Raw genomic sequence first — 55,237 nt, 5'->3', positions numbered from 1 at the left:
GCACTCGCGCTGATCCTGCTCGGCTCGTATCGGACGTACTTCCGCCAGATGCTCGAATTCCGCTGGCGGCAGTGGCTCACCACCCGCTATCTGAACGACTGGCTCGGCGATCGCGCGTACTACCGGATCGAGCGCGACAGTCTCGCCGACAACCCCGACCAGCGTGTATCCGCCGATCTGCAAGGGTTGGCGAGTTCGACGCTCAACCTGTCGCTCGGCCTGCTGTCGACCACCGTCACGCTGTTCTCGTTCATCGTGATTCTGTGGAACCTGTCGGGCGCGTTCGCGTTCCACATGTTCGGCACCGAGTTCTCGATTCCCGGCTACATGGTGTGGGCGGCGCTGATCTACGCAGCCATCGGTTCGTATGTGACGCACAAGGTCAACCATCCGCTGGTGTCGATCAACTACCAGCAACAGCGCGTCGAAGCCGACTTCCGTTTCTCGCTGATCCGCATCCGCGAAAACGCCGACCAGATCGCGCTGTATCAGGGCGAGCGCTCGGAAGAGCAGAAGCTGCAAGGCGTGTTCGCGCACATCCGCGAGAACTGGCGTCTGATCATGCGCTTCACGCGGCGCTTCAACATCGTTGTGATCAGCTACTCGCAGCTGGCCATCGTGTTTCCGTATATCGCGGCCGCGCCCAAATACTTTTCGAAGAGCATCTCCTTCGGCATGTATCAGCAGGTGACGGGCGCGTTCGGCACGGTCAGCGATTCGTTCTCCTGGTTCATCAACAATTACGATTCGCTCGCCGAATGGCGCGCAACCGTCAACCGTCTGCGGGAATTCAATCGCGTGATGCGCTCGCAGCATCTGTATGAGTCAGTGGTCGAAGGCACGGTGCACGGCGGCATCAACGTGCACGTCACGGACACCGATTCGATCAACGTCACGAACCTGCGCTTGCAGCGGCCCGACGGCGAGCCGATGGCCAACGTCGGCTCGTTCCGTATCGCGCCGAAGTCGCGCTGGCTGGTGCGCGGTCCGTCGGGCGCGGGCAAGAGCACGCTGATGCGCACGCTCGCGGGGCTGTGGCCGTTCGGCGAAGGCACGATCGAAATGCCCGCCGACGCGAAACTGCTGTTCATCCCGCAGCGAAGCTATTTGCCTATCGGCACGCTGAAGGCGGCGCTGTGCTATCCGTCGGACGTGTCCGCGTATTCCGACGAGGCGTGCCGCGAAGCGCTCGCCATTTGCCGTCTGTCGGAGTTCGCAGACCGGCTCGGCGAAGCGGCGCATTGGGAACGCTCGCTGTCGCCGGGCGAACAGCAGCGTCTGGCCGCAGCGCGCGCGCTGCTGCAAAAGCCCGACTTCCTGTTCCTCGACGAAGCGACGAGCGCGCTCGATCCCGACAACGAAAGCAACATCTACAACGCGCTGATCGAGCGTCTGCCGAATGCGGCGATCGTCAGCGTCGCGCATCGCAAGACGCTCGAAGCGTTCCACGACCAGACGCTGTTCATCGAGCGCGCCGTCGAGCGCATGCGCGAGACGCTGCGCGTCGAGCGCGTCGTGCTGGTGACGGGCGCGGGCTCCGGCATCGGCGCAGCGCTCGCGCGGCGCATCGCGGCACCACGCGTCGCGCTGATGCTGCACGCGCGCGGCGCGGATGCCGCGTCGCGCGAACGCCTCGACAACGTGGCGGCCGTTTGCTCGTCGACGCGCACGTGCGCGACGTGCTCGGCGATCTCGCTGAGCGCGGCGCATCCGAACACGCCGTTCATCAAACGCTCGCGCAGTTCGGCGCGCTCGATCAGATCGTCGCGAACGCCGGACACGCGCAGCGTCACACCATCGGCACACTCGACTTCGAATCGCTCGCGGAATCGTTCGCCGCGATGCCCGCCGCGTTTGCAGCGCTCGTCAAACGCGCGGCGCCGGCGCTCGAAACGTCGAAGCGCGGGCGCATCGTCGCCGTGAGTTCGTTTGTCGCGCATCGCTATCGTGCGGACGCGCCGTTCGCGGGCACGGCCGCGGCGAAGGCTGCGCTCGAATCGCTGGCGAGATCCGCGGCGGCGGAGCTGGCGCCGCTCGGCGTCACCGTAAACTGCGTCGCGCCCGGCTATACGCGCAAGGAGCGCGGACCGAGCGCCGACAACGCGCCCGCTTGGGCGCGCGCGGCACAAGCCACGCCCTTGGGCCACGTGGCCGAACCGGACGACATCGCCGCGCTGATCGCCTTCCTGCTGTCCGACGCAGCGCGTCACATCACGGGCCAGGTGATCCACGTCGACGGCGGGCTGACACTCGGTTAAGCCACGCGCGCATCGCCGGGCACGCCGCGACATTGACGCGTGCGCCGCTCGCGCAACATCCGGAAAGACTCGCGAACAGTTCGAAAGCACTTTCGAAGCGCATGCCCTGTTCCGCGCTTTGCTCACGCGCCGTTCCAGCGACGATTGCATCGCGGGCCAAACGCTCCTTTGGCGCGGCCCGCGACGCATGTTCAACGTCACTGGAAAAGCTGCCATGTCACTCGCCCGCCGCCTCCCTTCGCTGTCCCGCTTGTCCCTTGCTTTCGCGCACTCCGCTCGCACTGCGAGTCTCACTACGGGCCTCACTACGGGCCTCACTACGGGCCTCACTACGGGGCTCACTACGGGATTCATTGCCGCGCTGTTGCTCGCGACGGCCGCCAATGCCGCGCACGGCCCGGGCATTCCCGAAGACCGCATTGCGGCCGCGATGAAGCCGTTCGTACGGCTCGACGCGGCGCGCGGCGGAGAAGGCCATTGCGGGCTGGGGCTCGCGATCGTCGTGCGGCTGGCGCATCATCGGGGCGGCCAGTGCGTCGTCGCCAATCATCCCGAGGGGCGGTTTGCATGTGCGCATCGCGCTGCCCGTCGCCGGGGAGCCGGCGTGAAGCCGGGCGCGCAGGAAGCGCATGTAACGGGCGCGTAGGACAGGCGCGAGGGTCGCGCTTACCTTGCCTTACGTTCAGGCCGCACCGCGGCGTTTCGGGACTACAGTGCAATCCGGCGTCCTCGGCGCCTCCGTGTTCGGTCCGTCCCGCTGCCACCTGGGACGGGCCGTTTTTTCTTTGGGCGAACGACGCCTGCCAATAGCCGCTCTGCTCGCCCGCGAGCGGCTTCGCCAATCAGCAAGAATCCGGAATGCGGTGCCCTGTGCGGCCGTTTACGCCTTGTCGGCCAGGCGCCGGTTTTTTGCTCCGCATTGGCCACATTTCAGGCCGACCGTAGAATACAACCCACCGCAACCCGCCCGCGTCATCATCTGTGGCCTGCCGGAAAAACATCTGAAGCACAACAAAGGAGAGGAGATGGCGTCGTTTCAGTGGTTCACAGAACTGTCCGGGCGCGAACGGCGCACGCTCTACGCGGGCTTCGGCGGCTACGCCGTCGATGCGTTCGACTTCATGATCTACTCGTTCCTGATCCCGACACTGATCGCGTCGTGGGGCATGTCGAAGAGCGAAGCGGGGATGATCGCGACGAGCTCGCTGATTTCGTCGGCGATAGGCGGCTGGCTCGCGGGCATCCTCGCCGACCGCTACGGCCGCGTGCGCGTGCTGCAATGGACGATCGCCACTTTCGCCGTGTTCACCTGCCTGTCGGGCTTCACGAACGGCTTCTGGCAACTGCTGACGACGCGCACGCTGCAAGGCATCGGCTTCGGCGGCGAGTGGTCCGTCGTGACGATCATGATGGCCGAGACGATCCGCTCGCCCCAGCATCGCGCGAAGGCAGTCGGCACGGTGCAAAGCAGCTGGTCGGTCGGCTGGGCGGCGGCGGCGATTCTCTACTGGGCGTTCTTCGCGCTGCTGCCCGAGCAGTACGCGTGGCGCGCGTGCTTCTGGATTGGCCTCGTGCCGGCGCTGTGGATCATCTACATCCGCCGCAACGTCAGTGATCCCGACATCTTCACAGCGACGCGTCGCGCGCGCGACAGCGGTCTCGACACGTCGCACTTCCTGCAGATCTTCGCGTTCCCGCATCTGAAGACCACGATACTCGGCAGCCTGCTGTGCAGCGGCATGCTGGGCGGCTATTACGCGATCACGACCTGGCTGCCCACGTATCTGAAAACCGTGCGCCATCTGTCGGTGTTCAACACGAGCGGCTATCTGGTCGTGCTGATCGTCGGCTCGTTCACGGGGTATATCGTCGGCGCGATTCTCTCCGACAAGATCGGCCGCCGCGCGTCATTCATTCTGTTCGCGATCGGCTCGTTCGTGCTCGGCATGATCTACACGATGCTGCCCGTCACCGACGGCGCGATGCTGCTGCTCGGCTTTCCGCTCGGCATCGTCGTGCAGGGCATTTTCGCGGGCGTGGGCGCGTACCTGTCCGAGCTGTATCCCAACGCGATTCGCGGCTCGGGCCAAGGTTTCTGCTACAACCTCGGGCGCGGCATCGGCTCGTTCTTTCCGATCCTCGTCGGCACGATGTCGCAGACGATGACGCTGGTGAAAGCGATCGGCATCGTGGCGGGCTCGGGCTATCTGCTCGTCGTGCTGGCCGCGCTGGCGCTGCCGGAAACGAAGGGCAAGTCGCTCTCGGCTCAGACCGCGGAGTCCGCCGAACACGTGTAATACGGCTTCGTCACTTCATGCATACGATCGTTCTCGGCGGCGGCATCATCGGGGTCGCCACCGCCTTCTACCTGCGCGAGCGCGGCTGCGATGTCACCGTGATCGAGCGCGAGGCCGACGTCGCGCTCTCCACCAGCTTTGGCAACGCGGGCGTGATCGCGCCCGGTTACGTGACGCCGTGGGCCGCGCCCGGCATGCCGCTGAAAATTCTCAAGTACCTGTTCAAGCCTGCCTCGCCGCTGATTTTCCGGCCGACGCTCGACCCCGCGCAATGGCGCTGGATCGCGCGCTGGCTGCGCGAATGCGATCTCGCGCGCTTTCGCGTCAACAAGCAGCGGATGCAGCGCATCGCTTACTACAGCCGAGAATGCCTGCATGAGTTTCGCGGCCGTCATCCGTTCGAGTACGGGCGCAGCCAAGGCTATCTGCAACTCTTTCGCACGTCGTTCGACATCGAACTCGCGCGGCCGGCGCTTGCCGTGCTGCGCGATGCGGGCATCCAGCATCGTGAAGTAAGCGCGGCCGAATGCGTGCAGATCGAGCCGGGACTGCGCTGGGCGCGCAACCCGCCGCTCGCCGGCCTCTATTTGCCCGACGATGAAGCGGGCGACTGCGCGCGCTTCACGCGCGAGCTGCGCGCGATTTGCGAAGCCAACGGCGTGCGCTTTCGCTTCGACACGCGCGTCACGGCGCTCGATGCGCGCGGCGGGTCCGTGCATGGCGTGCACGTGGAAAGCGCGGCGGGCAGCGAAACGCTGGTGGCGAACGCCGTAGTGGTCGCGGCGGGCGTCGACAGCGCGGAGCTGCTCGCGCCGCTTGGCGTGAAAGTGCCGCTGTATCCCGTGAAGGGCTATTCGGCAACGCTGCAGATCGTCGACGACGAAAAGTCGCCGCGCGCCGCGTTGATGGACGAATCGCTGAAGACGGCGATCACGCGCTTCGGACCGAACCTGCGCGTCGCCGGCACGGCCGAACTCGGCAATCGCCAGACGACGCTGCGCGAGCAGGCACTGCAAACGCTGATGAAAGTGCTCGACGACTGGTTCCCGCACGCGACGGCGCCCTCTTCCGCGCACTTCTGGGTCGGCCGCCGTCCGATGACGCCTGATGGCGCACCGCTGCTCGGGCCGTCGGGCATCGACAAACTGTGGATCAATCTCGGGCACGGCTCGACGGGTTGGGCGATGTCGCTCGGCTCCGGGCGCGTAGTCGCCGATCTGATCACGCAGCGCGAGCCGGAAATCGATCTGAACGGACTGACGCTCGCGCGATATCGCGCGTCCTAGTCGATCGCTCGCAGCGTCAGTCGCAGACGACGGGCACGCTGGCGAGCGACCGGTAGCGCGCGCCGTTGCGCGCCAGCGTGCTCGAATACAGCGTCAGCGATTCGAAACGCGCGATCAGTTCGGTGTGCAGCTCGGCCGCGGGACCGACAGCCGCGGCCTCATGCCGATAGCGTGCGAGCGTCACGTGGGGGCGAAACGTGCGCGCGTCGACGGGCAGGCCGAGTGCGATCATCGACGAACGCACGCGCCAGTCGAGTGCAACGAACTCTTCGGACATGGCCAGCGCGGCGACCGTGAGGCGCGGGTGCGATGCGCGCGGCCAGTGCTCGATCTTCGTCACGGACGTGGGTTTGAGCGGTACGGTGTCGCGCGTCAATGCGTCGACGAGGGGCGCGCTTTTCGCATACGGCAACATGCCGATGAACGTCACCGTCAGATGCAGTTGCTCGTAAGGCACGCGGCGCGCGGTGGAGGGAACGTCGATGGCGGACAGCGCGTCGCGCGTGGCCGCGTCGGGGACGAGGGCGATGAAGCAGCGCTGATAGTCGTGTTGCTCGTGCGTGTTGCCCGTCGCAGAGGCGCTGTCGAAAGCTTGCCCTGCGTCGTCTGGATCAGGCTGCGGATCGGTGCGTTGCATTGTTCGTCTCCGTTCGCGTTCCCGCTCATGGCACATTATCGCCCGATGCCAAGAAAAAACCGGGTCGCTCTTGCGAGCGCCCGGTTTTTGTCCTGCTTCTACTGCCGTGCGGTGACGTCTGATGCGTCCGCGCCTGTCTCCACTTCCTCCTGCTAAAAGGAGCAACGATGCCTGGCGGCATCGTCCAGCTATGAGACTCAGCGCGGCAAATCCGAATGCCCCATCAGATACGCATCGACGGAGCGCGCGCACTGACGCCCTTCGCGAATCGCCCACACCACCAGCGATTGCCCGCGCCGCATGTCGCCCGCCGTGAACACCTTGTCGACGGACGTGTAGTACGCCTTCTCGCCTTCCGTCGAAGCACGCACGTTGCCGCGCGCATCCTTGTCGACGCCGAACGCCTCGAGCACGGGCGAAACCGGCTGCGTGAAACCCATCGCGAGCAGCACGAGATCGGCCTTCATTTCGAATTCGGAGCCCGGCACTTCGACCATCTTGCCGTCCTTCCATTCGACGCGCGCCGCAATCAGTTTCTCGACCTTGCCGTTCTTGCCTTCGAAGCGCTTGGTCGCCACGGCCCAGTCGCGCTCGCAGCCTTCCTCGTGCGACGACGACGTGCGCAGCTTCACGGGCCAATACGGCCACACGAGCGGCTTGTTTTCCTCTTCGGGCGGCTGCGGCAGCAGTTCGAACTGCGTGACGCCCTTCGCGCCGTGACGGTTCGACGTGCCCACGCAGTCCGAGCCCGTATCGCCGCCGCCGATCACGACCACATGCTTGCCCTTCGCGAGCAGCTGGTCGGCAACCTTGTCGCCCGCGTTGACCTTGTTCTGCTGCGGCAGGAATTCCATCGCGTAATGGATGCCCGCCAGCTCGCGGCCAGGCACGGGCAGATCGCGCGGCGTTTCGGAGCCGCCCGTCAGGATCACGGCGTCGAACTGTTCCTTCAGTTCTTCCGGCGTGATGGTTTCCTTCGCGGTATTGCCGATGTGCGACGGAATCGCGTCCTTGCCGACGAACACGTTCGGACGGAAGCTCACGCCTTCCGCTTCCATCTGGCGCATGCGGCGGTCGATCAGCCACTTCTCCAGCTTGAAGTCGGGAATGCCGTAACGCAGCAGCCCGCCGATGCGATCATTCTTCTCGAACACGGTCACGTCGTGGCCAGCGCGCGCCAGTTGTTGCGCGGCGGCGAGACCCGCCGGGCCCGATCCGACGACGGCCACTTTCTTGCCCGTCTTGTGCTTCGGCGGCAGCGGCGCGACCCAGCCTTCCGCCCACGCCTTGTCGATGATCGCGTGCTCGATCGACTTGATGCCGACGGGGTCGTCGTTGATGCCCAGCGTGCACGCCGCTTCGCACGGCGCCGGGCAGATGCGGCCCGTGAACTCAGGGAAGTTGTTGGTCGAATGCAGGACTTCGATCGCGTTCTGCCAATCCTGGCGGAACACCAGATCGTTGAAGTCCGGGATGATGTTGTTCACCGGGCAGCCGTTGTTGCAGAACGGAATGCCGCAGTCCATGCAACGCGCGCCCTGGATCTTCGCTTCGTCGTCGGTCAGCGCCGAGACGAATTCCTTGTAGTGCTTGACGCGCGTGAGAGGTGCTTCGTACGCCTCGTGGCGGCGCTCGAACTCGAGAAAACCGGTTGCCTTGCCCATGTGGTTCTCTATGTCTATCTGAATCGGTGAGGGGATCGGCGCCCGCCGCATGCGACTTTCATCGCCGCGGCGGGTGCGCTTCTTATGTCGTCAGTGGATTGGCCGGGGAACGATCAGGCTGCGAGCACTTCCTTGGCAGCCTTCTTCGCGCCCATTTCGCCCAGCGCGCGCTTGTATTCCGTCGGGAACACCTTCACGAACTGACGGCGCGACGCATCCCAGTTTTCGAGCAGCGCCTTCGCGCGTGGCGAACCCGTGAACTGGAAGTGACGTTCGATGAGCCCCTTGAGCAGCGCTTCGTCGGTTTCGCCCGCGTGCCACAGCGCCTTGTCGACCGTGCGTTCCTGTTCGGCCTGTTGCAGCACCGGCTCGAGGGCGACCATCGACTTGTTGCACTTCGCCGCGAACGAACCGTCGACGTCGTACACATACGCGACGCCGCCCGACATGCCCGCCGCGAAGTTGCGGCCCGTCTCGCCGAGCACGACGACCGTGCCGCCCGTCATGTATTCGCAGCCGTGGTCGCCCGTGCCTTCGACAACCGCCGTCGCGCCCGAGTTACGCACGCAGAAGCGCTCGCCCGCGACGCCGCGGAAGAACGATTCGCCTTCGATCGCGCCGTACATCACCGTGTTGCCGCAGATGATGTTTTCTTCGGACTTGCCGCGGAAGTCATTCGTGGGACGGATGATGATGCGGCGCCCGACAGGCCCTTGCCGACGTAGTCGTTGCCGTCGCCGACGAGATCGAGCGTGATGCCCTTCGCGAGGAACGCGCCGAAGCTCTGACCCGCCGTGCCCTTCAGCTGGATGTGGATGGCGTCGTCAGGCAGACCGTCGTGGCCGTACTTCTTCGCGATCGCGCCCGACAGCATCGCGCCGACCGTACGGTTCACGTTGCGCACCGGCTGGATGAACGACACGTGCTCGCCCTTCTCGATCGCCGCCTTCGCCTTCTCGATCAGCGTGTGATCGAGCGCGCGGTCGAGGCCGTGATCCTGCGATTCGACGTGCAGACGCGCGACGCTCGCGGGAACGTTCGGTTGATAGAACACGCGCGTGAAGTCGAGACCCTTCGCCTTCCAGTGCTCGATGCCCTTCTTCATGTCGAGGTATTCGCTGTGGCCGATCAGGTCGTCGAACTTGCGAATGCCCAGTTGCGCCATGATTTCACGCACTTCTTCAGCGACGAAGAAGAAGAAGTTCACCACGTGTTCCGGCTGGCCCTGGAATTTCGCGCGCAGCACGGGGTCTTGTGTCGCGACGCCGACCGGGCACGTGTTCAGATGGCACTTGCGCATCATGATGCAGCCTTCGACGACGAGCGGCGCCGTCGCGAAGCCGAACTCGTCCGCGCCGAGCAGCGCGCCGATCACGACGTCGCGGCCCGTCTTCATCTGGCCGTCGGCCTGCACGCGGATACGGCCGCGCAGCTGGTTCAGCACCAGCGTCTGCTGCGTTTCGGCGAGACCGAGTTCCCACGGCGTACCGGCGTGTTTCACCGACGACAGTGGCGAGGCGCCCGTGCCGCCATCGTGGCCCGCGATCACGACGTGATCCGCCTTCGCCTTCGCGACACCTGCCGCGACCGTGCCGACGCCCACTTCCGACACGAGCTTCACCGAAATGCTCGCCGACGAGTTCGCGTTCTTCAGATCGTGGATCAGCTGCGCGAGGTCTTCGATCGAATAGATGTCGTGGTGCGGCGGCGGCGAAATGAGGCCGACGCCCGGCACCGAGTAACGCAGCTTGCCGATGTACTCGGACACCTTGTGACCCGGCAACTGGCCGCCTTCGCCCGGCTTCGCGCCCTGCGCCATCTTGATCTGGATCTGGTCGGCCGACGCCAGATATTCCGCCGTCACGCCGAAACGGCCCGACGCGACCTGCTTGATCTTCGAGCGCAGCGAATCGCCGTCCTTCAGCGGGATGTCGCTCACGACCTCATCGCCGAGGATCGACTTCATCGTGTCGCCGTTCTTGATGGGGATGCCGCGCAGTTCGTTGCGATAGCGGTTCTCGTCTTCGCCGCCTTCACCCGTGTTCGACTTGCCGCCGATCCGGTTCATCGCCACAGCCAGCGTGGCGTGCGCTTCCGTCGAGATCGAGCCGAGCGACATCGCGCCCGTTGCAAAGCGCTTGACGATTTCCTTCGCGGGTTCGACTTCGTCGAGCGGAATCGCCTTCGACGGATCGACCTTGAACTCGAACAGGCCACGGAACGTCATGTGACGGCGCGTCTGGTCGTTGATCAGATGCGCGTATTCCTTGTACGTCTGATACGAGTTGCTGCGCGCCGAGTGTTGCAGCTTGGCGATTGCATCCGGCGTCCACATGTGGTCTTCGCCGCGCACGCGGTATGCGTACTCGCCGCCCGCGTCGAGCATGGTCGCGAGAACCGGGTTGTCGCCGAACGCGTCGCGGTGCAGGCGGATCGCTTCTTCCGCCACTTCGAAGAGGCCAATGCCGCCAACCTTCGACGCCGTGCCCTTGAAGTACTTGTTCACCAGATCTTCAGCCAGACCGACGGCTTCGAAAATCTGCGCGCCCGTGTACGACATGTACGTGGAGATGCCCATCTTCGACATGACCTTGTGCAGGCCCTTGCCGACTGCCTTCGTGAAGTTGTAGACGGCCTTTTCCGCCGACAGGTCGCCCTTCATGCCCGCCGCCATCTGCGCGAGCGTTTCCATCGCGAGGTACGGGTGAACGGCTTCCGCGCCGAAGCCCGCGAGCAGCGCGAAGTGGTGCGTCTCGCGCGCCGAGCCCGTCTCGACGACGAGACCCGTGCTCGTGCGCAGACCTTGCTGCACGAGGTGCGAGTGGATCGCCGAGGTAGCCAGCAGCGCCGGAATCGCGACATTGTCGCGGTCCGTCTTGCGGTCCGACACGATCAGCATGTTGTAACCGGACTTCACGGCATCGACGGCTTCCGCGCACAGCGAAGCCAGACGCGCTTCGATGCCTTCCTTGCCCCACGCGACGGGATAGCAGATGTTCAGTTCGTACGAGCTGAACTTGCCGCCCGTGTACTGATCGATTGCGCGGATCTTCGCGATGTCCTTGAAGTCGAGCACCGGCTGCGACACTTCCAGACGCATCGGCGGGTTGATGTTGTTCGTGTCGAGCAGGTTCGGCTTCGGACCGACGAACGACACCAGCGACATCACCATGTTTTCGCGGATCGGGTCGATCGGCGGGTTCGTCACCTGCGCGAACAGCTGCTTGAAGTAGTGGTACAGCGTCTTGTTCTTGTTGGACATGACGGCCAGCGGCGAGTCGTTGCCCATCGAGCCGACGGCTTCTTCGCCCGCCTGCGCCATCGGCGCCATCAGGAACTTGAGGTCTTCCTGCGTATAGCCGAACGCCTGCTGCCGGTCGAGCAGCGCAGCCGCTTCGCGGCGCTCCGTCGCGACGTCTTCCGCGTTCGGCTCGATTTCGTCGAGCTTGATGCGCACGGCGTCGATCCAGCTCTTGTACGGCTTCGCGTTCGACAGGTTGTCCTTCAGTTCCTTGTCGTCGATGATGCGGCCGTGTTCCATGTCGATCAGGAACATCTTGCCCGGCTGCAGACGCCACTTCTTCACGATCTTCGACTCGGGAATGGGCAGCGTGCCCGCTTCCGACGCCATGATGACGAGGTCGTCGTCGGTGATGATGTAGCGCGCCGGACGCAGGCCGTTACGGTCGAGCGTCGCGCCGATCTGGCGGCCGTCGGTGAACGCGATCGCGGCGGGGCCGTCCCACGGCTCCATCATCGCGGCGTGGTATTCGTAGAACGCGCGGCGGTTCTCGTCCATCAGCGTGTGCTGTTCCCATGCTTCGGGAATCATCATCATCACGGCATGGACGAGCGGGTAGCCGGCCATCACGAGCAGTTCGAGACAGTTGTCGAACGATGCCGTGTCCGACTGGCCCGGATAGATCAGCGGCCAGAGCTTGGGCAGATCGTCGCCGAGCACGTGCGACGCGATTGCGCCCGTGCGTGCGTTCAGCCAGTTGACGTTGCCCTTCACCGTGTTGATCTCGCCGTTGTGGGCGATCATGCGATACGGGTGAGCCAGTTCCCACGCCGGGAACGTGTTGGTCGAGAAGCGCTGGTGCACGAGCGCGAGCGCCGACACGACGCGCTCGTCCTGCAGGTCGCGGTAATACACGCCGACCTGGCCCGCCAGCAGCAGACCTTTGTAGACGACCGTGCGCGCCGAGCACGACGGCACGAAATACTCCTTGCCGTGCTTGAGCTTGAGCGCCTGGATGCGATGGCTCGCCGTCTTGCGGATGATATACAGCTTCCGCTCGAGCGCGTCCGTCACCATGATGTCCTTGCCACGGCCGATGAAGATCTGGCGGATCAGCGGCTCGCTCGCCTTCACGGTCGGCGAAATGGGCATGGTGTGGTCGACGGGCACGTCGCGCCAGCCGAGCACAACCTGGCCTTCGGCCTTCACCGTGCGCTCCAGCTCCTGTTCGCACGCGAGACGCGACGCGTGTTCCTTCGGCAGGAAAATCATGCCGACGCCGTATTCGCCGGCGGGCGGCAGCGTCACGCCCTGCCTGGCCATTTCCTCGCGGTAGAACGCATCGGGGATCTGGATCAGGATGCCCGCGCCGTCGCCCATCAGCGGATCGGCGCCGACGGCGCCCCGGTGGTCGAGGTTTTCGAGAATCTTCAGGCCTTGCTGGATGATCTCGTGGCTTTTCTTGCCCTTGATATGCGCAACGAAGCCGACGCCGCATGCGTCGTGCTCGTTTTGCGGGTCGTAAAGACCCTGCGCGGCGGGAACCGTGGAAATCGGCTGCTGGTGGTCGTTCATGGGGACACCGTCTGTCAGGGGCCGTAGGGCCGTTGAACCATTTTTCTCGTTGCCGCGGTGTGCGGGTCAACCGCGCGGGGCGTCCGCTGAATGCGCGATGCGGGATGTTGCAGTTGCACATCGGAACGCCGGAAATCGGAATATACGCGACGAATCAAAGGAATAGCAAACAAAACGTGATGGTCGAACCCTAATTATCAATCTGGTGCATTTTGCGGCGTTTTAATTGGCTCCATATCAAAACAGGGCAAAAGAAAACGGCATACGCGGATGCCGTTCACTTGCTGCTTCTGTCGACAAGTCTTTGATAGTAAAGACTTAATCTACTGGGTTTGCGGCGTTTCCCGGACCTTGCGCGGCCGGCCGCGCGGCAGCGGCGACACCCGCCGGTTCGCCGCTCGCGCCGCCCATTCGCGGTAGGAGTCGCTGCCGAGCACCCAGCCTTTCAACGTGGCTTGCTGAAGCTGGCTGGCTTCGCGTTCGTCGAGTGGCTGTTCGCACAGCTCGCGGTATGCACGCTGGCGTTCGAACGGCGTATTGCCGAGCGACCAGTACAAACGGTGATCGGTGATGAGACTGTCTAAGGTTAGGCCGATGTGATGCCGATAACTGGACCATCGGTAATCTTCGGGCGCTGCCACCAGCTGGTTGCGCACCGGCGACATCTCGACGACGCGGCTCGCAAGCAGGAAGTATTTCTCACCTTCGATCACCGTCGCGCGATAACGGCCTTCCCACAAGGTGCCGCGTCGCGAGTAACGGCGATTGAAGTGCGCGACGTAGCGCCGTCCGACCGCCTGCATCGCCTTGGGCAGACTCGATTCGTCGGTGGGCGTGACAAGCAGTTGCACCGCGCCCGGCATCAACGCGTACGCGTGAACGGACAGATGGTGATCGCGTGAAGCGGCCTTCAGGCAATCGATGAACAGCTCGTAATCCTGGTCGTCGACGAATGCGGGCTGCTGGTCGAGTCCGCGCAGGATCACATGCTGCGGCTGGTCGGGGACATAAAGACGTGCAAGCCGTGCCATGCTGGATTATCCAAAGTCGCGTTGGTACATACCCGAAGGTCCGAAAAACTGCGCCGGCGCGGCCTTACGCGCCAAGGGGCTCTGCCCGGAACAGCATAAAGCCTAGGCAGAACGCTCTAGCCGGCGCGTATGGTTTGTTTGAAACGTTGTGGTCATAATTGGCGGGCCTTTTTTGGAGGAGCACAAATGAAATTAAAACAGGCCTTGGGGGTCGCGGCGCTCGCCTGCATAACAACCACAGCGCACGCACAATCGGCCGGCAGTATTTACGTTACGACGGGCTGGTTCCATCTCGCGCCTCAGTCCAGCAGTCAGCCATTGAGAGAAACTAACGTTAACGGTACACCTGTCAACATTACGGTGCCCAATACGGGCGCTGATGCCGGCGACGGCGACACGGTCGGTTTTACCGCAGGCTATTTCATCACCGACCATATCGCCACCCAGTTCGACATCGGCGTGCCGCCGCAATTCGACCTGAAGGGCACGGGTGCATTTCAGCAGTTCGGCAAGATCGGCTCGGCGAAACAATGGAGCCCAACGCTGCTGCTTAAGTACTACTTCAATCAGGCGCAAGCGAAGTTCCGCCCGTATCTCGGCATCGGTGTGAGCCGTGTCTGGTTCACAGACGAGAAAATCACGAACGGCACCTTCCAGAACACCGTACTGCATGGTCCGACCACCGTCTCGACGGATAGTTCGTGGGAGCCCGTGTTTAATGCCGGCTTCACCTACGCGTTCACCGAACATTGGTTCGGGGGCTTCTCGATTTCCTATCTACCGCTCAGCACGACCGCCAAGCTGAACACGCAAGCGAACACACCTATCGGTCCCGTCCATGTCCAATCGGAAACGAAGATTCGTCTGAATCCGATCGTTACGTACGTGAGCATCGGCTATCGGTTCTAAGACAACAGGTTAGTCGAGATTTTCGGGCTTGAACAACGCCCTCGTGCAAAAGCATGACGGCGTTTCTTTTGCTGCCTCGACAATACCTGTATGCGCGCCGCCTCGTCTCCAACATAACGCGACATCGTTCCTGTCGCACGCGACCTTTTATGCCGCGCACGCTTGCCGGCCGTTGTAAGTTTGACTGAGGATCACGCGCCGCCGATGCAATTTCTGCCGGATGCATGCTGCATCGGCGCGCGCGGCACTCAACCTGAGAGGGCGTCGCGGCACAGGCGGCCAGGCGGGCACCGAAGTTGCGTCGGAGGATACCTCCCGCGCTGTGTTGCGGGGATGTACAACCACCCTCATCGACGGAGCGACCATGACTACACTACCTAACACGCGAGATGCCCTTGGTGAATCCTGGACGACGGCGGGGCGTCGTGCGCGCCGCATTGCGCGCCACAGCCGGCACGCGGCGGAAGACATCGCCAGCGAGCTGCGCAGCCTGATGAACGAACTCGAAAATACGCTCGGCGACGGCACGCAGGCCGACGCAACGGTATTGCGCACGCAGTTGCGAAAACGTCTCGACGACGCGCGCTCGCGCCTGAACGACACGCGCGACGCGATGCGCGAACGCGCCGAAACCGCCCTGCACGGCGCCGACGACTTCGTGCATGAAAATCCGTGGCGGACGATCGCCGTGGTTGGCGGCATCGCGCTGATCGCGGGTGCATTGATTGCTCGCGGCGGCGCGCGCTGAGGCGCTGAGGCGCTGAGGCGCTGAGGCGCTGAGGCGCTGAGGCGCTGACACGCTGCCGCGGATTGCGTGATCCGTCATGACGGACTGTCGTTTCGCGGCGAAAACGGTGCGGCGCGCGGCCATCGCGCGTCGTTCTGCGGACGCTGCGTCAGCGCAACGACGCGTCACCGCGGCCATGCATGCGCGCGCGTGAAACGCGTAGCGCGCTGACGCTTAGCTGTTGTCCACGACGAACAGCCGCTGATACTCCTTCGACGCATACCGGTCCGTCATTCCCGCGATGTAATGCGCAATGAAACGCGGCTGCTTCGACGCATCGTCGGTCTGATAGTTGGGCGGCAGCAGGCGCGGATCGGCGATGAAGGCGTCGAACAGCCCGGCGATCACGCGCTGGGCCTTGTTCGCCATGCGCATCACGCGGTAGTGGCGATACAGGTTCTTGAACAGAAAGCGCTTGAGCGCGGTGGCCTGCGCAGCGATCTCGTCGCTGTGCGACACGAGCTGCGGCGCGCTGCGCACATCGTCGAGCGACGCGGGCGCATGCCGTGCGATATTGCGCGTGGTCGTCTCGATCAGATCGACGATCAGCGTGTTGATGATGCGCCGCACGGTCTCGTGAACCAGCCTGCGCCCTTCGATGTGCGGATAATCGCGCCGCGCCGCCTCGCAATGCGTGCGCCACAGCGCGACTTCGGCAAGCTGGTCGATGGTGAGCAGGCCCGAGCGCAGGCCGTCGTCGACGTCGTGATTGTTGTACGCGATCTCATCGGCGAGATTCGCGATCTGCGCTTCGATTGAAGGCTGCCGGCCCTGCAGAAAGCGCTCGCCGAGTTCGCCGAGTCGCCGCGCGTTGTCGCGCGAGCAGTGCTTGAGGATGCCTTCGCGCGTTTCGAAGCACAGATTGAGGCCGTCGAACGCGCCGTAGTGCTCTTCTAGATCGTCGACGACAGCAAGACTCTGCAGGTTGTGCTCAAAGCCGCCATAGTCACGCATGCATTCGTTGAGGGCATCTTGCCCGGCGTGGCCGAACGGCGTATGGCCCAGATCGTGTGCCAGCGAAATCGCTTCGACGAGATCTTCGTTCACGCGCAGATTGCGCGCGACGGAACGCGCGATCTGCGCCACTTCGAGACTGTGCGTGAGCCGCGTTCGGAACAGATCGCCTTCGTGGTTGACGAAGACCTGCGTCTTGTATTCGAGCCGCCGGAACGCAGTCGAATGGACGATGCGGTCGCGGTCGCGCTGGAATTCGGTGCGCGCGCTGGGCGGTGTTTCGGGATGACGCCGGCCGCGCGATTGTGACGAGCGTGCCGCGTACGGTGCGAGATGCGCTTCGAGCGCGGCGATGGTGGGCGACGACGCGGCGCCCAGCGCCAGCCTCGCGGACTCGCCTTGCGCACCGGGTGATTCACTGGTTGATTCGCTCAGATTGTCGCTGCGTATTTCACTCACCGATATCTCCGAATCAAAAGCGCCGCCTGTTGCTGCCTCTTACCGCTTCGTGCCGCTTCGTGCCGCCGCTTGGCGCGCGGCGTCAGCCGCCGACGCCGGCGTCGAGCGTCGCGCGCACGGCGTCGTCGGGCGCGCGGGTGATCAGTGTGTCGCCGAAACGCTTCAGCAGAATGAACTTGATTTCGCCCGCTTCCGCTTTCTTGTCGACCCGCATCAGGTCGACATAGCGCGACGCGCCGAGCGCGGGCGCCTTGACAGGCAGATGCGCGGCCTCGATGACGGCGACGAGCCTTTGGCGCGCGGCTTCATCGAGATGGCCGAGACGCACGGAAAGATCGGCTGCCATCACCATCCCGCAGCCCACCGCTTCGCCGTGCAGCCACTCGCCATAGCCGAGTCCTGCTTCGATGGCGTGGCCGAACGTGTGGCCGAAATTGAGGATGGCGCGCAGACCGCCTTCGCGTTCGTCAGCCGCCACCACGGACGCCTTGATCTCGCATGAGCGCTTCACCGCCTCGGCGAGCGCCTGCGGCTCGCAGCGGTTGAGCGCGTCGACGTTCGCTTCGATCCACTCGAAGAACGCTGCGTCGGCAATCGCGCCCGTCTTGATGACTTCTGCGATACCCGCGGCCAGTTCACGCGACGGCAGCGTGCGCAGCGCGCCGATATCGGCGATTACCGCTTGCGGCTGGTAAAACGCGCCGATCATGTTCTTGCCGAGCGGGTGATTGATGCCCGTCTTGCCGCCCACCGACGAGTCGACCTGCGACAGCAACGTGGTCGGCACCTGGATGAACGGCACGCCGCGCATGTAGCAGGCGGCCGCGAACCCCGTCATGTCGCCGATTACGCCGCCGCCGAGCGCGATCAGCGTGGTCTTGCGATCGGCGCGCGCGCCGAGCAGCGCGTCGAAAATCAGATTCAGCGTTTCCCAGTTCTTGTGCGCTTCGCCGTCGGGCAGAACGACGGTGGTCACGTCCTTGCCGAGCGGCGCGAGCGCCGCTCGCAGCGCGTTGCCGTACAAAGGATCGACGGTCGTATTGGTGACGATGGTCACCGACGCGCCGCGAATATGCGGCGCAAACAGCTCGGTTTTGCCGATCAGAGCGGCGCCGATGTGGATGGGATAGGCGCGCTCGCCCAGTTCGACGTTGACGGTAATCATGGAAGTCATCTCGTCATTATGACGCAGCAGGTTTGGCGACGCCCGCCATCTCGAGCTGCATCAGCACCATGTTGACGAGCCCGTTGACAGACGGCCGGCCCGTTTCGATGACGAAATCGGCGCATTCGCGGTACAGCGGATCACGGATTTCATACAGCGCTTCGAGGCGCCCTTTCGGGTCTTCGGTCTGCAGAAGCGGCCGGTTCTTGTCGCGGCGCGTGCGCAGCCAAAGATCGTGCGGATTGGCGCGCAGATAGACGACGATGCCATGCTGGCGCAGCGCATCGCGATTTTCCGGGCGCAGCACCGCGCCGCCGCCCGTCGCCAGGACGATGCTTTCGCGCCCTGTGAGATCGGCGATCACCTGCGCCTCGCGGTCGCGGAAGCCCGATTCGCCCTCCAGTTCGAAGATCACAGGGATGCGCGCGCCCGTGCGCGCCTCGATTTCATGGTCCGAGTCGAAGAACGGGCGATCCAGCCGGCGCGCCACGGCCCGGCCCACGGTGGTCTTGCCTGCCCCCATGAGCCCTACGAAAAAAACATTGGCGTGTGCGTCCCGCGGTTGCAACTTATCCTCTGGCTAATCCGGTGTAGTTCGTGCGGCAGCTTACTGGCAAAGCGCCTGCCTTGTCGAGCCTGCCGGCCGGCGCGCTCGCGCGGTGCCGGGCTCGCGGCCCGTGCCCGCAGCGCTTTGCCGCCGACCCGTCAATTTGTCTGCACAACTCTCGGCGTAATGAAAACGACGAGTTCGCTGGTCAGGTCGCGACGGGCGCGATGTCGAAAAAATGCGCCCAAAAGCGGTATTTTGCCCAGGAGCGGCACGCGCGTCACATCATCGCGGTCGTCGGCTTCGTAGATACCGCCAATCGAGACCGTCCCGCCGTCCTCCACTTCGACTCGCGTCTGCACGTGTTTCGTGTTGATTGCGGGCCCGGCTGCCGTCTGCTCGCCGACGCTGTCTTTTGCGACATCGAGGTCCAGAACGACCCGTCCGTCGGGCGTGATCTGCGGCTCGACCTCCAGTTTGAGGCTCGCGCGGCGAAACTGCACGCCCGACACGCCTTGCCCGACCTTCGCCTGATAGGGCAGTTCCGTGCCCTGCTCGACAATCGCCTTCATCCGGTCGGCGGTCACGACGCGCGGGCTCGACACGATCTTGCCGTGCCCCTCCGTCTCGAGCGCGCTCAACTCGATGTTCAGCAGCCGCGTCGCCTGCGCGGCGAACAGGGTGAGCCCGGCCGTCGCCGCGTCGAAGCCGGCAATCGGCCGCGCCGACAAATCGAAGATGGCGCCGTCCTTGCCGCCGACCACGCCCGTTCCCTTGCCGTCCTCGTTCGTCGCCGCCATCGACAGTTTGACGCCGAGATTGCGCGAGAAGCCCTTTTCCGCCTCGACGATGCGCGCTTCGATCAGCACCTGGCGCGTGGGCCGGTCGAGCGACTCGATCAGCTGCGCAATCTGCCTGAGCCGCGCGTCGAGATCAGTGACGAACAGCAGATTGGTGCGCGCGTCGGCCATTGCCGCGCCACGTTTGGACAGTACGCGCTGGTTGCCCGAAGCCGTCAGCAGCTTGCGCAGCTCGTCGGCGTGAGCGTAGTGCAGCTCGAACGTGCGGCTCGCGAGCGGCTCCAGTTCGGCCGCGCGCGCGTGCGTCTCGAACCGCTGACGCTCACGCGCCGCCAGCTCCGACAGCGGTGCGACCCAGATCACGTTGCCGCGCTGCTCCATCGCGAGGCCGTTGACGTCGAGCAGCGTGTCGAATGCCGCGCGCCAGGGCACGTTGTCAAGATGGAGCGTGACGGAACCGCGCGCCTTCTCGCTGGCGACGATGTTCAGGCCGGTGAACTTCGCGAACGCGCCGAGCACGGCACCCAGTTCGGCGCGCTGGAAGTGCAGCGTGATCGGCCGATCTGCGGGAATCGCGGCCGACACGCCCGCGCTCAGGCGCACGGCGGGCGCGAGCGGGACGGGCGGCCCTTCGAGCGTCTCGGCGTGCCCTTCAGCGTGGGCCTCCGTGCGTGCTTCGCTGCGCGCTTCGTTGTGCGGGGAACGGGTGGTGTCGGGTTCATCACCGGATGCTGCGGCTGACGCTTGCGACGCTTCCGGCGCCATGTCGCGGTCATGCGATGGCGCGGCCGCCTCGTCGTCCGTCGAAAACGGATTGGCCACGTCCGTCGTGATCGCACGCGGCAGCGGCGGCATGCCGGAGGGCGCAAGCGCGTCGTCGAACGGCATGTCGGCGGGAAGTGGCGGCAGCGATGCGTGTGCCGACAGCGCAACCCAAACGGCACCCGCGAGCATCCATCGGAGGGCGTCGATCGGTTTCATTGATCCCCCTGCGCGAGCGTCAGCGCGAGCGTGCTGCCGTCGCGCCTCGCCAGCGTGAGCGCGTTAGCATCGACCTTCGCGACCTGTTCGCCGCCCCAGGCCTGTCCTTGTTCGAGCGTCGCGGTGCGCTCGTCCGCTTCGACCAGCGCGAGACCGCGCAGGCGATCGGCCAGAAGCCCTACGAGCCGCACCGGCGCGCGCGCATCTTCCGCCGGCGACGCGAGCGCGGCCGGCAGGAACGGATCGTAGAACACGACTTCCTCGTCGGGATCGAATGCGTCTGGGTCATCGCGCGAGCGCCCATACGCTTCGCTCTGCAACGGATGAACCGCGCTGAACGAACGCAGCGTCGCGTTCATCGACAAGCTTGCGCCCTGACGCTTGAGCGTCACTTCGTCAGGCACGACGAGCACGGGGAGCGTCGCGAGTGCCTCGAAAAAATCGACGATGTGGTCGAAGTCGGCTTGCGCCGTCACATGCACCGGCCGCATCGTTTCGAACCCGCTTCCCGTGACGGCTCCGGGCTCGATGCCCGCGAGCGTCACGTCGTTGCGCGCCGCTAGCTGCGATATCACGCGGATGTCGTCGGCCGAGGTCCAGTTGGCGGGCATCTGCGGCGCGCGCGCGGCATTGCGCAGCGCAGGCAACCGCGCGACGGCGGCTTCTGCTTCGCTGAATCGGCGCTGTGCCGCCGACAATGCGTCGCGACTCGCCTGCACGCCGCTCGCATCGACGGCAAGCCACGCGTCGGCCCCAAGCAGGAAAACGGCGATCGTCACGCATGACGCGACCACCCAGCGTCGCCGAACGCTCCAGGCTTCGAGCGGCACGCGCAGGCGCTCGGCAAATGCGCGTGCGCGGCTCGCGCGGGCGGCCGGCATGCCGAAGCGGCCAGCAATGGTCATGTTCATTTCTTGCCTCTCGTTCTGGTGTTTGACTGAGCCGACAGCGCGCCTTTGGGCTTTTCAGGCGGACCGTCCCACTTCAGATGCGCGGTGATGTCGATAGCCGACGACAAACCGGCCACATTCGCCGCGCGATGCAGATTGCTCAGATCTGCGTCGTGCACGCCCCGCAACGCGGCAAGCCGGTTCAGCCACGCCGCCGAAGCCGCGTGATCCGTCGACGCGGCGAGCAGTTCCGTTTCGCGCTCGCGATGTCGCAATTGCCTGACGACGATCGCGTCGGACGACTCGCGGCTCAATGCATCGAGCAGATCGAGCAGGTGCGCGAGCGGCCCGGCAAGCACCTCGGCGCGCTCGTTGCGCTTGCGCTCGCTGCTGGCTTCGCCCGCGAGCCGCGCGTGTTCTGCGAGAGGCAACGCCAGCGCGGCGAGCTGCTGTTCGAGCGCGGCTCGTTGCCTGTCCAGGCGCGTTCGCTCGAATGCCTGCCAGCCCGCGAGCACTGCCACGGCGACGCAGCCGCACAGCGCCGCGCCCATCCATTCGAGCTGGCGCCGCCGGCGCGCACACCGCGCGTCGCGTTGCCGATGCGGCAACAGGTTGAAGCCGCGCGCGACGCCACGCACCGCCGTCATTGCGCGATACCTCTCAGCGCGAGTCCGAACGCGACTGCGGATGCGGGGTCATGCAACAGTTCGGAATGCGCAATGACGTTGCCGTCGCTCAGTGTGGAGCAGTCAAACGGCAGCACCGGGCAACCGAGCACGTCGCCGATGTCGGCGAGCGAAAAGCACACGCCGTCGAGCAGATCGATTTCGCCGCCCACCAGCGCGCAAGCGTTCAGATTGTTTTCGGCGAGATCGCGAAATGCATCGGCCACGCACGCGTACTCCGGCGCCGGATAGCGGATCTCATCCGCGATCGTTTCGCCTTCGAGGCGCCAGCCGTACACGCCGTCGCTGCCGACCCAGATCGCGGCATACGGCTCGTCGAGTTCGAGCTCGAAGGCGGCCGCGTGACGCAGCGCGCGCAAGGCCGCGTGCGGCTCGACGTCCACCGTGGTCAGCGTGATGCCCGCCATTGCCGCGCATTCGATGCGCGCCTCCAGATGCTCGCGCGCCGTCGCGGCTATCGACACGGCACCGGGGCCCGGCGGCGAATCGTCGACGTGCCAGTCGACGGCGAGCGCGTGGCGTTCGATACCCGTGATCCGCTCCGCCTCCATCATCACCACCGGCTCGACGGATGCGTCGGCGCGATGCGGGCCGCCATTCGAGTGATGAACGGGCACATGCGCCGTGAACGCCGCAGAGCCGGGTATCGCCATCGCGCAGCGCAGCGCCGCCGACATGCATTGCTGGGGCACGTTGCCGAACGCTTCGGACAACGCACGCGCCACCGCCTGCCGGTCGACGATCTCCAGGCCCGCCATCGCGCCGGGCGCGAGCAACTGCGACGCGACACATTCGATGCGCACGTGGCCGGCCTTTCGCGCGCTGCGACTGAGCACGACGATGCGCACCGCCCGCGCGCCGATATCGATGCCGGCGGCCTGCCGCCGCAGCGCCATTCGTAACGAGTTTTTGAATGCCATTCCTTTCCCCCTGGAAGAACAACGAAAACGGGACGCTCGCGCCGTGCAAAACGAGGCGAGCCATGAAAGGAATTCTGCGCAGCGCGAGACGCGAGCGAAACTCGGCCGAATGGCTAATGGCTGGCTAAGCGCTATCGGGCGACAATCAAAGGAACTACAGTGTTCTCATAGTCGTGCGGTTGCGGCGGCAGTAAGCACGCCGAAAGCTGCCGGGTCGGGCGGCTATAATCGCGGGACCGTTTTCTGGTGTTCATATGCAATCCACGACTCCTACGTCTCCGCCTCCAGCACCGCAGAAGCGCAAGCGTCCCCTGTGGCTCACGATCATCCTGGGATTTTTCGGTCTGATCGTTGCCGGCATCGTCTGCGTGGTGCTCGTGCTGGGTTACGCGCTGGTCGTCGCGACGCCGAACCTGCCTTCGCTCGACGCCCTTACCGACTACCGTCCGAAGGTGCCGCTGCGCATCTACACCGCCGATCACGTGCTGATCGGCGAATTCGGCGAGGAGCGGCGCGACATCGTGCACATGCGCGACGTGCCCGACAACCTGAAAAAAGCCGTGCTCGCGATCGAAGACGCGCGCTTCTACGATCACGGCGGTGTCGACCTGACGGGCATCGTCCGGGCCGGCGTGGTCGCGCTGACGAACGGCCATGCCACGCAGGGCGCAAGCACGATCACGATGCAGGTCGCGCGCAACTTCTTCCTTTCCAGCGAAAAGACCTACACGCGCAAGATCTACGAGATGCTGCTCGCGTACAAGATCGAGTCGAAGCTGAGCAAAGATCAGATTCTCGAGGTGTACATGAATCAGATCTATCTCGGCCAGCGCGCGTACGGTTTCGCGAGCGCCGCGCGGGTGTACTTCGGCAAAGATCTGAAGGACCTGTCGCTAGCCGAGTGCGCGATGCTGGCGGGCCTGCCCAAGGCGCCATCCGCGTACAACCCCGTGGTAAATCCGAAGCGCGCCAAGGTGCGTCAGGAGTACATTCTTCAGCGCATGCTGGAACTCGGCTACATCTCGCAGGATCAGTACGAATCGGCAAGCCGGCAGCCGCTGGTCGTCAAGGGCGCGGGCAAGGAGTTCAGCGTGCACGCGGAATACGTCGCGGAAATGGTGCGCCAGATGATGTACGCGCAATATCGCGAAGAAGCCTATACGCGCGGCCTGAACGTCGTCACGACCATTGATTCCGCCGATCAGGACGCCGCCTATCGCGCGCTGCGCAAGGGCTTGATGGACTACGAGCGGCGTCATGGGTATCGCGGGCCGGAAGCATTCATCGATTTGCCTGCCAGTGCCGACGACCGCGAACAGGCCATCGACGACGCGTTGCTCGAACATCCCGACAACGGCGAGATCATCGCGGCCGTGGTGACGTCGGCGAGTCCGAAGCAGGTGCAGGCAACGCTTATCGACGGCAACGTCGTGACCATTCAGGGCGATGGGCTGCGCTACGCGTCGTTTGCGCTGAGCGCGCGCGCCCAGCCGAACCAGCGCGTGCGGCCGGGCGCCGTCATCCGCATCGTGAAGGGCGACGAAGGCAACTGGTCGATCACGCAACTGCCGCAGATCGAAGGCGCGTTCGTTTCCGTCGTGCCGCAGGACGGAGCGATTCGGGCGCTCGTCGGCGGCTTCGACTTCAACAAGAACAAGTTCAATCACGTGACGCAGGCCTGGCGTCAGCCGGGTTCGAGCTTCAAGCCGTTCATCTACTCGGCGTCGCTCGAAAAGGGTCTCGGCCCCGCAACCGTCATCAACGACGCGCCGCTCTTCTTCAGCGCGGCGGAAACGGGCGGCCAGGCGTGGGAGCCGAAAAACTATGGCGGCGGCTTCGACGGTCCGATGACGATGCGCACCGCGCTGCAGAAGTCGAAGAACCTCGTGTCGATCCGCATCCTCAATCACATCGGCACGAAGTACGCGCAGCAGTACATCACGCGCTTCGGCTTCGACGCCGACCGCCATCCCGCTTACCTGCCGATGGCGCTTGGCGCCGGCCTCGTCACGCCGCTGCAGATGGCGGCGGGATATTCGGTGTTCGCGAACGGCGGCTATCGTGTGAATCCGTATCTGATCGCCGAAGTCACCGATCAGCGCGGCATGGTCGTCTCGCGCGCCGAACCGCTCGTCGCTGGCGGCAACGCGCCGCACGCGATCGCACCGCGCAACGCGTACGTGATGAACAGCCTGCTGACAAGCGTTGCGCAGCGCGGCACGGGCGCCAAGTCGAACTCGCTCAAGCGCACCGACCTGGCGGGCAAGACGGGCACCACCAACGACTCGCGCGACGCGTGGTTCGCCGGCTATCAGCACACGCTGTGCGCAATCGCGTGGATGGGTTACGACAATCCGCGCAGCCTCGGCGACAAGGAAACGGGCGGCGGGCTCGCGCTGCCCGTGTGGATCGAATACATGGGACGCGCGCTAAAAGGGGCGCCCGAGTACAAGATGCCGATGCCGGAAGACGTCGTGTCGATCAGCGACGAGTTGTACTTCGACGATTTCACGCCGGGCAACGGCTTCGTCAATGCGGTCGGCGTGACATGGCCGCCGGCTGAAGCAAGCGATGCGGCGAGCGCGGCGCCCGCGCAAGTCGGCGCGCAGGAGAAAGAGAACATCATGAACCTGTTCAGAAGCCACTAGGCTCGCCGAACGGCCTGCAAAACAAAGCCGCCGCGTGAAGAACGCGGCGGCTTTTTGTTTTTGCGCGGCCCGCCTGAAGCGTGTCTTTCCGGTGGGCTTACGGCGCGAACTGCACCGGTTCTCCCGCCTGCTGCGTCGCGTATTCGGACAGCGCCGCGTAAAACTCGCTGCCGTTGCGCGTGTCGCGCCATTCGCCGTCGACGAAACGGAAGTGATATCCGCCCGACTTCGCGGCGATCCAGATTTCCTGCATCGGGGGCTGCAGGTTCACGATGATCTTCGTGCCGTTCTCGAATTCGAGCGTCAAGACGTTGCCGCTGCGTTCGAACTCGATGTCGGCATCGGTATCGTCGAGCGAGCGCTCGATGGCGGCGAGCACAGCCTCGGCGCGGCTCAGGTATTCACTGTCGGACATGCTAAACTCCAGCGATTAATTATTCAGGGACAGTCATGCGAGTCGTTTTCCGGATGAGCGCTGCTGCCAATGATGTGTCAGCGCCCCGCGGATTCCCCCGCGCGATTGTAGCGGCTCTGGCTATTGTCGCAGGTGTCGCGTTGAGCGGCTGCGGACAACGCGGTTCGCTCTATCTGCCGACCGTTCCGCCTCTTCCGGCCAAACCCACTGCGCAGACCCAGCCGACCTCGTCCGACCAGGCGAAATCCAACGCCGATACGGCCGAAGGTTCCATTCCGGATACGTCGGGCGCGCCGTTGTCCCTGTCGCCCGATACCGAATTGCGCACTGCGCCGAATTCGAATGCGCCCGCGCAACCCGCGACCGGCGCATCCGAAGCTCAATAAGACTGCCGCATGACTCACTCCGCTTTTGCCTACGTCGACGGCGTGCTGCACGCCGAAGGCGTGTCCGCCGTTTCGCTTGCCGAAGAATTCGGCACGCCGCTCTACGTCTATTCGCGCGCCGCCCTGACGCAAGCGTGGCACGCTTACGCTGACGCCTGCGCCGGCCGGCGCGCGACGGTTCATGTCGCCGTCAAGGCGAACAGCAATCTCGCCGTGCTCAACCTGTTCGCGCGCATGGGCGCGGGCTTCGACATCGTGTCGGGCGGGGAGCTCGCGCGCGTGCTTGCGGCGGGCGGCAAAGCGGAAAACACCGTATTTTCGGGCGTCGGCAAGAGCGTCGCGGAAATGCGCGAAGCGCTGGCAGCGGGTGTGAAGTGCTTCAACGTCGAGTCGATTCCCGAACTCGACCGCCTGAATGCCGTTGCGGGCGAGATGGGCAAAAAAGCGCCCGTGTCGCTGCGCGTGAATCCCGACGTCGACGCGAAGACGCATCCGTACATCTCGACGGGCCTCAAGTCGAACAAGTTCGGCGTCGCGTTCGACGACGCGCGCGCCACGTATCGCGCCGCCGCCGCAATGACGAACCTCGACGTGGTCGGCATCGACTGCCACATCGGTTCGCAGATCACGGAAGTCGCGCCGTACCTGGACGCCGTCGACAAGCTGCTCGAACTCGTCGCCCAGATCGAGGCGGACGGCGTGACGATCAGGCATATCGACGTGGGCGGTGGCCTTGGCATCACGTACGACGACGAAACGCCGCCTGATATCGGCGACTTCGTGCGCACGCTGCTCGACCGGATCGAGGCGCGCGGCCACGGTCATCGCGAAGTCTATTTCGAGCCGGGCCGCTCGCTGGTCGGCAATGCAGGCATCCTGCTCACGCGCGTCGAGTTCCTGAAGCCGGGGGCCGAAAAGAACTTCGCGATCGTCGACGCAGCGATGAACGATCTCGCGCGCCCCGCGATGTACGAGGCTTATCACGCGATCGAGCCCGTCGTGCAACGCGACGGCGGCAAGCATGTGTACGACGTCGTCGGTCCCGTGTGTGAAAGCGGCGACTGGCTGGGCCGCGAGCGCGAACTCGCGATCGAACCGGGCGATCTGCTCGCGCTGCGCTCGGCGGGTGCGTACGGTTTCGTGATGAGCTCGAACTACAACACGCGCACGCGCGCCGCCGAAGTAATGGTCGACGGCGACAAGGCCTATGTCGTGCGCAAGCGCGAAGAGATCAAAGATCTGTTCGCGGGCGAATCGGTTTTGCCGGATCGAAGCTGAAGCGCTTTCGTTCCACGCTCACAACAAAAGGCGATGCGCTCACGACGCATCGCCTTTTTTTGTTGCCCACCTCGCGCTAGTGTGTGATCAGGCTCGCGAACGTTGCCTGAGCGTGTCCCGTACCCAGATGAGCGCGCGCCACCCGAGCAGCACGATTACGATCGCGCCGTAGATCTTCGGCAAGATCAGGTCGTGCTTGCCCGCCTTCATCCACCAGAAATGCAGGATCGCGAGCGCTGCGATGGGGTAGATCGCGCGATGCAACGTCTGCCAGCGCCGGCCGAGCTTGCGCACCATCGCTTTCGGCGACGTGACGGCGAGCGGTATCAGCAGCACGAAGGCCGCGAAGCCGACGGTGATGAACGGCCGCTTGCCGATGTCCTTCACGATCTCGGCGATATCGAACCACTTGTCGAACCAGAAGTACGTCGTGAAATGCAGCGCGCCGTAGAAAAACGCATACAGGCCGAGCATCCGCCGAAAGCGCAGCAGCGCGTTCCAGCCCGTCAGCTTGCGCAGCGGCGTCACCGCGAGCGTGATGCAGAGGAAGACGAGCGTCCACAGTCCCGTCGAACGGGTGATGAACTCGATGGGATTCGCGCCCAGCCGGTCCGTGAAGCCGAACAGCACGATGCGCGCAAGCGGATACAGCGCCGCGACGAAAACAGCGGCCTTCGCGGGCACGATCCAGCGGCTCCCCGCCGCCTTCGTGCGCGAAGAAACGGCAGCCTTCGGAGCAGGCGTGGCCATGCGCGCGCCGCTGCCGGGATTCGCGCTTCGTGTGGTGTCGGATGCCATGCGCGTCGTCATCAGAAGTTCTTTTTCAGGTCCATGCCCTGATACATCGACGCGACGAGATCGCCGTAGCCGTTGTACATCAGCGTCTTGCGCTTGGGCGTGAAAAAGCCGTCCTCACCGATGCGCCGCTCGGTCGCCTGGCTCCAGCGCGGATGGTCGACGTTCGGGTTCACGTTCGAATAAAAGCCGTATTCGGTCGGCGCGTAGGTGTTCCAGCTGGTCGGCGGCTGCTTGTCGACAAAGCGGATCTTGACCAGCGACTTCGCGCTCTTGAACCCGTACTTCCACGGCACGACGATACGCACGGGCGCGCCGTTCTGGTTCGGCAGCACCTGTCCGTAGACACCCATCGTCAGCAGCGTGAGCGGATTCATCGCTTCGTCCATCCGCAGGCCCTCGGAATACGGCCATTCGAGAATCGGCGCCGACAGACCCGGCATCTGCGACGGATCGGCGAGTGTGATGAACTGCACGTACTTCGCGTTCGCCGTGGGCTGCGCGCGCTTGATGAGTTCCGACAACGGAATGCCGATCCACGGAATCACCATCGACCAGCCCTCGACGCAGCGCATCCGGTACACGCGCTCTTCCAGCGGCGCGAGCTTCAGCAGCTCGTCGATGTCGTAGACCTTTGCGTTCTTCACCTCGCCTTCCACGCTCACCTTCCACGGACGCGGCCGCAGCGTTCCCGCGTTGTGCGCGGGATCACTCTTGTCGGTGCCGAACTCGTAGAAGTTGTTGTAGGTGGTGATGTCCTTGAACGGCGTGACCTTGTCGGTAACGACGAACTTCGGATTGGTTTTCGCGCCGAGCTTCTGCGCCTTCGGGTCGGGCGACGAAAATTCCGCGAACGCTTCGCCGTACACGCCCATCAGCCCGCCGAGCGCCACCCCGCCCGCCGCCTGCAGGATGCGCCGCCGGTTCTCGAACACGTGCTGCGGCGTGATTTCGCTGCGCGCGATATCGTCGCCGTAAAGTTGGCTGCGCTCGCTTCGCTTGGTCAACATGCTGAAACTCCTTGCTGGGCATTCTGGCCCGATCACTGTCCTTTCGACTCGCGCTTCGCGGTCACCGTTCTGTTAACACAAGCCATGCTTAAATCTTCCACGTCGACATAAAAAAACCGCCGGTGCAGTGCACGCGGCGGTTTTGCGGCGGGTTGCAGCTATCCGGCGCGGCAGCGCTTACAGCTTGCCGTAACTATGCAGCCCCGACAGGAACATGTTGACGCCGAGGAACGCGAAGGTCGTCACCAGCAGCCCCGTCAGCGCCCACCACGCAGCGACGGCGCCGCGCAGCCCTTTCATCAGACGCATGTGCAGCCACGCCGCGTAGTTCAGCCAGACGATCAGCGCCCAAGTCTCCTTCGGGTCCCAGCTCCAGTAGCCGCCCCAGGCTTCGGCGGCCCACAGCGCGCCGAGAATCGTCGCGATCGTGAAGAACGCGAAACCGACGGCGATTGACTTGTACATGACGTCGTCGAGCACGTCGAGCGTCGGCAGACGGTCGGCGAGCACGCCGCGCTCCTTCATCAGGTAAGACACGCCGACCATCGCCGACAGCGCAAAGCTGCCATAGCCGATGAAGTTCGCAGGCACGTGAATCTTCATCCACCAGCTTTGCAGCGCGGGCACGAGCGGCTGGATCTGCTGCGCGTCGCGCGCGATCGAATACCACATCAGGAAGCCGACGGCGGCACTGATCACCAGCAGCACGAACGCACCAAGCGAGCGCGTGTTGTAGTGCTGCTCGTAGTACAGGTAAAACAGCGCTGTGATCAAACTGAACAGCACGAACACTTCGTACAGGTTCGAAATAGGAATATGGCCGACGTCCGAGCCGATCAGATACGACTCGTACCAACGCACCATCAGCCCGACGAAGCCCATCAGCACGGCGACCCACGTCATCCTGGAGCCGATCGCGGCGCCCGTCGCCGAGCCCGTCAGCATGCCGATCCAGTAGAACAGCGTGGCCAGCACGAACAGCGCGCTCATCCACAGGATGGCCGACTGGCTCGACAGGAAATACTTGAGGAAGAACGCGTGATCGGCGCGGGTCAGGTCGCCGCCGTAGATCTGGATCGAGAACAGCGCCAGCACGGCGATGCTCGCCATCAACAGACGCGCCGGCTTCCAGCGCCAGCCGAGCACGACGAAAGCAGGCACCGAGCACACCAGCACCAGCTTGTCGTAGTAATTCATGTACTCGTGATAGCGCGACAACGCGAATCCCGCGCCCGCGACCATTGCCAGCGCGAATAGCCAGTCGAACAGGCCAAGGCGCTTCAGAAACGGGCGGTCGTCCAGCAGCGTCGAATCGCCGGGCAAATACGGGGCGGAATGCGTCGCCGTATCGGCGCGCGGCTTCGCGCGCGAGGATGAGGTAACTTGGGTCAAGTCCATGTTCTTACCGGGTCGAATCGGGGGAATCCGCGGTCGCGTCACTCATTGCGGGAGCGGCGGCCGTTGCCTCGTGGGCGCGATCGGCTTCGACAGCCTTGCCGCCCAGCGCCGCACCGACGGCTTCGCGCGTCTGGGCAACCTCCTTCTCGAAGTCGAACGTCTTGCGCGCCGTCGACATCGCCATGACGACAGTCACGCCGTCGCGCCCGACAGCGTCCTTGAGCCAGAACCACAGGCGCCGTTCACGGACATAGAACATCGAAAAGATGCCCAATACGAGGAGCAGGCTGCCAAGATACACGACTTTTTTGCCCGGCGCGCGCGTCAACTGAAATACCGAAGCTTGCACCTGCTTGAAGGAGTCGAGCTGCAAAAAGACGGGCGAACCGTACAAAAAACTGTCTGAAATTGCGTTGATCGAGCTCTGGACGAACCGGCTCGTAGTCGCGTCGACGCTCGCCGGGCCTTCTCCCGCCTGCTTGCGCGCGAGTTGCCACACGTCCCACATCGAGCCCTCCAGCATCCGAAGCAAGAGTCCTGCCGCCTTCTCCTGCTCGCCCTTCGGGACAGAGCGGTCGATGAACGCGGCGACCGCCTGGAAACCGCCAATCTTCTGACCATTGGCCGCGTTGCCGAGCGTCGGGTCGTCGCCCGCGAAGAGCGTTAGCACGCGCGATGCGCTTTCTTCCAGATGCTTCTGCAAGTCCATATTCGACTGCACCGAGCGCTGAGCGAAGTCGCGCGCCGCCTGCGCGCGAATGGCCGGGTCCGCGAGCGCCGCGCGCATGCGCATCCACTCGGTGACCGTGCCGCCCGCGTCGGCGGGAATGCGCAGATAGCGGAACGGATCGTCGGGATTCGCGCGCATGCCGGCGAGGAACACGCGTTCGCCGTTCACGTCGACGGGCAGCATGTAGTTGTTGTACTCGCGCGCCTGGCCATCCTTGTCGCGAACCTTGTACTGCACCGACGGGCCCACGTTGCGCAGATCGACAGGCTTGGACGTCTTCGCGCCGGAGCCGAGGCGCTCGTCGAACGCTTCCTTCAGCGACTGGTGCGCGGCCACGCCGCGCGCGTCGTTCTCGCCATTGCCGTTCGAAATGTTCTCGACGTTGATCGCGCGGAAATCGGCGAACTCGACGGTCTGGCCGTCCGCGCCGGGCATCGACGCATTCAACACCCTGGAGCCGCCGATCTCGCCGTTGAACGGCTCGGTGTGCGTGTTGCTGCCCGTCATCGGCCAGGCTGTCATCTGCATCTGCGAGCCGCCGTCCTGGAAGCTCGACTGGTAGATCGACACGCCTTCGTACTCGAATGGCTTGTTCACCTCGACGCGCGCCGGAATGCGCGCGCCCGTCTTGTGGTCGATCACGACGATGTCGCTGGCGAACAGCTTCGGCATGCCCGTCGAGTAGTAGTCGACGATGAACTTCTTCAGTTCGATCGAGAACGGCAAGTCCTGAATCAGCGAGCCGTCCTGCTGGTTCAGTATCGCCGTCGACACATGCTGGCCTTCGGGTACCCACGCGTAGCCGCGGAAAGTCGGATTGCCCTGTGCCAGCCGGTGTTCCGGCGCAATGTCGTTGATGACGGTGTTGCTGCGGATCGGCGTCTTGTCGAACAGCCACATTTGCAGCTTGATGGGCAGATTGCTGTCGAGCAGCCCGCCGATACAGATGATGACGATCGCAAGGTGCGCCGAGATATAGCCGAGCTTGGTGAGCGCGCCGCGCTTCGCGGCGATCAGCGTCGCGCCTTCGCTTTCGCGCGTCACGTACTTGTAGCCGAGCCTGGCCGACAGCTTGCCGAGCGTCTGCGCGGCCTGCGCGCGCGTCGCGCCCGGCACGTCGAACTCGCCCTTGTGATGGAACGCGCGCAGGCTGCCTTCGCGGACCTTGTCTTTCCAGCTTTTCGTATCGGCGATCATCTTCGGCGCGTTGCGGATCACGCACAGCGAGACCGACACGACGAGAAAGCCGAGGATCAGCATGAACCACCAGGCGCTGTACACGTTGTACAGGCTCAGCGAGCGGAAGATGTCCGCCCAGAACGGGCCGAACTGGTTGACGTAGTTCGGATACGGGTCGTCCTGCGTGAGCACCGTGCCGATGATGCTCGCGATCGACAGGATCACGAGCAGCGCAATCGCAAAGCGCATCGAACTCAGCAATTCGACCGACGTGCGCACGAAGCGCTGCCGCGACTTCAACTCCAGACCCGACGTGGTGACGCTCATTCAAACTCCGACTGAACAGCAAAAAAGGGTGCAGGGACATCGCTCGCTGCGATTCCCTCACCCTTTTCTTGTTTTCTCGCCGGCCGTTGCATGGCCGGCTTCGCTTTCCTACGGACTCTTAATGCAAGCCCGCGATGTAATCGGCGACAGCCTTGATCTCGCTATCCGACAAGCGCGATGCGATAGCGTGCATCGCCTCGTTGTTGTTGCGCGCGCCCGCTCCCTGCGTGAACGCGTTCAGCTGCGCCACCGTGTATTCGGCCCACTGTCCCGACAGGCGCGGATACTGCGACGGAATCCCCTGGCCCGTCGGCCCGTGGCAACTCGCACAGGCAGGCACGCCCTTGTCGGCGATGCCCGCGCGATAGATCTTTTGCCCGAGCGGCACGGTGTCCTTGTTGTGCGCGTAGCCGGGCTTCGGTGTCTGCGACGCAAAATACGCCGCCACGTTGACCATGTCCTGATCGGTCAAGGCCGCGACCATGCCTGCCATGATCGCATTGTTGCGGGCGGGCTGCTTCGCGCCGGGTTGTGTTTTGAAATCCTTGAGCTGCTTGACGAGATATTCGGGATGCTGGCCGGCGAGCTTCGGATAAGCGCCGCCCGCGCTATTGCCATCCGCACCGTGACATGAAGCGCACACCTGCGCCGCGATTGCCTGCCCCCGATTCAAATCCGGCTTTGCCTGATCTGCTGCCCTTGCCTGTACTGCCAAACCTGAAAGACTTGCTGCTGTGTGAAGTACCACCAGTACCTTGCCCAGTCGATTCATTCGCACACCCTGTTTCGTCTTGTGGGAATTAGAGGTTCTGCAAAATACGACAGCGGCCGGCTGGCCGCGGAGGCCCACGCGGCGGCCTCTCAGGTTTTCAGTAAACCATCGTATTGTACAATACCAAGCTAATCGCGCTGGCGCCAGTCGGGCCTCTCCGGCCTTGGCGGCCGGGCTGCATCGGCCTTGCATGGCTTTTCATCGCGTCCGTCGACGTTCACTGGACGTTCGCCCGGCGTCCCGCTTGACGCCTCCCTACCCGTCCATCTGGTTCCCATGTCTTTCCTGCTCCATCAAGCCCGCTTTTTTACGACCGTCAATCATCTGCGCGATCTGCCGCCGTCGCCGCAGCCCGAGGTCGCGTTTGCCGGGCGCTCGAACGCGGGAAAATCGACGGCCATCAACATCCTGTGCAACCAGAAACGGCTCGCGTTCGCCAGCAAGACGCCGGGACGCACGCAGCACATCAATTACTTCTCGGTGGGGCCAGCGGACGAGCCCGTTGCGAATCTGGTCGACCTTCCGGGCTACGGTTACGCCGAAGTGCCCGGCGCGGCGAAGGCGCACTGGGAGCAGTTGCTGTCCACGTACCTGCAAGCCCGCGCGCAGCTGCGCGGCATGATCCTGATGATGGATTCGCGCCGGCCGCTGACCGATCTGGATCGGCGGATGATCGAGTGGTTTGCGCCGACCGGCAAGCCGATTCACACGCTGCTGACCAAGTGCGACAAATTGACTCGCCAGGAAAGCATCAACGCGTTACGCGCGACGAAGAAAGGGTTGGATGAGTATCGCGCGGCAGGCTACCAAGGCGAATTGACCGCCCAGCTCTTCTCCGCGCTGAAGCGGATCGGCCTCGACGAGGCGCATGAATTGATCGAAAGCTGGGTCGCGCCTGCAGCGACGGGCGATTCCAGCGAAACGTCGACCCGGGCGGAATAAGGCTCACAGCCCTTTTGCGCGGCTTCGGCGGCGCTTTTCGTTCGCCCAGAAAAAAACCCGCCGCTAGTAACGGCGGGTTAAACAGCCTAATCGAAAAACGACAGGCACCCGCTCAGGGAGGAGAAGCGGGGAGGTCAGCGCTAGGCGCCTTGCTCGATCGGTATGATATACCATTGTCTCGAAAAGTTTCTGGCAGGGGCACGGCCAGCATTTTTGACTCTTGCAGACATCCTCACATGAGCTTTTATCCGCACCACCGTCCGCGCCGCATGCGCCGTGACGAATTCTCGCGCCGCATGATGCGCGAAAACATCCTCACCACCAATGACCTGATCTACCCGGTTTTCGTGATCGAAGGCACGAACGCGCGTCAGACGGTGCCGTCGATGCCGGGCGTCGAGCGTGTATCCGTCGACCTGTTGATGGGTGTCGCCGAACAATGCGTGGAACTCGGCGTGCCTGTGTTGTCGCTGTTCCCGGCGATCGAGCCGTCGCTGAAGACGCCCGACGGCCGCGAGGCGACCAACGAGGCGGGTCTGATTCCGCGCGCAGTGCGCGAGCTGAAAAAGCACTTCCCGGAACTGGGCGTGCTGACGGACGTGGCGCTCGACCCGTACACGAGCCACGGCCAGGACGGCGTGCTTGACGAAAACGGCTACGTGATCAACGACGAAACGGTCGAGATCCTCGTCGAACAGGCGAAGGCGCAGGCTGAGGCAGGCGTCGACATCGTTGCGCCCTCGGACATGATGGACGGCCGGATCGGTTCGATTCGCGAAATGCTCGAAAGCGAAGGGCACATCCATACACGGATCATGGCTTACTCGGCAAAGTTCGCGTCGGCGTTCTACGGGCCATTCCGCGATGCCGTCGGCTCCGCCGCAAATCTCGGCAAGAGCAACAAGATGACATATCAGCTCGATCCGGCCAACTCGGACGAAGCGCTGCGCGAAGTGCGCGCTGATATCGACGAAGGCGCAGACATGGTGATGGTCAAGCCTGGCATGCCGTATCTGGATATCGTGCGTCGCGTGAAGGACGAGTTCCGCTTCCCGACGTACGTCTACCAGGTGAGCGGCGAGTACGCAATGCTGAAGGCCGCCGCGCAGAACGGCTGGCTGGATCACGACAAGGTCATGATGGAGTCGCTGCTCGCCTTCAAGCGCGCGGGCGCGGACGGCGTGCTGACGTATTTCGCGCTGGATGCGGCGCGGCTGCTGCGCGCGCAGAAGTGAGCGTCGGAGCATCGCCGCTAACACCTGGCGGCGATGGCTTGAACGAATTACAGGCGGAGGCTGTTTTGGGACGGTCTCCGCTTTTTGCTTTGTGATTCCGCTTCTTCCGAGCAGGAGTCGGGCCGCTCGCGCCCATGTCCCCGAGACGAAGGCGTCAGGTCTGCGGCGAAACCGTGGCGCGATCCAGGCTCTTGAGGAATTTATCCGCCGATTCGTAGCCGACAACGCGCAGTACCTCGTTACCGCCGCGGTCGAAAAAGATGATCCCCGGTGGTCCGAACAGATTGAAGCGTTTGAGCAGCATCTGATCGTCGGCGTTGTTCGCCGTCACGTCGGCGCGCAGCAGATGCATCTGCTTCAGCTTGGCCTGGACGCGCGGGTCGCTGAACGTGAACTTCTCCATCTCCTTGCAGCTGACACACCAGTCCGCATAAAAATCGAGCATAGCGGGCTGTGCGGCCGTTTTAACGGCTTCGTCGAGCTGGACCGAGGAATGTACCGGGGCGAAGGACAGATCGCCCTGCCGGGCCTCTGTGGCCGGCGCATTTGGCGCCCGGCTGGCGAGCACGGCAAGCGGCTTCAGCGGATCGGTCGACCCTGCGGCCAGACCGACCAGCAAGGTAGCGGCCCAGATCGCGAGCGCCGCGCCAAGTCCACGCCCGAGTCCCCGCCAGATCGAGCCGGTGCTGGCTTGCGGCGAAAAAAGTCCCAGACCGGCCGCTGCGACCAGCAGCCACACGGCCGCCAACAGCATCTGCGCCGTCGTGCCCAGAACCGGCCACACGATCCACAGTGCGGCAGCCAGCAGCACAACGCCGAAGAACACCTTCACGCTGTCCATCCAGGCGCCCGCACGGGGCAGCAACGTGCCCGCGCCCAATCCGATGATCAGCAGCGGCACGCCCAGCCCGATACCCATTGAAAAGAGGGCCGCACCGCCCAGGACCGCGTTGCCGGTGTGCGCGATAAACGCGAGCACGGCGAACAACGGCGCGGTCATGCACGCGCCCACCACCAAAGCGGATAACGCCCCCATCACGGCGACGGCCGCGAACTTGCCGCCGGACCGGCCCTCGGACGCCTTCGAGACATCGTTCTGCCAACGCTGCGGCAATACGATATCGACGCCGGCGATCAAGGTCAGCGCGAAAATGGAAAGCAGAACGGCGAAGGCACCCAGCACCCACGGATTCTGCAGCCACGCCCCGAGGCTCTGTCCGACGAGCGCCGCGGCGATGCCAAGCACCGTGTACACCAACGCCATGCCGACCACATAGGCCAGCGACAGTGTGAAACCCCGAGCCCGCGTCACATTGGGCCCTTCTCCGATGATGATGGCCGACAGGATCGGGATCATCGGATATGAACAGGGAAGCAGGCTTAGCACGACGCCCGCGATGAAGTACAAGCCGACGATCGCGAAGAAGCCGCCGCCCTGCAGCAGCGATTGAGCGTAGTCGGCGCTGGTTGCGCGCTCATACCATGAAGCACCGCTCTGAACATCGGGATCCCCGCGAACGCCCTGAGCCGATTCCGTGTTGCCCGCCACGGCCGCGTGCAGTGCCGCGCCCGTCACGTGATAGACGCGCTCCATCGGCGGGTAACAGATGCCGGCATCGGCGCAGCCTTGGGACATGACGGCAAGGTCGAACGCACCGCTGGCCTGTTTCACGGGCACGCGAATGGTTAGCTCTCCGCGATACGTTTCGACGTTCTTGTTGAAGGTCTGATCGAACTTCACATGCCCCGCTGGCAATTGCGCTTCGCCGATCGTCACCGCCCCGTTGCGGGTCGCGAAGGCAAAGCGCTCGCGGTACATGTAGTAGCCGTCGGCGATTGCATAGTGAACGAGCACTTCGCCCGGTTGCTCCGACGCGCTGAACTTGAAGGCGACCGCGGGGTCGAGGAAGTCATCTGCGGCGCGAACCGCATTCGTCGCCGATAGCGACAGCAGCAGAATGCTTGCGACGACAGTGAGAAAGCGCGCGATGTGACGCCAGCGGCGCGGAAAACCGTTAAACATGGATGGGACGTTGCGTTTCGGCGTTCACCCATTGGCCGTAAGCGGCCGACGCGGTGACCTGCCAGGAGAGGATTTCGGGCGTGTCGTACGGATGCTGAGCCTGGATGAACCGCTCGAGTTCGAGTGTCCGAACGACACTCGTCTTGAACAGCAACTGGATTTCTTCCGCCGATTCGATTTTCCCCTGCCAGTGGAAGCTCGACTGCACGGTGCCAAGCTGCGTGACACACGCCGCGAGGCGCGCGACAAGCGCCTCATGAGCCAGTTTTTCAGCTGTCGCACGGTCTGGCACGGTCGTCATCACCACAGTCACATTTACGTTCACCGCCCGCTCCCGTGTGTTCCAAAACAGGGTGACGCTATCGTAACACCTCGCCCCGAGACGCCGCTTGCGGCCGAATGGCACAGGAAAAACGCACGCCGCAAACAAAAAAGCCAGGCGATTTGCCTGGCTTTCTTTTGGCTGTCAGAACGCTTATTCAGCTTCTGCAACGTTTTCGACTTCCTCGACTTCCGGACGGTCGAGCAGTTCGACCAGTGCCATCGGTGCGTTGTCGCCGACGCGGAAACCGAACTTCAGAATGCGCAGGTAGCCACCCGGACGGTTCGCGAAGCGCGGGCCGAGCACGTCGAACAGCTTCGTGACCGAGTCACGATCGCGCAGGCGGTTGAACGCCAGACGACGATTTGCCAGCGACGGCTTCTTGCCGAGCGTGATCAGCGGCTCGACGACTTTACGGAGTTCCTTCGCCTTCGGCAGCGTCGTCTTGATGACTTCGTGCTCGATCAGCGAGTTGGACATGTTACGGAGCATTGCCAGACGGTGGCTGCTCGTGCGGTTCAGTTTCCGCAGACCATGACGGTGACGCATTTCAGTTTCCTTGATTCAAAGTTTTGGTCCAGCTCTTCTATCGCTTTCACGGGAAAGCACGGGCCGGTATCTAAAAAACGGCAAGACGCGGATTTTAAAGGAAAATCCGCGTCTTTGCCAGTTCATGCCACGCGTGTTACTTGTCGAGACCAGCCGGCGGCCAGTTTTCGAGCTTCATGCCGAGCGTAAGACCGCGTGAAGCGAGCACTTCCTTGATCTCGTTCAGCGACTTGCGGCCCAGGTTCGGCGTCTTCAGCAGCTCGTTTTCCGTGCGCTGGATCAGGTCGCCGATGTAGTAGATGTTCTCGGCCTTCAGGCAGTTCGCCGAACGAACCGTCAGTTCGAGATCATCGACCGGACGCAGCAGGATCGGATCGATCTGCGGAGCGCGCGACGGAGCTTCTGCCGCTGCTTCCGTGCCTTCCAGCGCCGCGAACACCGACAGCTGATCGACCAGAATACGCGCCGATTGACGGATCGCTTCTTCCGGCGAGATCACACCGTTCGTTTCGATGTTCATCACGAGCTTGTCGAGGTCGGTACGCTGTTCGACACGCGCGCTTTCCACGGCGTAGCTCACGCGGCGAACCGGCGAGAACGACGCGTCCAGCACGATACGACCGATGATCTTGGCCGACTCTTCGCCGTAACGACGCACGTTGCCCGGCACGTAGCCACGGCCCTTCTCGACCTTGATCTGCACGTCGAGCTTGCCGCCCTTCGACAGATGTGCGATCACGTGATCCGGGTTGATGACTTCACAGTCGTGCGCGAGTTCGATGTCGCCAGCCGTGACGACGCCTTCGCCTTCCTTGCGCAGCGTAACCGTCACTTCGTCACGGTTATGCAGCTTGAACACCACGCCCTTCAGGTTCAACAGCAGGTTGACCACGTCCTCTTGCACACCGTCGAGCGTCGAATACTCATGCACGACGCCTGCGATCGTCACTTCGGTCGGCGCGTAGCCCACCATCGACGACAGCAACACGCGCCGAAGCGCGTTGCCCAAGGTGTGGCCGTAACCGCGTTCAAACGGCTCCATGACCACTTTCGCGTGGCTTTCGCCAAGCGATTCAACAGCGATAATCTTGGGCTTCAACAAACTGGTTTGCATAGGTTTTCCTTTTCAATACCCTCGGCTCGTTACACCGATAAGGCTGACCGGTAACAACCTGAAAATAAACAGCCGAGGCGACCCCTTGCTTAGCGCAATCAGGGAACCTCGGCCGTTAATCCGATTAGCGCGAATACAATTCGACGATCAGGCTTTCGTTGATGTCGCCAGCGATGTCGCTGCGTTCCGGCATTGCCTTGAACGTGCCTTCGAACTTCTTCGAATCGACAGCAACCCACTGCGGCAGACCGCCTTGTTCGGCGAGCGACAGCGCTTCGAGAATACGCGCCTGTTTCTTGGCCTGTTCGCGCACGGCGACCACGTCGCCAGCCTTGACTTGCAGCGACGGGATGTTCGCGACGACGCCGTTCACCGTGATTGCCTTGTGGCTCACGAGCTGACGTGCTTCTGCACGCGTCGAGCCGAAGCCCATGCGATACACGACGTTGTCCAGACGCGACTCGAGCAATTGCAGCAGGTTTTCACCCGTGTTGCCCTTGCGGCGGTCGGCTTCAGCGAAGTAACGGCGGAACTGGCGCTCGAGCACGCCATAGATGCGCTTCACTTTTTGCTTTTCGCGCAGCTGCGTGCCGTAATCGGACGTACGCGCGCCCGAGGTGCGGCCATGTTGACCCGGCTTGCTGTCAAGCTTGCACTTGTCAGCGAGCGAACGACGGGCGCTCTTCAGGAAGAGATCGGTGCCTTCACGGCGAGACAGCTTGGCTTTAGGGCCGATATAGCGTGCCACTTTGCATTCCTTCTATGATTGATCACGTGAACGTACAGTCACGCTAGTCCGAACCCTTTGGGTCGAACGGTGGGCTTAGTCAATTCAATAACGCAAGCAGCCTGCTACCGCCGTTAGCGGCAACAGGCGCAAGCGGAGCAAGCGTCTTAGATACGACGACGCTTCGGCGGACGGCAGCCGTTGTGCGGAACCGGCGTCACGTCGGAGATCGCGGTGATCTTGATGCCAAGACCATGCAGCGCGCGCACCGCGGACTCACGGCCAGGACCGGGGCCCTTGATCCGCACTTCGAGGTTCTTCACGCCGTATTCCATCGCCACGCGGCCAGCCGATTCGGCTGCAACCTGAGCTGCAAACGGGGTCGACTTACGCGAACCTTTGAAACCCTGGCCACCCGACGTCGCCCAGGCCAATGCGTTGCCCTGACGATCGGTGATCGTGATGATGGTGTTGTTGAACGACGCGTGAACGTGAACCACGCCCTCGGCGACGTTCTTCTTAACCTTCTTGCGAACGCGTTGCGCCGCGGAGTTGTTCGAAGCCTTAGCCATTACGTTTTCCTGTAACTGTCAGTCTCGCTTACTTCTTCAGCGCTTGCGCTGCACGACGCGGACCCTTGCGCGTACGAGCATTCGTACGCGTACGTTGGCCACGCAGGGGAAGACCCTTACGATGGCGCACGCCACGATAGCAACCGAGGTCCATCAGGCGCTTAATGTTCATCGTCGTTTCACGGCGCAGATCGCCTTCAACGATGAACTTGCCGACTTCTTCACGCAGCTTTTCGAGGTCTGCGTCGGTCAGGTCCTTAACCTTCTTCGAAAATGCCACACCAGCTGCGACGCAAATGTCGCGCGAACGCGTGCGGCCGATACCGTAGATAGCCGTCAGGCCGATTTCGGTATGCTGGTGGTTCGGGATGTTAACCCCTGCGATACGAGCCATTGTTTTTCCTCAAACAAAAAGCGCAAACAAAAGCGCGGCGTTCAGCCTTGACGCTGCTTGTGGCGCGGATCAGAGCTGCAAATCACGCGAACGACGCCCTTGCGCTTGATGATCTTGCAATTGCGGCAAATGCGCTTAACCGATGCCATCACTTTCATGATATTACCCTTTTTTCAAATCACTTCGCCCGGAACACGATCCGCGCACGCGACAGATCGTAAGGCGTCAATTCAACCGTCACCTTGTCGCCCGGAAGGATACGGATGTAGTGCATCCGCATCTTGCCGGAAATATGTCCCAATACGACATGGCCGTTTTCCAGCTTCACCCGGAAGGTAGCATTAGGGAGGTTTTCGATAACCTCGCCTTGCATCTGGATTACATCGTCTTTGGCCATAAGTCCTTTCAACGCATCGGGACGCCGCCGCCCTTGAAGTTTGCCTTCTTCAGCAGCGACTCATACTGTTGCGACATAACGTACGACTGCACCTGCGCCATGAAGTCCATTGTGACGACGACAATGATCAGCAGCGACGTTCCACCAAAATAAAACGGCACATTCCAGCGCAGCACCAAAAACTCGGGCAGCAAGCAGACGAACACGATGTAGATCGCACCGGCCAGCGTCAGACGCGTCAGGATGCGGTCGATATAGCGTGCCGTCTGGTCACCCGGACGGATACCCGGGACGAATGCACCACTCTTCTTCAGGTTGTCGGCCGTTTCCCTGCTGTTGAACACCAGCGCGGTGTAGAAGAAGCAGAAGAACACGATCGCCAACGCATACAGCAACACGTACACCGGCTGACCAGGCTTGAGCGCTTCGGCCACATTGTGCAGCGTGTCCGCGAACCAGCCGGTCCGCGATCCGGAACTAAACCAGTTCAGGATGGTTGCCGGGAACAGGATGATCGACGATGCGAAGATCGGCGGAATCACGCCCGACATGTTCAACTTCAACGGCAGATGCGACGACTGTCCACCGTAAATCTTGTTGCCGACCTGCCGCTTTGCATAGTTCACAAGGATCTTGCGCTGGCCGCGTTCGATGAACACGACCAGATACGTCACAGCAGCAATCAGCGCGACCACGATGATCGCCGAAATGATGCTCATCGAGCCGGTGCGAACCAGTTCGAAGAGACCACCGATCGCATTAGGAAAGCCCGCCGCGATACCGCCGAAAATAATGATCGAAATGCCGTTGCCGAGGCCACGTTCCGTGATTTGCTCACCGAGCCACATCAGGAACATCGTGCCCGTCACGAGCGTTACAACCGTCGTCAGCCGGAACACCATGCCAGGATCGATCACCAATGCCGGCTGATTTTCAAGCGCGACAGCGATACCGAAAGCCTGGAACGTGGCCAGAACCACCGTAAAGACACGCGTGTACTGCGTGATCTTCCGTTGACCTGCCTGCCCTTCCTTCTTCAGCGCTTCCAGCTGCGGCGAGACAATCGCCAGCAACTGCATGATGATCGACGCCGAGATGTACGGCATGATCCCCAGCGCGAAAATCGTGAACCGCGAAAGTGCGCCACCCGAGAACATGTTGAACATGCCAAGGATGCCGCCCGACTGGCTTTGGAACAGCTTTGCCAGCTGGTCCGGGTCGATACCCGGCACCGGAATATGCGCGCCAATACGGTAGACGACCAGCGCCAGCAGCAGGAACACTGCACGCCGACGCAGATCGCCAAACTTCGCCGCGCTTCGACCGGGTTTTGCGAGACTCGGGCTGTTAGCCAAGTACCTTCTCCGATGCAAATGCTAGTGACGGCAAACGACTTGCACGTTACTCGGCGAAAGAACCGCCAGCTGCTTCGATCGCAGCGCGCGCGCCCTTCGTCGCACCCAGACCCTTCACGACGACCTTGCGCTTCAGCTCGCCCGTCGCGATTATCTTGGCGCTCGTCATCATCTCGCCGATCAGACCGGCTTGCTTCAGCGCGAGCAGATCGATTTCGTCGACCGGCAGCTTTTCCAGATCGCCAAGGCGCACTTCACCGACGAATTCCTTCGTCAGCGAGGTAAAGCCACGCTTGGGCAGACGGCGTTGCAGAGGCATCTGACCGCCTTCGAAGCCGACCTTGTGGAAGCCGCCCGAACGCGATTTCTGACCCTTGTGACCACGGCCAGCGGTCTTGCCGAGGCCGGAGCCGATGCCGCGACCGACGCGACGCTTTGCGTGCTTCGCGCCTTCAGCCGGCTTCAGGTTATTCAATTCCATTATCAACTCCTTGAGTGCCCGAACGGCCGCTTAGCCGATGACCTTAACGAGGTACGAGACCTTGTTGATCATGCCGCGCACAGCCGGCGTGTCCTGCAGCTCGCTAACCGAGTTCAGGCGGCGCAGGCCAAGACCGCGCACCGTGGCGCGGTGCGATTCGCGGGTCCCAATCAGGCTCTTGACGAGCTGAACCTTGACAGTTTTTTCAGACATGGTGACCACCTTAGCCCAGAATTTCTTCGACGGACTTACCACGCTTCGCCGCGATGTCAGCCGGGGTCGACTGCTTGCGCAGACCGTCCAGCGTCGCACGAACGAGGTTGTACGGGTTCGTCGAACCGTGGCTCTTGGCCACGACGTTTTGCACGCCCATCACGTCGAACACTGCGCGCATCGGGCCGCCAGCGATCACGCCGGTACCGTCCTTCGCCGGAGCGAGGAGAACCGTGGATGCACCGTGCTTGCCGTGCACTTCGTGTTGCAACGTACCGTTCTTGAGCGGCACCTTGAACATGTTGCGGCGGGCTTGTTCCATTGCCTTTTGAACAGCAACAGGCACTTCCTTAGCCTTGCCCTTGCCCATGCCGACGCGGCCATCACCGTCGCCAACCACGGTCAGTGCGGCGAAGCCGAGAATACGGCCACCCTTCACGACCTTGGTCACGCGATTGACCGAAATCATCTTTTCGCGAAGGCCGTCGTCGCGTTCGTCAGCCTGAACTTTCGCTTGCATCTTTGCCATGACGAATTCCTTCCTTAGAACTTGAGCCCGGCTTCGCGCGCCGCATCAGCCAGCGCCTTCACGCGGCCGTGGTAGCGGAAACCCGAGCGGTCAAAGGCGACGGATTCGATGCCGGCAGCCTTAGCCTTTTCTGCGATGCGCTTGCCGATCAGCGTAGCAGCGGCGACGTTGCCGCCCTTGCCCGATTGGTCGGCCAGCTGCGCACGCACTTCGGCTTCGAGCGTCGATGCGCTGGCGAGCACCTTGGTGCCGCACGGCGAGAACACTTGCGCATAGATGTGCGTGTTCGTGCGATGCACGGCCAGACGCGCGACTTGCAGCTCAGCGATCTTGAGACGCGTCTGACGAGCGCGGCGCAGGCGAGATTGAGTCTTATCCATGATTGCGCACCCTTACTTCTTCTTCGTTTCTTTGAGGATCACAACCTCGTTGGCATAGCGCACGCCCTTGCCCTTATAGGGCTCCGGCGGACGGTAGCCGCGCACTTCTGCAGCGACCTGGCCAACTTTCTGTTTGTCGATCCCCTTGATCACGATTTCGGTCTGCGACGGAGTTTCAGCCTTGACGCCTTCAGGCATCTGGTGCACCACGGGGTGCGAGAAACCCAGCGACAGGTTCAGCTTGTCGCCTTGCGCTTGCGCACGATAACCAACGCCAACCAGCGTCAGCTTGCGCTCGAAACCCTTCGTCACGCCTTGCACCATGTTCGCGACCAGCGCGCGCATCGTGCCCGACATCGCATTTGCTTCGCGGCTTTCGTCAACCGGCTCGAACTTCAGCGTGCCGTTGTCGTTCACCACCTTCACCAGGCGATTCGCGTTTTGCGTAATCGTACCCAGCGGGCCCTTGACGGTAATGCGCTCGTCGCTCAGGGCCACTTCTGCGCCTTGCAGCGCGATCGGGCTTTTACCTACTCGAGACATGTTCCTCTCTCCCTTCGGCTTTAAGCGACGTAGCAGATGACTTCGCCGCCGACGCCAGTAGCGCGCGCCTTGCGGTCGGTCATCACACCCTTCGGCGTCGAAACGATCGCAACGCCGAGGCCATTCATGACCTGCGGAATGTCGTTACGGCCGCGGTACACGCGCAGGCCAGGCTTCGAGACGCGCTCGAGGCGCTCGATAACCGGACGGCCAGCGTAGTACTTCAACGCGATGTTCAATTCCGACTTCGCACCTTCAGCCTTCACTGCGAAATCGTCGATATAGCCTTCATCCTTCAGGACTTGCGCGATTGCAACCTTGACTTTCGACGAGGGCATCGTCACCGAAACCTTCTCGACCATCTGCGCATTGCGGATGCGAGTCAGCATATCGGCGATAGGATCACTCATGCTCATTTACGTTTCTCCTATTACCAGCTCGCCTTGGTCAGGCCAGGGATCTCGCCGCGGAACGCGATTTCACGAATCTTGTTACGCGCCAGCCCGAATTTACGGAACGTGCCACGCGGACGACCAGTGATCGCGCAACGGTTGCGCTTACGGGTCGGGTTTGCATTGCGCGGCAGTTGCTGCAGCTCGAGGCGAGCCGCATAACGCTCTTCTTCCGACTTGCTTTGGTCGTCGATGATTGCCTTCAGCTCAGCACGCTTCGGTGCGAACTTGGCAGCCAGGCGCGCACGCTTCTTTTCACGTTCGATCAGTGCCAGTTTAGCCACGGTAACCTCAGTTTCTGAACGGGAACTTGAAGCTGGCGAGCAGTGCCTTTGCTTCGTCGTCAGTCTTCGCAGTTGTCGTGATGCTGATGTTCAGCCCACGCAGTGCGTCGATTTTGTCGTAGTCGATTTCGGGGAAAATGATCTGCTCTTTCACACCGATGTTGTAGTTGCCACGACCGTCGAATGCACGACCCGACACGCCACGGAAGTCACGCACACGCGGGAGCGCGACCGTCACGAAACGGTCCAGGAATTCGTACATCGCCCGGCCACGCAGCGTGACCATTGCGCCGATCGGATAACCCTGACGGATCTTGAAGCCCGCGATTGCCTTGCGTGCCTTCGTGATCACCGGCTTCTGGCCCGCGATCTTCGTCAGATCGCCAACGGCGTTCTCGATGATCTTCTTGTCAGCGACGGCTTCGCCAAGACCCATGTTCAGGGTGATCTTGGTGATGCGCGGCACTTCCATCACGGACTTGTAACCGAACTTCTCGATCAGGCCGGGGACAACCTTCTCTTTATAAAATTCTTGCAAACGTGCCATTTTTTACTCCGCGTCAGGCGCCCAGCACAGCACCGGTCGACTTCAGGAAACGAACCTTCTTGTCTCCTTCGACCTTGATGCCGACACGCGACGGCTTGCCATTCGCGTCGACCAGCGCGACGTTCGAAATGTGCAGCGGCATTGCCTTCGCTTCCACGCCGCCCGTCGTACCCTTCATCGGGTTCGGCTTCACATGCTTCTTGGCGATATTCAGGCCTTCGACGGTTACACGATCGCCTGCAACAGCCAGAACGACACCGCGCTTGCCCTTATCTTTGCCGGTGATGACGAGGACTTCGTCACCCTTGCGAATCTTGTTCATCTCGGCTCCTTACAGCACTTCCGGCGCGAGCGAAACGATCTTCATGAAGCGTTCGCTACGCAGCTCACGCGTGACCGGCCCGAAGATGCGGGTGCCGATAGGCTCGAGCTTGGTATTCAAAAGCACGGCGGCGTTGCCGTCGAACTTGATCAGCGAGCCGTCTTGACGGCGAACGCCCTTGGCGGTGCGAACCACCACGGCGTTATAGATTTCGCCTTTCTTCACGCGCCCGCGCGGCGTTGCCTCTTTGACGCTCACCTTGATGATGTCGCCGATGTTGGCATAACGACGCTTCGAGCCGCCGAGCACCTTGATGCACATGACTTCACGTGCACCCGTGTTGTCGGCCACTTCGAGCCGAGTTTCGGTCTGGATCATGGTTTATCTTTCCCAACTTAATCCGATTGCACCACCATGATGCACTCGGTCAGTCTTGGTCCCGTCAGCCTACGGCTGCTTGGGTTAGAACAGCAGCGACGGCTAACGAAACCCGCCATCGCAATCCGGTGATTCTGCCGACATGGACTGGCGCCCATGCCGCTTCCCCCACCTACGACTTCGCCCGCGATGGGGCTCCCACAAAGAGGGAAGACCGAGATTATAACAAATAATCTCGGTCTTGCAAGCGAAATCTACTGCGATTTCAACTACTTCTGTTGCCCAGCTGCTTTAGATGATGCGAGCAGCTTCGACCAGGCGCGACACCGTCCAGGCCTTCGTCTTCGACACCGGACGAGTTTCCTGGATTTCAACGAGGTCGCCCTCGTTGTACGTGTTCGCTTCGTCGTGAGCGTGATACTTCTTCGAACGTACGACGTACTTGCCGTAGATCGGGTGCTTCACGCGGTGCTCGACCAGCACGGTAACCGTCTTGTCCATCTTGTTGCTGACGACCTTGCCGACCAGCGTCCGCTTGAGCGAGGTTTTTACGCTATCGTTCATTTCTGGTTCGCCTTCTCAGTCAGGACGGTCCGCACACGTGCGATGTCGCGACGAACCTTCTTCAGCTGGCTCGTGTTCGTGAGCTGCTGCGTCGCGAGCTGCATGCGCAGGCCGAATTGCGCCTTCAACAGGTCCGACAGCTCCTTGTCGAGCGCGGCCTTATCTTTCTGGTGAAGTTCGGATGCCTTCATCATTCACTCCTTAGGCGCCGAGCTGGCGAACCATGAACGTCGTCTTCAGCGGCAGCTTGGCTGCAGCCAGACGGAACGCTTCACGTGCCAGTTCTTCGGACACACCGTCCATTTCGTACAGCATCTTGCCCGGTTGAATCTCAGCGACGTAGTACTCCGGGTTACCCTTACCGTTACCCATACGTACTTCAGCCGGCTTTTGCGAGATCGGCTTGTCCGGGAAAATGCGAATCCAGATACGGCCGCCACGCTTGATGTGACGCGTCATTGCACGACGCGCTGCTTCAATCTGACGCGCGGTCAGGCGGCCGCGACCGATAGCCTTCAGACCGTATTCACCGAACGACACCGCGTTACCACGCGTTGCCACGCCAGTGTTACGACCCTTCTGCTCTTTGCGATACTTCCTGCGTTTCGGTTGCAGCATCGTTATTCTCCAGTCTTACCGTCGCCGGCGCCGGCGCGGCGCGGTGCGCCACGGCGAGCACCTGCCGGTGCACCTTCACCATCGCGACGCGGGCGGCGGTCGCCCGGACGTGCGTTGCGGCGCGGACGCTTTTCTTCGGCGACTTCTTCCACCACCGGAGCGTCGTTGCGGCCGAGCGTGTCGCCCTTGTAGACCCACACCTTCACGCCAATGATGCCGTACGTCGTCTTCGCTTCCGAGGTTGCGTAGTCGATGTCCGCACGCAGCGTATGCAGAGGCACGCGGCCTTCGCGATACCATTCCGTACGAGCGATTTCGATGCCGTTCAGACGGCCTGCGCTCATGATCTTGATGCCTTGGGCGCCAAGACGCATTGCGTTTTGCATCGCACGCTTCATCGCGCGGCGGAACATGATCCGGCGCTCGAGCTGTTGCGTGATCGAATCAGCGATCAGCTGCGCATCCGTTTCCGGCTTGCGGATTTCTTCGATGTTGACGTGAACCGGAACGCCCATGCGCTTTTGCAGCTCGGACTTCAGCAGTTCGATGTCTTCACCCTTCTTGCCGATCACGACACCCGGACGCGAGCTGAAAATCGTGATACGCGCGTTCTTGGCAGGACGCTCGATCACAACGCGGCCGACGGACGCGTTCTTCAGCTTCTTCTTCAGGTATTCACGAACACCGATGTCTTCCTGCAACATCGCCGCGAAATTGTTGTTGTTCGCGTACCAACGCGAAGCCCAATTGCGGCTGACGGCCAAACGGAAGCCAGTCGGATGAATTTTCTGTCCCATCGTATGGCTCCTTAATTCCCGACCGTCACAGTGATGTGACAGGATTGCTTCTCGATGCGGTTACCGCGACCCTTCGCACGTGCGGTGAAACGCTTCAGCGAAGCAGCCTTGTCGACGTAGATGCTCTTGATCTTGAGCTCGTCGATATCGGCGCCTTCGTTGTGCTCCGCATTCGCGATCGCAGACAGCACGACCTTCTTAACGATACCCGCCGCCTTCTTCGGCGAGAACGTCAGAACGTTCAGCGCCTTGTCGACCGGCAAACCACGAATCTGGTCAGCCACAAGGCGCGTCTTCTGCGCCGAGATGCGGGCACCGCGATGAATTGCTTTCACTTCCATCTTGATTGCCCCTTATTTCTTGGCCTTCTTGTCGGCCGCGTGACCCTTGAACGTACGGGTCAATGCGAACTCGCCAAGCTTGTGGCCGACCATGTTTTCCGTGACGTACACCGGAACGTGTTGACGGCCGTTGTGAACAGCGATCGTCAGACCGATGAAGTCCGGCAGGATCGTCGAGCGACGCGACCAGGTCTTGATCGGCTTCTTGTCGCGCGATGCTGCAGCCGCCTCAACTTTCTTCAGCAAATGGGCGTCGCAGAACGGACCTTTTTTAATAGAACGTGCCATTGCCTACTCCTTAACGCTTGTGACGGCGCTGGACGATCATGCTCGTCGTGCGCTTGTTGCTACGAGTGCGATAGCCCTTCGTCGGCGTACCCCACGGGCTCACCGGATCGCGACCTGCAGCCGTCTTGCCTTCACCACCACCGTGCGGGTGATCGACCGGGTTCATTGCAACGCCACGCACCGTCGGGCGGATACCGCGCCAGCGGTTCGCGCCAGCCTTACCGATTTGACGGAGGCTGTGCTCTTCGTTGCCCACTTCACCGATCGTCGCGCGGCACTCGACGTGCACGCGGCGGATTTCGCCCGAACGCAGACGAACCTGCGCGTACGTGCCTTCGCGAGCCAGCAACATGGCCGACGTACCAGCCGAACGCGCGATTTGCGCGCCCTTGCCCGGCAGCATCTCGACGCAGTGAATCGTCGTACCAACGGGGATGTTGCGGATCGGCAGCGTGTTGCCTGCGCGGATCGGCGCTTCCGAACCCGACAGCAGTTGCTGCCCGACCGTCAGACCCTTCGGAGCGATGATGTAGCGACGCTCGCCGTCTGCGTACACCACCAGCGCGATGTTGGCGCTGCGGTTCGGATCGTATTCCAGGCGCTCGACCTTTGCCGGAATGCCGTCCTTCGTGCGACGGAAGTCGACGATACGATAGTGCTGCTTGTGACCACCACCCTTGTGACGCGTGGTGATGTGGCCGTTGTTGTTACGGCCGGCGGTCGAGGATTGCTTGTCGAGCAGCGGTGCGAACGGCTTGCCCTTGTGCAGATCCTTGTTGACCACCTTGACCATCGCACGGCGGCCCGGCGAAGTCGGCTTCATTTTCACGATTGCCATGATTACTTGGCCTCCGCTTCGAAGTTGATTTCCTGGCCGGGCTTCAGGCACACGTATGCCTTCTTCACGTCCTTGCGCTTGCCCATGAAGCGGCCAAAGCGCTTCGCCTTGCCTTTCTGGACCAGCACGTTGACGGACTCAACTTCAACCTTGAACAGCAGCTCGACAGCTGCCTTCACTTCCTGCTTGTTCGCATCCGGCGCGACTTCGAACACAACCTGTTCGTTCTTGTCGGCCACCAGCGTCGCCTTTTCGGAGATCACCGGCGCGAGCAGAACTTGCATCAAACGATGATCGTTTTTGCGAACTTCGCTCATGACAGCAACTCCTCGATCTGGGCGACCGCAGCCTTCGTGATCAGCACTTTCTTGAAGTAGATCAGCGACAGCGGGTCGGCGTAACGCGGCTCGACAACGGCCACGTGGGCCAGATTGCGCGACGCGAGGTACAGGTTTTCGTCAACCGTGTCGGTGATCACCAGCACGGAATCGAGACCCATTGCCTTGAACTTTTCGGCCAGCAGCTTCGTCTTCGGCGCTTCGAGCGTGAGCTCGTCGACAACCGCGATGCGGCCTTCGCGGGCCAGCTGCGAGAAGATCGAGCAGAGACCTGCGCGATGCATCTTCTTGTTGACCTTGTGCGAGAAATTTTCTTCCGGCGAATTCGGGAAAATACGACCACCGCCACGCCACAACGGGCTCGACGACATACCGGCACGAGCGCGGCCCGTACCCTTCTGGCGCCACGGCTTCTTCGTGGTGTGCTTGACCTGCTCGCGGTCCTTCTGAGCGCGGTTGCCGCTACGTGCGTTCGCCTGGTAGGCGACGACGATCTGATGGATCAGGGCTTCGTTGTAGTCACGGCCGAACACGACGTCCGACGCGTTGACCGCTGCGCCTTCCTGACCATTGGCGTTCAGGAGCTTAAGTTCCATTATTTCGCTCCTTTCACGGCACGCGTCTTGACAGCCGGCGTCACGAAAACCTTGCCGCCCTTCGCACCCGGAACAGCACCCTTGACCAGCAACAGCTTACGGTCTGCGTCGATACGCGCGATCTCGAGGTTCTGCACGGTGACCGTCTCGTCACCCATGTGGCCCGTCATGCGCTTACCCGGGAAAACACGACCCGGATCTTGCGCCATACCGATCGAACCCGGCACGTTGTGCGAACGCGAGTTACCGTGCGATGCACGGCCCGAACCGAAGTTGTAACGCTTGATGGTACCGGCGTAGCCCTTACCGATCGAGGTGCCTTGCACGTCGACCTTCTGGCCCACTTCGAAGAGATCAACACCGATCACAGCGCCGTTCGACAACTCGGCAGCCTTGGCGGCATCGATTTGGAATTCCTTGAGGATTTCACCAGCTTGAACGCCGGCTTTGGCGAGATGACCTGCCAACGGCTTCGTCACGCGCGATGCACGGCGCGTACCGAAAGCAACCTGAACGGCCGTGTAGCCGTCGGTTTCAACAGTCTTGATCTGCGTCACGCGGTTGTCGGACACGTCCAACACGGTAACGGGAATCGAATCCCCATCAGCCGTGAAGATACGGGTCATGCCAACCTTGCGACCTACGAGTCCAAGGCTCATCGTTTTCTCCATTCCCGACTGCGATTGGTCGGGGCTAATTTACAAAATGCCGCGAGCTTCAAAGGCGAAACACAACGGCTTTTTTACGCAAATGCGCGAAAAGCCTAGCATTGTAGCAAGGCTTTTCGTTTTCTGCAAGCAATCAAAGACTTAGCGGCACCCGGCTGTCCGGGCAACGCGGGAAAGCCTTACTGCAGCTTGATTTCGACGTCCACGCCAGCCGGCAGATCCAGCTTCATCAATGCGTCGACGGTCTTGTCCGTCGGATCGACGATGTCCATCAGGCGTTGGTGCGTGCGGATTTCGAGCTGGTCGCGCGACGTCTTGTTGACGTGCGGCGAACGCAGGATGTCGAAACGCTGAATGCGGGTGGGCAGGGGAACCGGACCACGAACGATAGCGCCAGTCCGCTTTGCCGTGTCGACGATTTCAGCTGCCGATTGATCGATCAGACGATAGTCGAAAGCCTTCAGGCGAATGCGGATTTTCTGGTTCTGCATGACGAATTCCTTGGAAAGAGCGAGGCGATCTTGCATCGCCAATTAGAAAAGAGCGTAGGTCTGGGCGCCCGCGGGGAGCGAGTGCCCAGACCCGGGCACTGCATACTGCTACAGCAATCCTCGATTTTACTCGATGATCTTGGCAACGACACCTGCGCCGACGGTACGGCCACCTTCGCGGATCGCGAAGCGCAGACCTTCTTCCATGGCGATCGGGGCGATCAGCTTGACCGTGATCGACACGTTGTCGCCCGGCATCACCATTTCCTTGTCCTTCGGCAGCTCGATCGAGCCCGTCACGTCCGTCGTACGGAAGTAGAACTGCGGACGGTAGTTGTTGAAGAACGGCGTGTGACGGCCGCCTTCGTCCTTGCTCAGCACGTACACCTCAGCCGTGAAGTGCGTGTGCGGCGTGATCGAACCCGGCTTGGCCAGCACCTGGCCACGCTCCACGTCTTCACGCTTCGTGCCGCGCAGCAGGATACCAACGTTGTCGCCTGCCTGACCCTGGTCGAGCAGCTTGCGGAACATTTCCACGCCCGTGCAGGTCGTCTTCACCGTCGGCTTGATACCGACGATTTCGATTTCCTCGCCGACCTTGATGACACCGCGCTCGACGCGGCCCGTCACCACCGTGCCACGACCCGAGATCGAGAACACGTCTTCCACCGGCATCAGGAACGCGCCGTCAACTGCGCGCTCCGGCGTCGGGATGTACGTGTCCAGCGCGTCGGCCAGGTTCATGATCGCCACTTCGCCCAGCTCGCCCTTGTCGCCTTCCAGCGCCAGCTTGGCCGAACCCTTGATGATCGGCGTGTCGTCGCCCGGGAAGTCGTACTTCGACAGCAGTTCGCGCACTTCCATTTCGACCAACTCGAGCAGCTCGGCGTCGTCGACCATGTCGCACTTGTTCAGGAACACGATGATGTACGGCACGCCAACCTGACGCGCCAGCAGGATGTGCTCACGCGTTTGCGGCATCGGGCCGTCAGCGGCCGAGCACACCAGGATCGCGCCGTCCATCTGCGCTGCACCCGTGATCATGTTCTTCACGTAGTCAGCGTGGCCCGGGCAGTCGACGTGTGCATAGTGGCGGTTAGCCGTTTCGTACTCGACGTGCGCCGTGTTGATCGTGATGCCGCGCGCCTTTTCTTCCGGCGCGGCGTCGATCTGGTCGTAGGCCTTTGCTTCGCCGCCGAACTTTGCCGTCAGCACCGTCGTGATCGCTGCCGTCAGCGTGGTCTTGCCGTGGTCAACGTGACCGATCGTGCCGACGTTCACGTGCGGCTTGGTCCGCTCAAACTTACCTTTGGCCATTTTCGACTCCTAAGAGGATTTTTCCGTACGTTGCGCGCCGCGCAAACAATCACTGGTACTAGCTGGTGCCCATGGGCAGGATCGAACTGCCGACCTCTCCCTTACCAAGGGAGTGCTCTACCACTGAGCCACATGGGCGCTACATCTACTTTGCCGGCTGGAGCGGGTGAAGGGAATCGAACCCTCGTCGTAAGCTTGGAAGGCTTCTGCTCTACCATTGAGCTACACCCGCAAGGACCTTTCGATTTCCCGACAACTGCTTACAGCACGTGAATTCTGGTGGAGGAGGTTGGATTCGAACCAACGTAGGCGTAAGCCAACAGATTTACAGTCTGCCCCCTTTAGCCACTCGGGCACCCCTCCGCAGAGAACTGATGATTATGGGGGAGCGATTAGGTTTTGTCAAGTAACTCTTGACCGCTCGGAACCCATAGGCTCTCACTTATAGTGAGAGCGGAAACGACAAACCCCGCCTTTTGCGGGCGGGGTTTGTCTAGGGTAAGGAGCCTGACGATTACCTACTTTCACACGGGCAATCCGCACTATCATCGGCGTGGAGTCGTTTCACGGTCCTGTTCGGGATGGGAAGGGGTGGGA

58 protein-coding genes, 3 tRNA genes, 1 rRNA gene and 3 pseudogenes (1 of these 65 cut by a window edge) are annotated in these 55,237 nt (G+C 62.5%); 12 read left to right on the top strand and 53 right to left on the bottom strand.

The annotated features are described in order from the left end of the window. The 5 genes and pseudogenes from H3V53_RS10350 to H3V53_RS10330 all read left to right on the top strand — a co-directional run. Positions 1-1,488, top strand: a pseudogene (locus H3V53_RS10350) (ABC transporter ATP-binding protein/permease) (its annotated part extends 237 nt beyond the left edge of the window); the annotation flags it as partial. Between the two features lie 164 nt (positions 1,489-1,652). Further along, positions 1,653-2,258 (top strand): SDR family NAD(P)-dependent oxidoreductase, encoded by a 606-nt coding sequence (locus H3V53_RS10345; RefSeq protein ID WP_336597847.1) that lies wholly within the window; start codon positions 1,653-1,655, stop codon positions 2,256-2,258. A gap of 391 nt (positions 2,259-2,649) precedes the next feature. Then, positions 2,650-2,866, top strand: a pseudogene (locus tag H3V53_RS10340) (ATP-binding protein); the annotation flags it as partial. 417 nt (positions 2,867-3,283) lie between these two features. Further along, the gene (locus H3V53_RS10335; protein ID WP_336597846.1) at positions 3,284-4,555 is read left to right on the top strand and encodes an MFS transporter; all 1,272 of its coding nucleotides are present in this window, start codon (positions 3,284-3,286) and stop codon (positions 4,553-4,555) included. 17 nt (positions 4,556-4,572) lie between these two features. After that, entirely contained in the window at positions 4,573-5,841 is a 1,269-nt protein-coding gene (locus H3V53_RS10330) for a D-amino acid dehydrogenase (protein WP_336597845.1), read from the top strand. A 16-nt stretch (positions 5,842-5,857) separates the two neighbouring features. Here H3V53_RS10330 and thpR read toward each other — a convergent pair whose 3' ends face one another. From thpR to H3V53_RS10310, 4 genes and pseudogenes are all read right to left on the bottom strand, one after another. After that, the gene (thpR, locus tag H3V53_RS10325; protein ID WP_336597844.1) at positions 5,858-6,478 is read right to left on the bottom strand and encodes an RNA 2',3'-cyclic phosphodiesterase; all 621 of its coding nucleotides are present in this window, start codon (positions 6,476-6,478) and stop codon (positions 5,858-5,860) included. A 197-nt stretch (positions 6,479-6,675) separates the two neighbouring features. After that, a complete protein-coding gene (locus H3V53_RS10320; protein ID WP_054918571.1) occupies positions 6,676-8,142 on the bottom strand; it encodes a glutamate synthase small subunit in 1,467 nt (488 codons plus the stop codon). A gap of 113 nt (positions 8,143-8,255) precedes the next feature. Continuing rightward, a pseudogene (locus H3V53_RS10315) lies at positions 8,256-12,958 on the bottom strand (glutamate synthase-related protein). A gap of 323 nt (positions 12,959-13,281) precedes the next feature. Next, complete coding sequence (locus H3V53_RS10310) at positions 13,282-13,989, bottom strand: transposase (protein ID WP_336597843.1); 708 nt, start codon at positions 13,987-13,989, stop codon at positions 13,282-13,284. A gap of 186 nt (positions 13,990-14,175) precedes the next feature. On the opposite strand from H3V53_RS10310, the gene H3V53_RS10305 reads away from it, so the two are divergent. Beyond that, complete coding sequence (locus H3V53_RS10305) at positions 14,176-14,898, top strand: OmpW family outer membrane protein (RefSeq protein ID WP_054918565.1); 723 nt, start codon at positions 14,176-14,178, stop codon at positions 14,896-14,898. A 364-nt stretch (positions 14,899-15,262) separates the two neighbouring features. Next, positions 15,263-15,646 carry an ElaB/YgaM/YqjD family protein gene (locus H3V53_RS10300; RefSeq protein WP_336597842.1) on the top strand — a complete coding sequence of 128 codons (384 nt, stop codon included), beginning with the start codon at positions 15,263-15,265 and terminating at the stop codon, positions 15,644-15,646. 213 nt (positions 15,647-15,859) lie between these two features. Here the strand turns inward: H3V53_RS10300 and H3V53_RS10295 are convergent, their stop codons facing one another. The 7 genes from H3V53_RS10295 to pilM form a co-directional block, all read right to left on the bottom strand. Then, entirely contained in the window at positions 15,860-17,098 is a 1,239-nt protein-coding gene (locus tag H3V53_RS10295; RefSeq protein WP_336597841.1) for a deoxyguanosinetriphosphate triphosphohydrolase, read from the bottom strand. An 82-nt stretch (positions 17,099-17,180) separates the two neighbouring features. Next, positions 17,181-18,263 carry a 3-dehydroquinate synthase gene (gene aroB, locus H3V53_RS10290; RefSeq protein ID WP_336597840.1) on the bottom strand — a complete coding sequence of 361 codons (1,083 nt, stop codon included), beginning with the start codon at positions 18,261-18,263 and terminating at the stop codon, positions 17,181-17,183. 16 nt (positions 18,264-18,279) lie between these two features. Continuing rightward, positions 18,280-18,831, bottom strand: a complete 552-nt coding sequence (locus H3V53_RS10285; RefSeq protein WP_336597839.1) for a shikimate kinase — start codon at positions 18,829-18,831, stop codon at positions 18,280-18,282. Between the two features lie 137 nt (positions 18,832-18,968). Further along, a complete protein-coding gene (locus H3V53_RS10280; protein ID WP_336597838.1) occupies positions 18,969-20,591 on the bottom strand; it encodes a type IV pilus secretin PilQ in 1,623 nt (540 codons plus the stop codon). After that, a complete protein-coding gene (pilO, locus tag H3V53_RS10275) occupies positions 20,588-21,502 on the bottom strand; it encodes a type 4a pilus biogenesis protein PilO (RefSeq protein ID WP_336597837.1) in 915 nt (304 codons plus the stop codon). The genes H3V53_RS10280 and pilO overlap by 4 nt, the downstream gene beginning before the upstream one ends. Further along, positions 21,499-22,128 carry a fimbrial assembly protein gene (locus tag H3V53_RS10270; RefSeq protein WP_336597836.1) on the bottom strand — a complete coding sequence of 210 codons (630 nt, stop codon included), beginning with the start codon at positions 22,126-22,128 and terminating at the stop codon, positions 21,499-21,501. Before H3V53_RS10270 ends, pilO begins: the two co-directional genes overlap by 4 nt. Beyond that, a complete protein-coding gene (gene pilM, locus H3V53_RS10265; protein ID WP_336597835.1) occupies positions 22,125-23,087 on the bottom strand; it encodes a type IV pilus biogenesis protein PilM in 963 nt (320 codons plus the stop codon). Before pilM ends, H3V53_RS10270 begins: the two co-directional genes overlap by 4 nt. A gap of 254 nt (positions 23,088-23,341) precedes the next feature. Between pilM and H3V53_RS10260 the strand changes: the two genes are divergently transcribed. Next, positions 23,342-25,735 (top strand): penicillin-binding protein 1A, encoded by a 2,394-nt coding sequence (locus H3V53_RS10260; protein WP_336597834.1) that lies wholly within the window; start codon positions 23,342-23,344, stop codon positions 25,733-25,735. A gap of 97 nt (positions 25,736-25,832) precedes the next feature. Here the strand turns inward: H3V53_RS10260 and cyaY are convergent, their stop codons facing one another. Continuing rightward, entirely contained in the window at positions 25,833-26,150 is a 318-nt protein-coding gene (gene cyaY / locus H3V53_RS10255) for an iron donor protein CyaY (RefSeq protein ID WP_054918540.1), read from the bottom strand. 35 nt (positions 26,151-26,185) lie between these two features. Here cyaY and lptM point away from each other — a divergent pair, with 35 nt between their 5' ends. Then, complete coding sequence (gene lptM, locus H3V53_RS10250; RefSeq protein WP_336597833.1) at positions 26,186-26,536, top strand: LPS translocon maturation chaperone LptM; 351 nt, start codon at positions 26,186-26,188, stop codon at positions 26,534-26,536. Positions 26,537-26,545: 9 nt separating this feature from the next. After that, positions 26,546-27,814, top strand: coding sequence for a diaminopimelate decarboxylase (lysA, locus tag H3V53_RS10245; protein WP_336597832.1), 1,269 nt, complete (start codon positions 26,546-26,548; stop codon positions 27,812-27,814). 87 nt (positions 27,815-27,901) lie between these two features. Here lysA and msrQ read toward each other — a convergent pair whose 3' ends face one another. From msrQ to H3V53_RS10220, 5 genes are all read right to left on the bottom strand, one after another. Then, entirely contained in the window at positions 27,902-28,612 is a 711-nt protein-coding gene (msrQ, locus tag H3V53_RS10240; RefSeq protein ID WP_419539470.1) for a protein-methionine-sulfoxide reductase heme-binding subunit MsrQ, read from the bottom strand. Positions 28,613-28,623: 11 nt separating this feature from the next. After that, positions 28,624-29,619 carry a protein-methionine-sulfoxide reductase catalytic subunit MsrP gene (msrP, locus tag H3V53_RS10235; RefSeq protein ID WP_336597830.1) on the bottom strand — a complete coding sequence of 332 codons (996 nt, stop codon included), beginning with the start codon at positions 29,617-29,619 and terminating at the stop codon, positions 28,624-28,626. 177 nt (positions 29,620-29,796) lie between these two features. Then, complete coding sequence (gene ccsB / locus H3V53_RS10230) at positions 29,797-31,017, bottom strand: c-type cytochrome biogenesis protein CcsB (RefSeq protein WP_336597829.1); 1,221 nt, start codon at positions 31,015-31,017, stop codon at positions 29,797-29,799. A gap of 4 nt (positions 31,018-31,021) precedes the next feature. Next, entirely contained in the window at positions 31,022-33,253 is a 2,232-nt protein-coding gene (locus tag H3V53_RS10225) for a cytochrome c biogenesis protein ResB (RefSeq protein ID WP_336597828.1), read from the bottom strand. 118 nt (positions 33,254-33,371) lie between these two features. Continuing rightward, entirely contained in the window at positions 33,372-34,025 is a 654-nt protein-coding gene (locus H3V53_RS10220) for a c-type cytochrome (protein ID WP_054918526.1), read from the bottom strand. Positions 34,026-34,301: 276 nt separating this feature from the next. Here H3V53_RS10220 and yihA point away from each other — a divergent pair, with 276 nt between their 5' ends. Continuing rightward, positions 34,302-34,967 (top strand): ribosome biogenesis GTP-binding protein YihA/YsxC, encoded by a 666-nt coding sequence (yihA, locus tag H3V53_RS10215; protein WP_336597827.1) that lies wholly within the window; start codon positions 34,302-34,304, stop codon positions 34,965-34,967. 236 nt (positions 34,968-35,203) lie between these two features. Next, positions 35,204-36,202 carry a porphobilinogen synthase gene (gene hemB, locus H3V53_RS10210; protein ID WP_336597826.1) on the top strand — a complete coding sequence of 333 codons (999 nt, stop codon included), beginning with the start codon at positions 35,204-35,206 and terminating at the stop codon, positions 36,200-36,202. Positions 36,203-36,356: 154 nt separating this feature from the next. Here the strand turns inward: hemB and dsbD are convergent, their stop codons facing one another. The 36 genes from dsbD to rrf all read right to left on the bottom strand — a co-directional run. After that, complete coding sequence (gene dsbD, locus H3V53_RS10205; protein WP_336597825.1) at positions 36,357-38,225, bottom strand: protein-disulfide reductase DsbD; 1,869 nt, start codon at positions 38,223-38,225, stop codon at positions 36,357-36,359. After that, entirely contained in the window at positions 38,218-38,550 is a 333-nt protein-coding gene (cutA, locus tag H3V53_RS10200) for a divalent-cation tolerance protein CutA (protein ID WP_336597824.1), read from the bottom strand. The genes dsbD and cutA overlap by 8 nt, the downstream gene beginning before the upstream one ends. A gap of 150 nt (positions 38,551-38,700) precedes the next feature. Then, positions 38,701-39,096, bottom strand: coding sequence for a 50S ribosomal protein L17 (gene rplQ, locus H3V53_RS10195; RefSeq protein ID WP_007730705.1), 396 nt, complete (start codon positions 39,094-39,096; stop codon positions 38,701-38,703). 136 nt (positions 39,097-39,232) lie between these two features. Next, positions 39,233-40,210 (bottom strand): DNA-directed RNA polymerase subunit alpha, encoded by a 978-nt coding sequence (locus H3V53_RS10190; RefSeq protein ID WP_007730697.1) that lies wholly within the window; start codon positions 40,208-40,210, stop codon positions 39,233-39,235. Between the two features lie 124 nt (positions 40,211-40,334). Continuing rightward, complete coding sequence (gene rpsD / locus H3V53_RS10185) at positions 40,335-40,958, bottom strand: 30S ribosomal protein S4 (RefSeq protein ID WP_054918518.1); 624 nt, start codon at positions 40,956-40,958, stop codon at positions 40,335-40,337. Positions 40,959-41,104: 146 nt separating this feature from the next. Continuing rightward, positions 41,105-41,509, bottom strand: coding sequence for a 30S ribosomal protein S11 (gene rpsK, locus H3V53_RS10180; protein WP_006052224.1), 405 nt, complete (start codon positions 41,507-41,509; stop codon positions 41,105-41,107). 28 nt (positions 41,510-41,537) lie between these two features. After that, positions 41,538-41,903 carry a 30S ribosomal protein S13 gene (gene rpsM, locus H3V53_RS10175; protein WP_054918516.1) on the bottom strand — a complete coding sequence of 122 codons (366 nt, stop codon included), beginning with the start codon at positions 41,901-41,903 and terminating at the stop codon, positions 41,538-41,540. Positions 41,904-41,944: 41 nt separating this feature from the next. Further along, positions 41,945-42,061 (bottom strand): 50S ribosomal protein L36, encoded by a 117-nt coding sequence (gene rpmJ, locus H3V53_RS10170; RefSeq protein WP_004199844.1) that lies wholly within the window; start codon positions 42,059-42,061, stop codon positions 41,945-41,947. Positions 42,062-42,081: 20 nt separating this feature from the next. Next, positions 42,082-42,300 carry a translation initiation factor IF-1 gene (gene infA, locus H3V53_RS10165; RefSeq protein WP_004521905.1) on the bottom strand — a complete coding sequence of 73 codons (219 nt, stop codon included), beginning with the start codon at positions 42,298-42,300 and terminating at the stop codon, positions 42,082-42,084. A gap of 8 nt (positions 42,301-42,308) precedes the next feature. Continuing rightward, a complete protein-coding gene (gene secY, locus H3V53_RS10160; protein WP_012402182.1) occupies positions 42,309-43,655 on the bottom strand; it encodes a preprotein translocase subunit SecY in 1,347 nt (448 codons plus the stop codon). A 46-nt stretch (positions 43,656-43,701) separates the two neighbouring features. Further along, positions 43,702-44,136 carry a 50S ribosomal protein L15 gene (gene rplO, locus H3V53_RS10155; RefSeq protein WP_028367645.1) on the bottom strand — a complete coding sequence of 145 codons (435 nt, stop codon included), beginning with the start codon at positions 44,134-44,136 and terminating at the stop codon, positions 43,702-43,704. A 30-nt stretch (positions 44,137-44,166) separates the two neighbouring features. Beyond that, positions 44,167-44,349, bottom strand: coding sequence for a 50S ribosomal protein L30 (gene rpmD, locus H3V53_RS10150; RefSeq protein WP_004202755.1), 183 nt, complete (start codon positions 44,347-44,349; stop codon positions 44,167-44,169). A 10-nt stretch (positions 44,350-44,359) separates the two neighbouring features. Further along, positions 44,360-44,878 carry a 30S ribosomal protein S5 gene (rpsE, locus tag H3V53_RS10145; RefSeq protein ID WP_004197945.1) on the bottom strand — a complete coding sequence of 173 codons (519 nt, stop codon included), beginning with the start codon at positions 44,876-44,878 and terminating at the stop codon, positions 44,360-44,362. Positions 44,879-44,892: 14 nt separating this feature from the next. Beyond that, complete coding sequence (gene rplR, locus H3V53_RS10140) at positions 44,893-45,258, bottom strand: 50S ribosomal protein L18 (protein ID WP_042269746.1); 366 nt, start codon at positions 45,256-45,258, stop codon at positions 44,893-44,895. A gap of 12 nt (positions 45,259-45,270) precedes the next feature. After that, entirely contained in the window at positions 45,271-45,801 is a 531-nt protein-coding gene (gene rplF / locus H3V53_RS10135) for a 50S ribosomal protein L6 (protein WP_054918512.1), read from the bottom strand. A 20-nt stretch (positions 45,802-45,821) separates the two neighbouring features. Then, positions 45,822-46,217: a 30S ribosomal protein S8 gene (rpsH, locus tag H3V53_RS10130; RefSeq protein WP_007730595.1), complete on the bottom strand. Its 396-nt coding sequence runs from the start codon at positions 46,215-46,217 to the stop codon at positions 45,822-45,824. 14 nt (positions 46,218-46,231) lie between these two features. Next, positions 46,232-46,537: a 30S ribosomal protein S14 gene (rpsN, locus tag H3V53_RS10125; protein WP_054918510.1), complete on the bottom strand. Its 306-nt coding sequence runs from the start codon at positions 46,535-46,537 to the stop codon at positions 46,232-46,234. A 7-nt stretch (positions 46,538-46,544) separates the two neighbouring features. Next, positions 46,545-47,084 carry a 50S ribosomal protein L5 gene (rplE, locus tag H3V53_RS10120; RefSeq protein WP_152767450.1) on the bottom strand — a complete coding sequence of 180 codons (540 nt, stop codon included), beginning with the start codon at positions 47,082-47,084 and terminating at the stop codon, positions 46,545-46,547. 13 nt (positions 47,085-47,097) lie between these two features. Continuing rightward, positions 47,098-47,406: a 50S ribosomal protein L24 gene (gene rplX, locus H3V53_RS10115; protein WP_336597823.1), complete on the bottom strand. Its 309-nt coding sequence runs from the start codon at positions 47,404-47,406 to the stop codon at positions 47,098-47,100. Between the two features lie 9 nt (positions 47,407-47,415). Then, positions 47,416-47,784 carry a 50S ribosomal protein L14 gene (gene rplN, locus H3V53_RS10110; RefSeq protein ID WP_012402188.1) on the bottom strand — a complete coding sequence of 123 codons (369 nt, stop codon included), beginning with the start codon at positions 47,782-47,784 and terminating at the stop codon, positions 47,416-47,418. A gap of 291 nt (positions 47,785-48,075) precedes the next feature. Further along, positions 48,076-48,348, bottom strand: a complete 273-nt coding sequence (gene rpsQ, locus H3V53_RS10105) for a 30S ribosomal protein S17 (protein ID WP_054918505.1) — start codon at positions 48,346-48,348, stop codon at positions 48,076-48,078. Continuing rightward, a complete protein-coding gene (rpmC, locus tag H3V53_RS10100) occupies positions 48,345-48,539 on the bottom strand; it encodes a 50S ribosomal protein L29 (RefSeq protein ID WP_054918554.1) in 195 nt (64 codons plus the stop codon). Before rpmC ends, rpsQ begins: the two co-directional genes overlap by 4 nt. A gap of 10 nt (positions 48,540-48,549) precedes the next feature. Then, the gene (gene rplP / locus H3V53_RS10095; RefSeq protein ID WP_012402192.1) at positions 48,550-48,966 is read right to left on the bottom strand and encodes a 50S ribosomal protein L16; all 417 of its coding nucleotides are present in this window, start codon (positions 48,964-48,966) and stop codon (positions 48,550-48,552) included. 2 nt (positions 48,967-48,968) lie between these two features. Next, positions 48,969-49,763, bottom strand: a complete 795-nt coding sequence (gene rpsC / locus H3V53_RS10090) for a 30S ribosomal protein S3 (protein WP_336597822.1) — start codon at positions 49,761-49,763, stop codon at positions 48,969-48,971. Positions 49,764-49,774: 11 nt separating this feature from the next. Continuing rightward, positions 49,775-50,104, bottom strand: a complete 330-nt coding sequence (rplV, locus tag H3V53_RS10085) for a 50S ribosomal protein L22 (protein WP_004199272.1) — start codon at positions 50,102-50,104, stop codon at positions 49,775-49,777. Positions 50,105-50,116: 12 nt separating this feature from the next. Next, positions 50,117-50,392, bottom strand: coding sequence for a 30S ribosomal protein S19 (gene rpsS / locus H3V53_RS10080; RefSeq protein WP_006998484.1), 276 nt, complete (start codon positions 50,390-50,392; stop codon positions 50,117-50,119). 10 nt (positions 50,393-50,402) lie between these two features. Beyond that, positions 50,403-51,230, bottom strand: a complete 828-nt coding sequence (rplB, locus tag H3V53_RS10075) for a 50S ribosomal protein L2 (protein WP_054918500.1) — start codon at positions 51,228-51,230, stop codon at positions 50,403-50,405. 2 nt (positions 51,231-51,232) lie between these two features. Then, a complete protein-coding gene (rplW, locus tag H3V53_RS10070) occupies positions 51,233-51,547 on the bottom strand; it encodes a 50S ribosomal protein L23 (protein ID WP_336597821.1) in 315 nt (104 codons plus the stop codon). Further along, positions 51,544-52,164 carry a 50S ribosomal protein L4 gene (gene rplD, locus H3V53_RS10065; RefSeq protein ID WP_007730523.1) on the bottom strand — a complete coding sequence of 207 codons (621 nt, stop codon included), beginning with the start codon at positions 52,162-52,164 and terminating at the stop codon, positions 51,544-51,546. The genes rplW and rplD overlap by 4 nt, the downstream gene beginning before the upstream one ends. After that, positions 52,164-52,823, bottom strand: a complete 660-nt coding sequence (gene rplC, locus H3V53_RS10060) for a 50S ribosomal protein L3 (RefSeq protein ID WP_054918551.1) — start codon at positions 52,821-52,823, stop codon at positions 52,164-52,166. Before rplC ends, rplD begins: the two co-directional genes overlap by 1 nt. Positions 52,824-53,011: 188 nt before the next feature. Further along, positions 53,012-53,323: a 30S ribosomal protein S10 gene (gene rpsJ, locus H3V53_RS10055; RefSeq protein ID WP_006998489.1), complete on the bottom strand. Its 312-nt coding sequence runs from the start codon at positions 53,321-53,323 to the stop codon at positions 53,012-53,014. Positions 53,324-53,449: 126 nt separating this feature from the next. Further along, complete coding sequence (tuf, locus tag H3V53_RS10050; protein ID WP_012402197.1) at positions 53,450-54,640, bottom strand: elongation factor Tu; 1,191 nt, start codon at positions 54,638-54,640, stop codon at positions 53,450-53,452. A gap of 63 nt (positions 54,641-54,703) precedes the next feature. Continuing rightward, positions 54,704-54,778 (bottom strand) — tRNA-Thr (locus H3V53_RS10045). Positions 54,779-54,798: 20 nt separating this feature from the next. After that, a tRNA-Gly gene (locus H3V53_RS10040) sits at positions 54,799-54,872 on the bottom strand. A 45-nt stretch (positions 54,873-54,917) separates the two neighbouring features. Next, positions 54,918-55,003, bottom strand: a tRNA-Tyr gene (locus H3V53_RS10035). Positions 55,004-55,145: 142 nt separating this feature from the next. Continuing rightward, positions 55,146-55,237: ribosomal RNA gene (rrf, locus tag H3V53_RS43970) — 5S ribosomal RNA — on the bottom strand; the annotation flags it as partial.

Source organism: Paraburkholderia bengalensis (genome assembly GCF_037126505.1).
Taxonomy (GTDB): domain Bacteria; phylum Pseudomonadota; class Gammaproteobacteria; order Burkholderiales; family Burkholderiaceae; genus Paraburkholderia; species Paraburkholderia bengalensis.
Note: the sequence above shows the minus strand (reverse complement) of the source record. Positions and strands in the feature narration are given on the sequence as shown.

Excerpts from the sequence above, each read along its gene's own strand:
- H3V53_RS10335 (WP_336597846.1), top strand. The coding sequence starts at position 3,284 with ATGGCGTCGTTTCAGTGGTTCACAGAACTGTCCGGGCGCGAACGGCGC.
- H3V53_RS10330 (WP_336597845.1), top strand. The coding sequence starts at position 4,573 with ATGCATACGATCGTTCTCGGCGGCGGCATCATCGGGGTCGCCACCGCC.
- thpR (WP_336597844.1), bottom strand. The coding sequence starts at position 6,478 with ATGCAACGCACCGATCCGCAGCCTGATCCAGACGACGCAGGGCAAGCT.
- H3V53_RS10320 (WP_054918571.1), bottom strand. The coding sequence starts at position 8,142 with ATGGGCAAGGCAACCGGTTTTCTCGAGTTCGAGCGCCGCCACGAGGCG.
- H3V53_RS10310 (WP_336597843.1), bottom strand. The coding sequence starts at position 13,989 with ATGGCACGGCTTGCACGTCTTTATGTCCCCGACCAGCCGCAGCATGTG.
- H3V53_RS10305 (WP_054918565.1), top strand. The coding sequence starts at position 14,176 with ATGAAATTAAAACAGGCCTTGGGGGTCGCGGCGCTCGCCTGCATAACA.
- H3V53_RS10300 (WP_336597842.1), top strand. The coding sequence starts at position 15,263 with ATGACTACACTACCTAACACGCGAGATGCCCTTGGTGAATCCTGGACG.
- aroB (WP_336597840.1), bottom strand. The coding sequence starts at position 18,263 with ATGATTACCGTCAACGTCGAACTGGGCGAGCGCGCCTATCCCATCCAC.
- H3V53_RS10280 (WP_336597838.1), bottom strand. The coding sequence starts at position 20,591 with ATGAAACCGATCGACGCCCTCCGATGGATGCTCGCGGGTGCCGTTTGG.
- pilO (WP_336597837.1), bottom strand. The coding sequence starts at position 21,502 with ATGAACATGACCATTGCTGGCCGCTTCGGCATGCCGGCCGCCCGCGCG.
- H3V53_RS10270 (WP_336597836.1), bottom strand. The coding sequence starts at position 22,128 with ATGACGGCGGTGCGTGGCGTCGCGCGCGGCTTCAACCTGTTGCCGCAT.
- pilM (WP_336597835.1), bottom strand. The coding sequence starts at position 23,087 with ATGGCATTCAAAAACTCGTTACGAATGGCGCTGCGGCGGCAGGCCGCC.
- H3V53_RS10260 (WP_336597834.1), top strand. The coding sequence starts at position 23,342 with ATGCAATCCACGACTCCTACGTCTCCGCCTCCAGCACCGCAGAAGCGC.
- cyaY (WP_054918540.1), bottom strand. The coding sequence starts at position 26,150 with ATGTCCGACAGTGAATACCTGAGCCGCGCCGAGGCTGTGCTCGCCGCC.
- lptM (WP_336597833.1), top strand. The coding sequence starts at position 26,186 with ATGCGAGTCGTTTTCCGGATGAGCGCTGCTGCCAATGATGTGTCAGCG.
- lysA (WP_336597832.1), top strand. The coding sequence starts at position 26,546 with ATGACTCACTCCGCTTTTGCCTACGTCGACGGCGTGCTGCACGCCGAA.
- msrQ (WP_419539470.1), bottom strand. The coding sequence starts at position 28,612 with ATGGCATCCGACACCACACGAAGCGCGAATCCCGGCAGCGGCGCGCGC.
- msrP (WP_336597830.1), bottom strand. The coding sequence starts at position 29,619 with ATGTTGACCAAGCGAAGCGAGCGCAGCCAACTTTACGGCGACGATATC.
- ccsB (WP_336597829.1), bottom strand. The coding sequence starts at position 31,017 with ATGGACTTGACCCAAGTTACCTCATCCTCGCGCGCGAAGCCGCGCGCC.
- H3V53_RS10225 (WP_336597828.1), bottom strand. The coding sequence starts at position 33,253 with ATGAGCGTCACCACGTCGGGTCTGGAGTTGAAGTCGCGGCAGCGCTTC.
- H3V53_RS10220 (WP_054918526.1), bottom strand. The coding sequence starts at position 34,025 with ATGAATCGACTGGGCAAGGTACTGGTGGTACTTCACACAGCAGCAAGT.
- yihA (WP_336597827.1), top strand. The coding sequence starts at position 34,302 with ATGTCTTTCCTGCTCCATCAAGCCCGCTTTTTTACGACCGTCAATCAT.
- hemB (WP_336597826.1), top strand. The coding sequence starts at position 35,204 with ATGAGCTTTTATCCGCACCACCGTCCGCGCCGCATGCGCCGTGACGAA.
- dsbD (WP_336597825.1), bottom strand. The coding sequence starts at position 38,225 with ATGTTTAACGGTTTTCCGCGCCGCTGGCGTCACATCGCGCGCTTTCTC.
- rplQ (WP_007730705.1), bottom strand. The coding sequence starts at position 39,096 with ATGCGTCACCGTCATGGTCTGCGGAAACTGAACCGCACGAGCAGCCAC.
- H3V53_RS10190 (WP_007730697.1), bottom strand. The coding sequence starts at position 40,210 with ATGCAAACCAGTTTGTTGAAGCCCAAGATTATCGCTGTTGAATCGCTT.
- rpsK (WP_006052224.1), bottom strand. The coding sequence starts at position 41,509 with ATGGCTAAGGCTTCGAACAACTCCGCGGCGCAACGCGTTCGCAAGAAG.
- rpsM (WP_054918516.1), bottom strand. The coding sequence starts at position 41,903 with ATGGCTCGTATCGCAGGGGTTAACATCCCGAACCACCAGCATACCGAA.
- rpmJ (WP_004199844.1), bottom strand. The coding sequence starts at position 42,061 with ATGAAAGTGATGGCATCGGTTAAGCGCATTTGCCGCAATTGCAAGATC.
- infA (WP_004521905.1), bottom strand. The coding sequence starts at position 42,300 with ATGGCCAAAGACGATGTAATCCAGATGCAAGGCGAGGTTATCGAAAAC.
- rplO (WP_028367645.1), bottom strand. The coding sequence starts at position 44,136 with ATGGAATTGAATAACCTGAAGCCGGCTGAAGGCGCGAAGCACGCAAAG.
- rpmD (WP_004202755.1), bottom strand. The coding sequence starts at position 44,349 with ATGTCTGAAAAAACTGTCAAGGTTCAGCTCGTCAAGAGCCTGATTGGG.
- rpsE (WP_004197945.1), bottom strand. The coding sequence starts at position 44,878 with ATGGCAAAGATGCAAGCGAAAGTTCAGGCTGACGAACGCGACGACGGC.
- rplR (WP_042269746.1), bottom strand. The coding sequence starts at position 45,258 with ATGGATAAGACTCAATCTCGCCTGCGCCGCGCTCGTCAGACGCGTCTC.
- rplF (WP_054918512.1), bottom strand. The coding sequence starts at position 45,801 with ATGTCTCGAGTAGGTAAAAGCCCGATCGCGCTGCAAGGCGCAGAAGTG.
- rpsH (WP_007730595.1), bottom strand. The coding sequence starts at position 46,217 with ATGAGCATGAGTGATCCTATCGCCGATATGCTGACTCGCATCCGCAAT.
- rplE (WP_152767450.1), bottom strand. The coding sequence starts at position 47,084 with ATGGCACGTTTGCAAGAATTTTATAAAGAGAAGGTTGTCCCCGGCCTG.
- rplX (WP_336597823.1), bottom strand. The coding sequence starts at position 47,406 with ATGAACAAGATTCGCAAGGGTGACGAAGTCCTCGTCATCACCGGCAAA.
- rplN (WP_012402188.1), bottom strand. The coding sequence starts at position 47,784 with ATGATCCAGACCGAAACTCGGCTCGAAGTGGCCGACAACACGGGTGCA.
- rpsQ (WP_054918505.1), bottom strand. The coding sequence starts at position 48,348 with ATGAACGATAGCGTAAAAACCTCGCTCAAGCGGACGCTGGTCGGCAAG.
- rpmC (WP_054918554.1), bottom strand. The coding sequence starts at position 48,539 with ATGAAGGCATCCGAACTTCACCAGAAAGATAAGGCCGCGCTCGACAAG.
- rplP (WP_012402192.1), bottom strand. The coding sequence starts at position 48,966 with ATGCTGCAACCGAAACGCAGGAAGTATCGCAAAGAGCAGAAGGGTCGT.
- rpsC (WP_336597822.1), bottom strand. The coding sequence starts at position 49,763 with ATGGGACAGAAAATTCATCCGACTGGCTTCCGTTTGGCCGTCAGCCGC.
- rplV (WP_004199272.1), bottom strand. The coding sequence starts at position 50,104 with ATGGAAGTGAAAGCAATTCATCGCGGTGCCCGCATCTCGGCGCAGAAG.
- rpsS (WP_006998484.1), bottom strand. The coding sequence starts at position 50,392 with ATGGCACGTTCTATTAAAAAAGGTCCGTTCTGCGACGCCCATTTGCTG.
- rplB (WP_054918500.1), bottom strand. The coding sequence starts at position 51,230 with ATGGCAATCGTGAAAATGAAGCCGACTTCGCCGGGCCGCCGTGCGATG.
- rplW (WP_336597821.1), bottom strand. The coding sequence starts at position 51,547 with ATGAGCGAAGTTCGCAAAAACGATCATCGTTTGATGCAAGTTCTGCTC.
- rplD (WP_007730523.1), bottom strand. The coding sequence starts at position 52,164 with ATGGAACTTAAGCTCCTGAACGCCAATGGTCAGGAAGGCGCAGCGGTC.
- rplC (WP_054918551.1), bottom strand. The coding sequence starts at position 52,823 with ATGAGCCTTGGACTCGTAGGTCGCAAGGTTGGCATGACCCGTATCTTC.
- rpsJ (WP_006998489.1), bottom strand. The coding sequence starts at position 53,323 with ATGCAGAACCAGAAAATCCGCATTCGCCTGAAGGCTTTCGACTATCGT.
- tuf (WP_012402197.1), bottom strand. The coding sequence starts at position 54,640 with ATGGCCAAAGGTAAGTTTGAGCGGACCAAGCCGCACGTGAACGTCGGC.